Here is a 57,671-nt window from a genome sequence, read left to right on the forward strand (position 1 = left end):
AGGAGATCCATCAGCCAATCCTTATTGCGGATTGGGGTCTGTGAAGACAAACATCGGCCACTTATCGCTGGCAGCCGGTGCAGCAGGGATCATTAAAATATTATTGCAGCTTAAGCACAAAACCTTAGTGAAAAGTCTTCACTGCGAAACCGTGAATCCGTACATTCAGCTGAAAGGCAGTCCGTTCTATATCGTCCGGGAAACAGAAGAATGGAAAGCGCTGAAAAATGAACGGGGAGAAGAGCTGCCTCGCCGAGCAGGTGTCAGTTCATTTGGGATCGGCGGCGTAAACGCCCACGTGATTATTGAGGAATATATTCCAGAAGCAGCCGATGAAATTATACCGTCCATCACACCTGAACATCCGGGTATCTTCAATTTATCAGCTAAAAACGAAGCGCGGCTTAGAGAATATGCACAGCAGCTGGCAGATGCGCTTGATAAGGAAACATATCGTGACGTAAATCTCACCCGCATCGCTTATACACTGCAAGCCGGACGGGATGCGATGGAAGAGCGTCTCGGGATTATTTCCGGTTCCATTGAGGATCTGCAGCAAAAGTTAAAAGACTTTGCAGCAGGCAAAAGCGGTGTGGAAGATTTATTTAGAGGCAGGATTGATAAGGGCACGCTGCAAATGCTGACAGAAGACGAAGAGATTCAAGAAGCCGTTGAAAAATGGATGGAACGGGGAAAGTACGCAAAACTGCTTGAGTTATGGGTAAAGGGGCTTGATGTAGACTGGACGAAACTGTATGGCGAGAATCTACCAAAGCGCATCAGCTTGCCGACGTATCCTTTCGCAAAAGAACGTTATTGGATCTCTGATCATATTCAAAAAAGCGGCCGCCCTGAAGCAAACAAAGCAGCCTCCCGCCTTGGAGGAGCCATACTCCATCCATTAATGCATCAAAACACATCGAACCTCTCGGAACAAAGATTTAGCTCCATCTATACGGGAGAAGAGTTTTTCCTTGCCGAACATGTTGTCAAAGGCCAACGGATCTTGCCGGGAGTGGCGCATCTTGAATTGGCGCGGGCGGCCGTCGAACAGGCAGCAGGGGTACAAGATGTTCCGTGCACCATGAAGCTAAAGAATGCGGTTTGGATGCGGCCTATTGTTGTAGAGGATCGGCCGCAGCAAGTACACATCAGGCTTTTACCGGGCGAAAATGGTGAAATCTCTTATGAAATCTACGGTAATCCAGACGCTGCAGGCGAACAGTCAATCGTCTACAGTCAAGGCAGCGCAGTATTAAGTCCTGCTGAAAACCTGCCGGTGGTTGACTTGCAATCCTTGCGGGAGCAGTGTCAGGAAAGCCATTTCAGCGTTAATGAAGTATATGACACCTATCAAATGATCGGTTTTGAATATGGTCCTGCTTATTGCGGGATGAAAAAAATCTATACAGCCGAACATTTTGTTTTAGCAAGATTGTCATTGCATCCGTCTGCTTTAGATACGCTCAGCCAATACAATATGCACCCTGGGCTGATGGACTCTGCTTTGCAAGCATCAAGCATTTTAACAGGAGCGGGGGATAACCAGCTGACACTGCCTTTTGCGGTCCAAGAGCTTGAAGTCTTCGGAGCATGCTCTTCAGAAATGTGGGTATATGCAAGATACAGTCAAGGCAGCAAGGCGACTGATAAAGTACAAAAGCGGGATATTGATATGTTAGATGAGAACGGCAATGTTTGCGTACGGATGAAAGGATTGTCTTTCAGGGCAGCTGAAGGCGGCTCTGGATCGGCAGAACCCGTTCAAACGCTGGAAACCTTGATGTTTGAAGAACAATGGGTGCCTAAGGCTTGTGAGAAAGAAAATCCTGAGCCTCATTACGAACGGCACATTGTCATGCTTTGTGACATGAATGGTCTCTCAAAAGACAGCATTGAATCAAGAATGGTAGGAGCGGAATGCATTGTTTTGGAGTCTTTCGGCGAAGGACTGGCAGAGAGATTCCAAGATTATGCTGAACAAGCACTTGAGGCAGTACAGAGCCTTCTCAAAAGCAAGCCGCAGGGCAATATCCTGATCCAGCTGCTAACTTCTGCCCGAAGAAAGAAGTACTCATTTTCAGGGCTATCGGCGCTCCTTAAAACCGCCAGCCTGGAAAACAAAAAATTGATCGGCCAGACGATTGAGATCGATTCAAACGAAAACATTGAAAATATGATAGAAAAACTGAAAGAGAATAAAAGACACGCAGGAGATCAGCACGTCAAATATGAAACTGGCAAACGGTACATCAATGAATTACGTGAAATGCAAATGGCTAATCAGGACATAGGCCTGCCGTGGAGAGATAAGGGTGTATACCTCATCACGGGCGGTGCAGGAGGGCTCGGGTTTATTTTTGCAAAAGAGGTTGCTCGTCAAGCCGAACAGCCTGTGCTCATTCTGACAGGCAGATCTGCGTTGAATGCGGATCAGCAGGCGCAGCTTAAAGAACTTCAGCGCTTAGGGGCTCGCGCAGAATACAGACGGATTGATGTAACACAAGCAGAGGAAGCCTCCGGGCTTGTCACAAGCATCACGTCTGATTACGGAGACTTGAATGGCGTCATTCACAGCGCAGGGCTGATTAAAGATAACTATCTCATGAACAAAACCAATGAAGAGCTGATACAAGTTCTCTCTCCTAAGGTAAAAGGACTTGTGAATGTGGATGAGGCAACCGAGCATATCGCGTTAGATTTCTTTATCCTCTTTTCTTCAATATCAAGTGTTGCCGGCAGCGCAGGGCAAGCGGATTATGCGATGGCTAACGCCTTTATGGACAGTTATGCAGCTTATCGAAATGCGCTTGTGACTGCCATGTACAGGCACGGGCAAACGTTGTCGATCAATTGGCCGCTCTGGAAAGAAGGCGGCATGCGCGCGAATAAAGAAATTGAAAACATGACGTTGAAAAACACAGGTGTGACTCCAATGCAGACCGAAACCGGCATTCAGGCGCTGTATAAAGGTTTGGCATTTGGCAAAGATCACGTCATCGTCATGGAAGGGATCAGAGACATGATAAGGGAAAAGCTGGCTCAAAAACCGTCTTCTGATGATGTTCCAATGAAAACAGTGCAGGTACCGGTGAAGTCTGAAGCAAGAATGGACCAAGACAGTTTGTTTGACCACATTCAAGAAGCTTTAAAGCTAGCAATCTCTCAATTGCTCAAAATCAAACCTGAAGAGATTGACCCGGATATGGAATTTAATCAATATGGATTTGATTCGATAACGTTGACTGAATTTGCAAATACACTGAATGAGCAGTACAAGCTGGATCTCACGCCTACGGTCTTCTTCGAGTACGCAACTGTTTATGCATTTGCAGCGTATCTGTCAGAAGAGTATCCAAATGCCTTTACAGTTCAAACGCCTGTCAAAGCTGAGCAGCCTTTACAACCTGTAGAAAAAAATATAAAAAACATGACATTTTCAGCTGAAAACCGCTTTCCAAAACCATCGGTAACGCCAGTGCAAAAGGAAGCTGATCACGGGCCTGAGCCAATTGCGATTGTGGGGATGAGCGGCGTTTTTCCGAAGGCAAAGGACATCGAGGAATACTGGAAGAACCTGAAAGCGGGCGTAGATTGTATTACAGAGGTTCCAAAAGACCGCTGGGATTGGCAGGAGTATTACGGAGACCCTCTAAAAGAAGCGAATAAAACAAACGTCAAATGGGGCGGTTTTATTGATGAGGTAGCTGACTTTGATCCATTGTTCTTCGGCATATCTCCGCTTGAGGCAGAACAGATGGAGCCTCAGCAGCGCCTGTTAATGACCTATGCGTGGAAGGCGATAGAAGAAGCGGGATACTCAGCGAGAAGCCTGTCAGGGTCGAAAACGGGCATCTTCATCGGAACAGGAAACACGGGATACAGCTCGCTTCTGTCAAATGTCGATATCGAAGGCTCAGCAGCTGCAAACATGAGTCCTTCTGCAGGTCCGAATAGAGTCAGTTATTTTCTGAACATTCATGGACCGAGCGAACCGATCGACACTGCATGCTCAAGCTCTTTGGTCGCCGTTCATCATGCGGTTTGCGCAATTGAAAACGGAAACTGTGAAATGGCGATTGCAGGAGGTGTCAACACAGTTGTAACACCGCAAGGCCATATCGCCTATGATAAGGCCGGGGCGCTGAGCAAAGAAGGAAGATGCAAAACATTTTCTGATAGAGCCGATGGGTTCGCAGTCAGTGAAGGTGCCGGCATTCTCTTCCTGAAAAAGCTGACAGCTGCTGAACGAGACGGTGATCATATTTACGGTGTCATCAAAGGAAGTGCGGTCAACCACGGAGGCCGCGCAAATTCTCTGACGACTCCTAATCCAAAGGCTCAGGCGGATGTCGTGAAAACTGCATATGAAAAAGCGGGAATCGATCCAAGAACCGTGACCTATATTGAAGCGCACGGAACTGGAACAGAACTTGGTGATCCAGTAGAAATCAACGGCTTGAAAGCGGCATTTAAAGAGCTGTATGAAAAAACGGGAGACCCGGCTGTTCATGGCAGTCATTGCGGACTTGGATCTGCAAAGACAAACATCGGTCACTTATCGCTGGCGGCCGGTGTGGCGGGTGTCATTAAAGTGTTATTGCAGCTGAAACATAAGACGCTTGTAAAGAGTTTGTACAGTGAAACGATAAATTCGTATATCAGACTGGAGGACAGCCCGTTTTATATTGTGCAGGAATCCAGAGAGTGGCAGGCGCTGCGGGATGAAGCCGGCCGAGAGCTGCCTCGCCGCGCCGGCATCAGTTCATTTGGCATAGGCGGCGTCAATGCCCATGTGGTGATCGAGGAATATATTCCAAAAGAAACAACTCATCCCGCACAAGCGCAAGCTATGACAGCACAACACCCGGGCATCTTTATCTTGTCGGCAAAGGGTGAAGATCGTCTGAAAGACCAGGCCCGGCAATTAGCAGACTTTATCAGCAGCCAATCTATCCTATCTCGTGATCTCACTGATATTGCTTATACACTCCAAGAAGGGCGTGACGCAATGGAGGAGAGACTGGGGATCATCGCTGTCTCGGCAGAGGACTTGCTGGAAAAACTGAACCTCTTTATCGCTGGACATGCAAGTGCGATGTACATGTCAGGCAGAGCAGACAAAGGGCTCGTAAAGACATTGAGATCAGATGATGAAATACAGAAAATACTCAATAACAGCTGGGAACCACAAATATATGAAAGACTTCTTGAATTATGGATAAAAGGCATGGAAATAGATTGGAGTAAACTGTATGGCGGCAAACAGCCGAAACGCATTAGTCTCCCAACCTATCCATTTGCAAAAGAACGCTACTGGATAACGGATATGAAAGAGGGAGCAGTCACACATCATGCAGCAACTAGTGTCGAAACAGCAGCTTTGCACCCATTAGTACAGTCCAACACATCCGATTTATCAGAGCAGCGTTTCAGCTCGATCTTTACAGGTGCTGAGTTCTTTTTCACCGATCATAAGGTGAAGGGAAGCCGGGTCATGCCGGGTGTAGCATATCTTGAGATGGTTCATGCTGCCGTTACGAGATCAGTGAGAGGAATCAAAGAGACACAAACTGTTGTTCACATCAAAAATGTTGTGTGGGTGCAGCCAATAGTGGCGGATGGCCAGCCTGTTCAAGTCGATATCAGTCTGGATCCCCAGCAGGACGGTGAAATTGCTTTTAACATCTTTACAGAGGATGCGCACAATGGGCGGAAAATACACTGTCAGGGCAGTGCTGCAATCAACGAGGCGGGAGACATTCCAGTTCAGGATATCAGTGTGCTTCAAGATCAATGCTGCCTAAGCACACTCTCACACGACCAATGTTATGAATTATTTAAGGCGATCGGCATTGACTACGGACCTGGTTTTCAAGGAATAGATCGGCTTTATATCGGCCGCAATCAGGCCTTGGCAGAACTTTCACTGCCTCCTGGTGTATCCCACACGCTGGACGAATTCGTTCTCCATCCAAGTATGGCAGACTCTGCGTTACAAGCGTCGATCGGGCTGAAGCTGAATTCAGGTGACGAGCAGCTTTCCCTGCCTTTTGCGCTGCAAGAGCTTGAAATATGTAGTCCGTGTACAGACAAAATGTGGGTGTCTATCACATCTCGTCCACATGAGGACAGAATACAGAGACTGGATATTGATCTGTGTGATGATCAAGGTCGAGTGTGTGTACGAATCAAGGGTATTTCCTCAAGGGTGCTGGAAGAAGACATACAGCCGCAAGATGAGCCGACATCACCAGATATCAAGGCATCTCTTGATGAATCGCTTCTTATGGCGCCGGTATGGGATCAAGTGAAACAGGAGAAGAACATCATTCCTCCTGCAGATGAGCGTATTGTCATCCTCGGAGGGGATGACAACAGCAGAAAAGCTGTTCAAAGACAGTTCCCGTTTGCCAAAGAGCTGCACATTGAACCGAACGCATCGAATTATGAGATTGCAAACCAGCTTGAAGCACTCGGACCGTTTGACCATATTGTGCGGCTGTCTCCTTCTCGTGTGACAGAAGGGGAAGTCGGCGATGACATGATTGAAGCCCAAGATCAAGGCGTGATTCAAATGTTCAGGCTCATTAAGGCAATGCTCTCTTTAGGCTATGGTGAAAAAGCCATAAGCTGGACGGTCGTGACGGCGAACACGCAATGTGTTGATCAGGATGATGTTGTCGACCCGTCTGATGCCGCTGTGCACGGCCTGATCGGTTCGATGGCAAAAGAATATCCAAATTGGCAGACAAAGCTAATCGATGTCAAGAATCATGAGGACTTGCCGGTGTCTGAGATCTTTTCCCTGCCTGCTGATCAAGAAGGGAATACTTGGGCCTATCGAAATCAGCTCTGGTATAAACTGCGCTTGATTCCAGTGCACAACAATCAACCAGTGCACACGAAGTATAAGCACGGAGGCGTTTATGTCGTCATAGGCGGCGCAGGCGGTATTGGCGAAGCTTGGAGTGAATATATAATCAGAACATACCAGGCGCAGGTCGTTTGGATTGGCAGAAGAAAGATGGATGCTGCTATTCAAAGTAAGCTGGACAGACTTGCACGTCTAGGGCCAGCCCCGTTTTACATTCAAGCTGATGCGGCTAACCGCGAGGAATTAGAACGCGCTTATGAAACAATGAAACAAAAGCATCGAGAAATCAACGGCATCATTCATTCTGCCATTGTCTTGCAAGACCGAAGCTTGATGAATATGGATGAAAAATGTTTCAGAAACGTTCTTTCTGCAAAAGTTGATGTAAGTGTGCGAATGGCTCAAGTTTTCCGGCATGAACCACTTGACTTTGTTTTGTTTTTCTCTTCTGTACAATCTTTTGCGAGAGCTTCCGGACAAAGCAATTACGCTGCCGGCTGCAGTTTTAAGGATGCTTTTGCACATCGGCTTTCTCGAGTATGGTCTTGTACAGTGGCCGTGATGAATTGGAGTTATTGGGGAAGCATCGGTGTTGTTTCCTCACCGGAATATCAGAAGAGAATGGCTCAGGCAGGCATTGGCTCTATTGAAGCCCCTGAAGCGATGGAGGCATTGGAATTGCTGCTCGGGGGACCGCTGAAGCAGCTAGTGATGATGAAAATGGCAAACGAAACGAGTGATGATGAAGCGGAACAGATAGAAGAAACAATTGAAGTTTACCCGGAAACTCACAGTTCCGCCATTCAAAAGCTGCGAAGCTATCACTCGGGTGACAGCACAAAGATTCAACAACTGTTATAGGAGGGGAAGCGCCAATGCTGAATACAGAAGACATTCTCTGTAAAATGCTTTTCGCACAATTGCAGTCCATAGGGTTTTTCACAGAACGTAAATCCCAGCCAGTATTGGAGAATTTCTATGGCAGATGGTTTGAAGAAAGCCAATCGATTTTAGAACGGCATCAATTTCTCAAGCGAACGGAGAACGGACATATTCCAACGCGCTCAATAGGCACTATAGGTGAGCTGTGGAAGGAATGGAATGAACAAAAGTCAGACCTGCTTCAAGACAATAATATGAAAGCCATGGTGACATTGGTGGAAACAGCACTTAAAGCCTTGCCGGATATCCTGACCGGCAAGGCGTCTGCCACCGATATCCTGTTTCCGGATTCATCTATGGATTTAGTAGAAGGGGTCTATAAAAACAACCAAGTCGCAGACTATTTTAATGATGTATTAGCGGACACGTTAATAGCCTATCTGCAAGAACGCTTGAAGCAAGAGCCTGAGGCGAAGATTCGAATATTAGAAATCGGAGCCGGAACCGGCGGTACTAGCGCGGCTGTATTTCAAAAATTGAAAGCCTGGCAGACACATATAAAAGAATATTGCTATACAGATCTGTCGAAAGCATTTTTGATGCATGCAGAAAATAAGTACGGTCCGGACAATCCGTATTTGACATATAAACGATTTAATGTGGAGAAGCCGGCTTCTGAACAGCATATTGATGCGGGGAGCTATGACGTGGTCATTGCAGCGAATGTGCTGCATGCCACGAAAAATATCCGGCAGACATTGCGAAATGCAAAAGCAGTTTTGAAAAAGAATGGGCTGCTCCTCTTAAATGAAATAAGTGATCATAATATATACTCGCATTTGACGTTCGGCCTTTTGGAGGGCTGGTGGCTATATGAGGACCCTGATCTCCGTATACCGGGCTGCCCGGGCCTGTATCCGGACACTTGGAAAATGGCGCTTGAGAGTGAGGGATATCGCTATGTTTCTTTTATTGCTGAACAATCACATCAGCTTGGCCAGCAGATCATTGTTGCTGAAAGTGACGGAGTCGTCCGTCAAAAGAAGAGAACTGAGACAGAAGAAGATGCAGATTCTATACAAATGAATGCTGTAAAAGCACATTCACAGGAAAGCGAGTCTCTCATTGAACAAACGACTCAATTTGTGAAGCATACGCTGGCAAAATCGATCAAACTATCGCCAGAGCGTATTCATGAAGATACGACATTCGAGAAGTATGGAATTGATTCGATTTTGCAGGTGAATTTCATTCGTGAATTAGAAAAAGTGACGGGGGATCTTCCAAAAACCATTTTATTTGAACATAACAACACAAAAGAACTCGTTGATTATTTAGTAAAGGAGCACGAAAGCAAGCTCCGGACAGTACTATTAAAAGATACACCACAGCTTATAAAAAACGAAGCTCCTGTTCAAACGAAGCGTGCAGCTGCTAGTAAGCCGTTTTCTTATACCACACGCCGTTTTGCTGTAGAGCAGCAGGTCAGAGAAACTCAGCAAGCATTAAATGACGAGTTGAAAAAGGAAACGACAAGCAATTTCCAAGATGCCCAGACGAAAGGATCTGGTACAGAAGATATCGCAATTATCGGAGTCAGCGGACGCTACCCGATGTCTGATAGCTTAGAAGAGTTGTGGGCGCATTTGATTGCTGGAGACAATTGTATTACAGAGGCTCCGGAATCCAGATGGCGCACATCTTTATTGAAAACATTATCAAAAGAGTCAATACAGCCGGCAGATCAGAAGCGTTATGGCGGATTTTTACAAGATATTGAAGCATTTGACCATCAGCTTTTTGAGGTGGAGCAAAGCCGAGTGATGGAAATGACACCGGAACTCCGCTTATGTTTAGAAACCGTCTGGGAAACATTTGAGGACGGCGGCTATACCCGCATCAGGCTGGATGAACTGCGGGATGGCGACACCGGAGTGGGTGTCTTTATCGGGAATATGTATAACCAGTATTTTTGGAATATACCATCAATAGAGCAGGCAGTCCTCAGTTCAAATGGAGGAGACTGGCATATCGCGAACCGCGTTTCCCATTTTTTCAATCTTACCGGCCCGAGTATCGCTGTCAGCTCTGCATGCTCCAGTTCATTAAACGCCATTCACCTTGCCTGTGAAAGCTTGAAATTGAATAGCTGCTCTATGGCAATTGCCGGAGGGGTCAATTTAACACTTGATCTCTCTAAGTATGATTCTCTTGAACGCGCGAATCTATTGGAAAATGGGAATCAAAGCAAAAGTTTTGGCGCAGGAACCGGCCTTGTTCCCGGAGAAGGCGTCGGAGCGGTTCTGTTAAAACCGCTATCGAAGGCAATTGAGGATCAGGATCATATTTATGCTGTGATCAAAAGCAGTACTGCCAATCATAGTGGCGGAAGACAGATGTATACAGCTCCAGATCCGAAGCAGCAAGCAAAATTAATTGCTAAGTCGATTGAGCAGTCGGGTATTGATCCGGAGACTATCGGCTATATTGAATCAGCGGCAAACGGTTCAGCACTCGGCGATCCCATTGAAGTAATTGCATTGACAAACGCGTTTCAACAATACACAAATAAGAAGCGGTTTTGTGCGATAGGCTCTGTCAAATCCAACTTGGGACATTTGGAGGCGGCTTCCGGCATTTCTCAGCTGACAAAAGTGCTGCTGCAGATGAAGAAGGGTACGCTGGTGCCGACAATCAACGCAACACCTGTCAATCCAAATATCAAACTGGAAAACACGGCTTTTTATCTTCAGGAACAAACGGAGCCATGGCATCGCTTGAATGATTCTGAAACCGGAAAGCAATTGCCTCGCAGAAGCATGATCAATTCCTTTGGAGCGGGGGGAGCCTATGCCAATCTCATTATAGAAGAATATATAGAGACGGCTCCTGAGAGACAGATCGCTTCCCGCCAACAGGAATTTACAGCCGTTTTTTCAGCAAAAACAAAATGGAGCCTGCTCAGCTATCTTGAAAACATGCAATTGTTTTTAGAGAAGGAAGCTGCTCTGGATATTGAACCAATTGTACAGGCTTTACACAGAATCAACCACAATTTAGAGCGTAGGGCTGCATTTACAGTAACATCGACTCAGGAACTGATCGAAAAACTAAAGATGTTCCGAACATCAAAAGAAAGCTCACTCCAGCAAGGTATTTATACATCATTCGATTTACAGCCATGTGCGGGATCAGCCCCAAAGGATAGAGAAACAAGCACAGCAAAGCAATGGGCACAAGGGGCATCTATTGATTTTAAAGAAGCAGCTCAAGAGAACCGATCCGGATGGGTTCACCTGCCACACTATGCATTTGATCATCGTACAGCATTTCATTTCGATGTTCCATCGGGTCAGGGGAAACCATCCGCTGTCGAAAGCAATATCAATCATCCAGTCATACAAGATCAATTCACATATGATGAGCCTTACGTGCGAGGCCACGTTTTCAACAATGAACGGGTGCTTGTCGGTGCAACATACAGCAGTCTGGCCATTGATGCATTTTTTAACATGTTTCCTGAGGAAACCAGCGGCCGTATCAGCAAGTTAAGCTATATCAATCCAGTTGTCATCAAACAAGGCGAGATCATTGAACTGCAGGCAAAGCCGCTTCAAAAAGACCAAGTTATAGAATTACAAATCATGAACCGTGAGCTGGCCACTGATATATGGAAGCCAGCCGCCATCGGGCAATGCCAAAAAAGTTTATTTGAAACTAAAAAAGTCAATATCGAGAGCTTAAAGCAGTCATTAACCGAGCTTCATCACATCGATCAGATGTATAAAGCCGAAAACGGGCCTGAGTGGGGAGAGCTATTTAAGACGATTACTCATCTTTACAGAGACAATAGGTCGATACTGGCAAAAATTCGCCTTCCTCAAAGCGGTCTGGCAAACAGGCATCTATACACTGTAAGCCCATTGATGACAAACAGCGCCTACTTGGCTATCCTTAGTTTCTTAGAGCAATTTGACAATGAGGGCAGCTTCCTGCCATTTGGAATCAATGATATTCAATTTACGAAACAAACGATACAAGAGGATTGCTGGCTTCTGATCACATTGGTTAAGAATACAGGTGACATGCTGCTTTTCGATGTAGATGTGATCAATGAATCGTCAGAAACAGTGTTGCGCTATTCGGGCTACTCGTTAAAGCAACTGCATATTTCAAATCAAAGAGGAAATGAAAATCAGCCCATTAAAGTCAGCAATCTAAAAGACCGTATCAGAAGCTATGTAACAGATAAACTGGCTGTAAACATGGCCGACCCGTCAAAACTGTCTCTTTCAAAAGCACATATTATGGATTTGGGGATCGATTCCTCTCAATTGGTTGCGCTGACAAGGGAGATGGAATCAGAAACAAAAATCGAATTAAATCCGACGTTGTTTTTTGAATATCCGACTGTTCAAGAGCTTATCGACTTTTTTGCGGATAAACATGAAGCGTCATTTGTGCAAATATTTGGTGAAGCTAATCAACAGCAGGAACGCTCGGCTCAAATCGAAAACAAAATGAAACGGATCCCGGTACATGAGGTGAAGACGGATAAAACAATTGAACATGCAGCCGACGATATAGCCATTATCGGCATGTCAGGACAGTTTCCAAAAGCAAACAGCGTCACGGAATTTTGGGATAACATCATTCACGGAAAGAACTGTATCTCTGAAGTGCCAATAGAACGCTGGGACTGGCGTGAATTTGCTTCAACTGATATAGAGGAACAATCTAGCCTTCAATGGGGCGGATTTATAGAAGGAATAGGTGAGTTTGATCCGCTGTTTTTTGGCATATCACCTAAAGAAGCGGCACATATGGATCCGCAGGAGTTTCTGCTCTTGGCACATGCATGGAAGGCGATGGAAGACGCAGGCTTAACAGGACAGGCCTTATCCAGCTGTCCGACAGGAGTGTTTGTCGCGGCCGGCAATACAGATACAGCTGTGATTCCTTCCTTAATTCCTAACCGTATCTCCTATGCACTGGATGTAAAAGGGCCAAGTGAATATTACGAAGCTGCCTGCTCCTCAGCTCTTGTGGCTTTGCACAGAGCCATACAATCTATCCGAAACGGCGAATGTGAGCAAGCCATTGTCGGGGCTGTCAATTTGCTGCTTTCACCAAAAGGCTTCATTGGCTTCGACTCAATGGGATATTTGAGTGCGGAAGGACAGGCCAAATCCTTTCAAGCAGATGCGAATGGCTTTGTCAGAAGTGAAGGAGCAGGGGTTCTTATCATTAAACCTTTGCAAAAAGCCATTGAGGATTCAGATCATATTTATTCGGTCATTAAAGGGACAGGTGTATCACATGGCGGCAGGGGAATGTCACTTCACGCGCCAAATCCGGTTGGTATGAAGGATGCAATGCTGAAGGCTTATCAAGGAGCGCGAATCGATCCCAAAACGGTGACCTATATAGAAGCGCATGGGATTGCCTCTCCATTAGCAGACGCGATAGAAATGGGTGCATTAACTTCAGGCTTAAGCCAGCTTGAATTGGAACTTCCACAGGAAGTACAGGAGGAAGCGCCATGTTATATCAGCAGCTTAAAGCCAAGCATCGGACACGGTGAACTGGTCTCCGGCATGGCTGCTCTCATGAAGGTCAGCATGGCAATGAAGCATCAAACAATACCAGGCATATCCGGATTTTCTTCATTGAATGATCAGGTGTCAATAAAGGGAACCCGTTTCCAAATGACTGCGGAGAACCAGCATTGGGAAGATGTAAAGGACGGCTCAGGCAGAAAAATCCCGCGCAGAGCGAGTATCAACAGCTATAGCTTTGGAGGCGTAAATGCGCACGTCATTTTAGAAGAATATATTCCTTCACCGAAAGCACCGATTCATATGAATGAGAATGAAGCTCACATTGTGCTTCTTTCTGCAAAGAATCAAGACAGGTTAAAAGCAGTTATTCAACAGCAGCTTGATTATGTGAACAAACAACAAGAACTGTCATTACAATATTATGCTTTTACACTTCAAACCGGACGAGAGGAGATGGGAGAGCGGCTGGCGCTGGTAGTCCGCAATAAAGAAGAACTGGTAACCGGCTTGCGACACTGCTTAACAGCCGCGGAAAAAGGCGAAAAGCCGAGAAGTTCTGTACCTGTCTTTAGCGGAAATGTAGAAGAGGGCTCGTCAGATATCGAAGCCTTGCTGGATGGTCCATTAAGAGAAATGGTGATAGAGACTTTGTTGTCTGAAAACAACCTTGAAAAGATTGCATTTTGCTGGACAAAAGGGGTGCAAATTCCGTGGGAGCAGCTTTATCAAGGAAAAGGTGCTCGCAGAATACCGTTGCCAACCTATCCATTTGAAAAGAGAAGTTGCTGGAATGGCTTTCAAGCAATAGAGAATAGGCCTTCTGTTCCACATGATGAGCATATCAACAGCAGCGATCATTACATATTAGCTGATGTATTAGGGATGGTTCCAGAAGAATTGCATCCTCATAAGCAGTTGCAACATTACGGATTTGATTCGATTTCTTGCATACAGTTATTACAGCAATTGCAATCAAAGGTTGACCCTCTCATCACCTTCGCGGAGCTGCAAGCATGCCAAACTGTGCAGGACATGACGGACTTAATAGCAAAGAAACAGGAGGATGCATCTTTACAAAATGATCATACTCGCACGTTTCCGGAATTGATACCGTTAAATGACGGAAAACAGGGGCGTCCTGTCTTTTGGTTTCATGGCGGGGTAGGAGGCGTTGAAATCTATCAGCGATTTGCACAAAAAAGCCAGCGCCCTTTTTATGGTATTCAAGCCAGGGGATTTATGGCTGATCATGATCCTTTACATGGAATTGAACAAATGGCTTCCTATTATATAGAGATCATTCGAGCCATACAGCCAGAAGGCCCTTATGATGTAGGCGGATATTCCTTAGGCGGAATGATTGCGTATGAGGTCACACGCCAGCTGCAAAGCCAAGGACTTTCTGTCAAAAGCATGGTGATGATTGACTCTCCATACAGTTCTGAAACGAAAGAGAATGAGGCTTCTATGAAAACGTCAATGCTGCAAACAATCAATACGATGCTGGCCTCGATTGCGAAGCAAGATAAGCTTACTGACGTTCTCATCAGCCGTGAAGAGGTAGACACCAGCACAGTGGATGAAGAATTCCTGTCTGAGCTGATTGATTTGGCAAGAAAACGTGGATTAAACAAACCGGAGAAGCAAATACGTGCGCAGACGAAGCAAATGATGAAAACACAGCGTGCCTATGATGTTGAATCGTACACTGTACAGCCTCTGTCTGACCCTGAGGCGGTAAAATGTTATTACTTCCGCAACAAAAGCAGGTCTTTCTTTGGTGATTTAGACATTTATTTCACTTTCTCAAATGAAAAAGCATCGTTCGATCAAGCTACCTACTGGGAGGAATGGGAGCGGCAAATCCCCCATTTCAACCTGATAGATGTCGATTCAAGCAATCACTTCATGATATTAACGGAACCTAAAGCGTCCAAAGCCATGTTAGAATTTTGCGAAAAACTCTATTCAAATAAGGGGGTAGTAAACGCGAATTTCCTTAAAGCTTTCCGGAAAAAACATGAAGCAAAAGAAGAAAAAGAAGATGAATTGGTGAAGCGCTGAGAAACACAAACGCCCCCTTTTGAAGGGGGCGTTTTGAATATGTTATTTTGATAGTGAAACAGGGAGATTTTCTAATCCTCTTAAAAAGACATTTTTTCTCCAGTGAATGTCATCAGGCGCTGCCGCGAGTTCAATATCCGGAAATCTCTTTAGAAGCGCGTTGAATGCAATGTGGCCTTCCAGCCTGGCAAGCGGCGCTCCTAAGCAGAAATGAATGCCAAAGCCGAAAGAAATATGTCTGTTAGGCGATCGATTTAGATTTAATGTTTCCGGGTTCTCAAAAAAGTTTGGATCGCGATTGGCAGATCCAATGCCTATAAAGATCATGTCTCCTCTTTTGATTGAATGCCCCTTGTATGTAAAGTCCTCGATGGCCCACCGATTTGCCATCATAACGACAGGCGAGGTATATCGCAGCAATTCTTCAACTGCTGTAGCGATCATCTCAGGATACTGCTTTAGTTTTTCGAACTCCTCCTTGTGCTGAAGCAATGCGAGGGTGCCTGATCCGAGTAAGTTAACGGTCGTTTCAAGGCCCGCTACAACCAGCAAAAACAGCATCGAATAAAGCTCTTTTTCGCTTAACTTACTGCCATTTTCTTCAGCATGCACAAGTTTACTGATTAAATCGTCTTTTGGCTGTATTCTTCTGTCTTGGATCAGCTTGGCGATATAGTCTTTGAATTCACGAAGGGCTTGATTTGTCAGCTCTCTGTTACTTTCAGAGGTATCAACCATCGCATTGGTCCAGATTTGAAACTGTGCCCGATCCTCTTTAGGAATTCCCATCAATTCAGATATAACAATAAAAGGCAAAGGGGATGCGAAGGATTTCATGATATCCGCTTTATTTTCTTTTTCCATTTCATCTAAAAGCTGTTCAGTAATTTGTTCTATGCTGCCGCGCAGATTTTCAATGGTGCGGGGGGTAAATGCTTGATGAACAAGTGATCTTAAGCGAGTATGGTCAGGTGTGTCTTTTGCCAGCATATGATCGGATACGAAATCGATATCCTCGCTGACGTTGAGCATTTTGATTTGTTCTTGGCTCATCACGTTTTTAACGTCTCTTGTAATTCGATTGTCTTTTAAAAAGGCCATACAATCATCATATCGGGTGATTAACCAAGCCGGATATGTGCCTCCGAAGCGTTTTAATTCAAATTGGTGAACGGGATCTTCCTCTCTAAATCGGCCCAATACTGAAAAAGGATTTAGATGAAATTCTTTACCATGCGGATGAAACATCAATTTTTCCATGTGCATTCTCCTCGCCTAAGATAGGGTAAGTGGTAATTTCATTTTGTTATACAAGTTTGCAGTTTGCAAAAAACAGAATTATTTGAAATTTAATCCTGTCTCTAAAACTATATATCTATTTTAGGCGGCATTCAATAGGGTGAAGAACGAAAAGTGAAAAAGCGGCAGCATGTAAGCAGCGCCTTTGAATGAAAGCTCAAAGGCGCTAAGCTATATTATTTTGATAAAAGTGACTGTCAGCTGTGCTGGACATCAAATGTATATACTGCACGATCTGTTATAACCTTCAATCCTTCGTTTTCTTGGTGAATATGCATATCGCCTAATAAAGGAATTTCATAGGCATTTTGCGGAAGCGGTACGTTGCCGTCCTCAGTGAATGTTGTTCCTTCGCCTTCTAAAACGAGTTCTTCTTTTGCAACATAGTCATCAGGATGATTCGTGCTGCGTATACCCACTTTTTGAAGGTGGAGAACAATCTGATCCAAGTCTGAAATCTCTTCATCATGGGTCAATTCACCTTTTCTAATATCAAGCGTTTGGCCGATTTTTGATTCCAGCCATTGAGAAAGCTGTGTATTCGTGTGTGCCATCAATATTCCTCCTTTTGATCTACACGATACTATTCCCAATTGCTGCATCTTTTACACGGAAAAGAGCCGCCTCACCCTCTATGTATGAAACAATTCGCTGTTCAGAGCCTTGATATAACGTACGGCAGAACGCTGGACTGCTTCGCCGGCATTCTCTTTGACAACTTTAGAAAAAGCATTATAAATCCGGTTAAATTGAAGCGGTTTCACTTTGGCTGCTATTTCTTCAACTTTGGAGGCGGGGAGGGGAATGAGGTTTGGATAGCTGTACATAAAGCTGACCCAGTTCCGATCCGCCGCAACCGTAATGATATCTCCGGTCAATAGGCAGCCTTTCCCTGCATTGCCGCTGCTCCAATGGAGAACAGCACCGCCCTTAAAGTGTCCGCCCAGGCGGTAAAGGTCCAGTCCCGGCTTCATGTTGAGAGTTTCCCCTGTCCAGAAATGAATGTAATTGCTGGGCCTTGTGACCCATTCTTTGTCATCCTCGTGGATATAAATCGGAGCCTGAAATGCTTCAGCCCATTCAACCTGAGTAGAGTAATAATGTGGATGAGACAAAGCAATGGCTTGAATACCGCCTAATTCTTTCATTTGGTCAATTGTCTTTTGGTCAAGGTATGAAATGCAATCCCATAGCACGTTGAAGCCCTTATGCTGGATCAAATGTGCTGTTTGTCCGATTGCAAACTCTGGTTCAGTTTTGACGCTGTAAAGATGCTCTTCTTCCTTTATGAGGATGTTTTGAAGGTTTCCTTTCTCACGCATGTCTTCAAGGGTTGTCCAACATTGTCCATCAGGATGAATATACTGCCTTTCGTCATCGCAAATCAGACATGAGTTCGGCGGATTTACAGTCTGCGCATGTTGTACTCCGCATGTTTTGCAGATATAATATGGCACTTTTTTCACCTCTTTCTCTATTATTTTATCCCATTATTATGAAAATTCAAAACATAAAGCCAGCAAGTCTCTGAGAGAGAATTGCCGGCTTTATGACGCTGTCTATTGGCCGGGAACGGAATTTTCCGCGTTGACGGCGCCCGCTCCGTAAACATTCGGATCTTCATCTTTCCATTTGTCCGTGCCGTTTTTCAACAGCTCTTTCACTTCATCAGGTGTGAGGTCCGGATTTTGCTGAAGGATTAAAGCTGCAATTCCTGCACAGATCGGTGTTGCCATCGATGTTCCAGACATTGTAAAGTACTGAGACCCTACACGGCTTGACTTTTGAAGCTTATCGATATAAGAGTTCGGAGAGCGGAGGGAAATAATATTAACACCCGGCGCTAAAATATCGGGCTTTTCTTTCCCGTATACTGTCGGCCCGCGGCTTGAGAAGGAAGCGACCGTATCATCATCGCTGTTTGCGGTATTGTTATCGTCAAGGGCACCTACTGTAATCACCTTTTCGCTCACGCCCGGGCTTGCAATGGTTTGTGGATCAGGCCCTGAGTTTCCGGCAGCGACACAGACGACAATCCCTGCGTTCCACGCTTCGTCAACCGCTCTGACTAACGGGTCTTCCTGTTCATTATCATATCGAAGCGCATCGCCACCGAGCGACATACTGATAATATCAATCGGTTCATTCGGATTGTCCTCATTGTATTGAATACACCATTCTACACCTTCAATAATATCTGCTAACGTTCCCGAACCTTGCTTGTTCAAAACCTTTACACCGATTAGATTGGCTTCCGGTGCAGGTCCGCGGTATTGGCCGGAAGAGGATGCGCCGCTGCTTGCGACATCACCCGCACAGTGTGTGCCATGGCCATTATCATCATACGGTTTTGTTTTTTGATTGACCATGTCCGCAAATCCGATAATTCTGCCTTCTAAATCAGGATGCGGGTAGATTCCTGTATCGACAACAGCGACAGTAACACCTTTTCCTGTCAGGGTTTGCCCGTTTCTGACGACTTCCTTCGCGTGGCTTGCTTCGGTTGCCGTGTCTAGAAGCGCTTTGACTTCGCGGTTTAAATACACTTTGCGAATATCGCTACATTCAGAAAGAAGGGAATGTAACGCTGAAGGGGTAACCTCCGCGGTGCAGCAATTGATTTTATTGAAGCGGCTTTTTAGCTTGCTGCGTTTTTCTTTTTGCAGCACCTCTCCAGCCATTTGAAAACCGGTCTCGTGACAGCCTTCTTCAAATTCAATAATGACTGACATTTTTTTTCTGTTTTTCAATTTGGTTTCGAAGAACTGATGCAAGAAGCAAGGAGTCCATTTGAAGGGCTTGTAAAGCTGCAAGACGCTTTCCCGTAACGGCCAATCTAGCTTATGAGCATTTGCTCTCACCATTTGTACCATAGAGTACCCAAACATGTATTTTCCTCCTATTATAAGGTTCTCTGTATACTCTATGAGCAGATGATAGGTTTGGTAAGTTTGTTTGTCCTTTAGAAGAGGCGGACAAGAGTTGGTTTTTATGAATCTTTCGAATCAGATTCAGGAGTCGTGGCAATCATTGGGGATTGAAAAGGAACATATGTTCGTATTATAATGTTGTCATATCAAACTGGCAGGGGGAGAGCAGCTGTATGAATTTCTTCTTACATCGGTCTTTGGAAAGCCAAATACCAATCAGCATTATATATATGAAGAAAGACGGAACGATTAGTAAAAGAACGATTATTGTAAGACAGAAAAACCAAACACAAATCAAAGCATTTTGTTTTTCGAAACAACAGATCAGAACGTTTTTGTTGGATTCGATCCTCTCCTGTGACTTTGTGAGAACAAATAAACAAAACCTCTATTTGGCAGGCCGATAACAGGCTGTCCGTCTCAGCAACCGGGCAGCCGCTAATAAAACCCTCCTTAAACCTCTATACATGTAATTGCCAAGTGAGGTTATTCCTACCTTTTTTATCTTTCCTCTCAATCTTTTTTCACTCATATTTCAAATGAACCGCTATTAACCGTGACAATCAATTGATTTTTTGAAACCGGGAACTTTTTCACTGATGATATAGCGTATACAATGGTAAGATAAAACCTATTGGCTAAACCTCATATAATGAACCTTGCCATTCTTATGAAAGGAGTTAAACATGAGAAGATTTATACTAAATGTCATATTAGTCTTAGCCATTGTCTTATTCCTGAGATATGTTCATTACTCATTAGAACCTGAACCATCTAATCAGCCAGATACATATTCAAATTTCAGCAGCTTGGCAGAAAATGAGAGCCAAGCCGATTATGATATTTCCTATAGTGAGAAAAAAGGAAGCAAAGTGTTAATTATGTCTCCACACGGCGGAAGAATTGAAGGCGGAGTAAGCGAGCTTGTGCGGTATTTCAATAATGAATTCTCTACATACCTGTTTGAAGGGTTGAAGTCACACGATAACCAAACACTTCACATTACAAGCACCAACTTTGATGAGCCATTGGCCGAAAAGAAAATCAAGGAGCACCAATATGTTGTGGCTTTTCACGGATATAAAGGGGAGGACAAGAATACACTTGTTGGAGGCACAGACCGAAAGCGGGCGAAAATGATCGTGAGAGCCCTTGAGAGAAGAGGATTTTCCGCTGAGTTAGCGTCGTCTAAAAGCGGTCTTGCTGGGTTGAGCGCCGAAAACATTAACAACCAAGGGGAAACGGGGCTGAGTATCCAGCTGGAAATCAGCCGCGAGCAAAGAGAAGCATTTTTCGATGATTTTTATTATAAAAATCGGAAATACACAAAGAACAGTGAATTTTACGCTTATGTAAGTGCGATCAAAAGTGTCCTTGAAAAAGAGTATTCGTAACAAGCAGATCAGAAGACAAAATAAGAGAAGATCAGTAGACTGAAATAGGATCATAAAAGGAGGCAAAACATACGATGGCAGATCATCATTTTTATTTAAAAGCGAACTGGCCGGGTAACCGCAATGACGTTGGTACGATCGAAAGCGGGAACTTAATCACATCTATTTCCATTCCCAAAGAAATGGATGGACCGGGAGAGGGGACCAACCCAGATGAAATGCTTCTCGGGGCGGCAGCGACCTGTTACATTATTACACTTGCTGCGATGATGGAAAGAAGCGGGCTGGAAAAGGAAGACTTGCAGATGGAGTCAGAAGGCATTGTCGACGTCACAAAAGGAGTTTTTACATACAAAAAGATTATTCACCGTCCCTCCGTCGTCCTCAAACATGATGCTTCACCAGAAGATGTCGCATTGGCACACAAACTTTGTGAAAAGGCGGAGTCGTCATGCATGATTTCACGCGCAATTCAAGGAAATGTCGAGCTGCAGCTTGAAGCCTCTGTAAAACGGGCTGGAGAATAAAAAACAGACGGTCACTCACAGACCGTCTGTTTTTTTTCTTTAGCAGGGGCTTTCGACTGATTTAACACAACGACGCCTGCAATGACAAGCGTGAGCCCGAACACGCCCTTTAAACTGATGGTTTCGCCAAAAAGCAAAAACCCGACAATGGCTGTAAGCGCCGTTCCAACGCCAGACCATGTCGCATACGCGCTTGATAAGTCAATTGTTTTTAAAGAAAAGCTTAGAAAGGTAAAAGCAGAAAGAAATCCGGCAATGACTCCGCCAATGGGCCAGGCTTGTGTAAATCCTTCTGAAAGCTTCAGCATTGTGCTCCCGAAAACCTCAGATACAATGGCAAGAGCCAAATAAAGCAATCCTTTCATCATTATCACTCCTTTACTGCCAGTTAAGTAACACGACCCCTGATATTAATAAAAGAATCCCGATAAGCCCTTTGGCATTCAATTCTTCCTTAAACCATTTCACTCCGATCACTGCCGTCAGCACCGTGCCTACACCGCTCCACGTCGCATACGAGAGGCTGAGGGGGATATGGTTTAAGGTTAGCGACAGCATATAAAAGGCGAGGGAATAGGCAATCACGACCAAAGCGCTTGGCTTCCACTTTTTAAAGCCGTCAGATACTTTCAGCATGGCCGCTCCTATCGATTCCGAGCATATGGCAATCGTGAGGAATATATATCCTACCAACATCGTACATTCTCCTCACTTCAACTACATTTTTAGATTTGAAAAGATCTTCAGCTAGAAAAATATTAGTGTATGCCTATGTATGAGTCAAGCGATTCATTTTCAATCACATAAAAAGACCCCCTTTTGAAGAGGCCTTTTGTATTTAATAGTAGTAAGGGAATGGGGTGAACGGATAATAGGGATATCCGCCATAAAAATAAGGATTAAATAAAGCGCTTCCTACAAGCCCGCCAACTAGGCCGCCGAAAAAAGGTCCCCCGTAAAAACCGAATGGCCGGCCAAACCCGAATCCAGGTCTTCCAAACCCGTAGCCGAATCCAGGTCTGCCAAATCCGAAAGGTCTTCCAAATATTCTTGTATCTTCAGCAGTGAAATTGCCTACCTCGTTCATCTTTTCTTTCCTCCTGTAATAAAGTGTAGATGATGCAGTGTATTCAGCCTACCCAGATTTGATTGGGCGTTTGATGAAAAAGAAGGGATGTGATCACATTGGGCCTGTATCCGTCTGACTGGTCAAAAGCGCCGCCTCACGTACATGCGTATCATGTCAAAACGACGAGAGAACAGGGACATTATCATCTCATTGAAGGATTTACTCAGCCGGCTAATGGATCGAATACCGATCAGCATACACATTACTTTACAGGGATCACTTCTTTTGAAAACGGCCATTTTCACCGATATTACGGAATCTCAGGGCCTGCGATTCCTTTAGCGGACGGCACCCATTATCATGAAATCGAAGAAACGACGTATCTGGCCTATAATGAACCGATTGAGATCCGGTACGGAGGCGTTGTGTATGATCCGAAAGATGACGGAAGAAAAACGCATCGGCATGCCCTGAAAGGAAAGACGAGAGAAATCGTCGGCAATGAGCCGCTCGGGTGGTAGAAAGATGTTTACCGGTTCAAAAATAGGGCAAAATGGATAGGTGGTTGTACATGATGAATGCTATAATGGGGGGAGATTTATAAAAGAGAGTGATACACATTGAATAATACGAAGCAGCCCGTTGTCATTTTAGTCGGACCGACGGCAGTGGGGAAAACAAATTTAAGTATTCAGCTAGCTAAATCTTTGAACGCGGAAATTATCAGCGGTGATTCGATGCAGGTTTATAAAGGGATGGATATTGGAACAGCTAAAATCAATGAACAGGAGATGGAGGGAGTGCCCCATCATCTCATTGACATTTTAGATCCCCAAGATTCCTTCTCCACCGCTGATTATCAAAGCTTAGTGAGAAACAAAATCAGCGAGATTGCAAAAAGAGGAAAGCTTCCGATGATTGTCGGCGGTACAGGGCTTTATATACAATCTGTGCTTTACGATTATACATTTACGGAAGAGGCGAACGATCCTGCGTTTCGACAGAGCCTGCAAGTAGCTGCCGTGCGGGAAGGCGCTGACTTTCTTCATGCCAAACTTGCTGCGGCAGATCCAGAGGCAGCAGCAGCGATTCATCCCAATAATACGAGAAGAGTCATTCGTGCACTGGAAATCTTACATACGTCTGGAAAAACCATGTCTCAGCATTTGCAGGAACAAAAACGAGAACTTGTGTACAATGCAGTGTTAATCGGACTGACAATGGATAGAGACACGCTTTACGCAAGAATTAATCAGCGGGTCGATATGATGATGGAGGCAGGCCTTCTTCCGGAAGTGAAGCGCCTCTACGACAGGAACGTGAGAGACTGTCAATCGATACAGGCGATAGGCTATAAGGAGCTATATGCATATTTTGACGGTTTTGTGACACTTTCTGATGCCGTCGATCAGCTAAAGCAGAACTCAAGGCGGTACGCGAAACGCCAGCTGACGTGGTTTCGCAACAAAATGCAGGTTGCCTGGTTCGATATGACACCGCCCGTTGATATGGAGCTGAAAAAAAAGGAAATTTTCACACATATAGCAGGAAAACTCGAACTTTAATCGAAACTGTATGATATAGAGAATCAAGGAGGACGAAACATGAAACCGATTAATATTCAGGATCAGTTTTTGAATCAAATCCGGAAAGAAAATACGTATGTCACTGTTTTTTTGCTGAATGGCTTTCAGTTGCGTGGCCAGGTGAAAGGCTTTGATAACTTTACCGTATTGCTGGAATCGGAAGGTAAGCAGCAGCTTATATATAAACATGCGATCTCAACGTTTGCGCCGCAAAAAAACGTCCAGCTTGAACTCGAATAAATCAAAAAATACCATGTCAAGACATGGGGAGGCTGTCGGGGGAATCCCGGCAGCCATTTTTTAAAATTGATCCACTTTTGTTCCAAGCTTTTTTGTAAGCGGACCATGCCAAGGCACGGTCTTTTTTTATGAAATCAACATATGCAAGACTAAATCGAATATCATGTAAAAATCATATCTGGGAGTGACGCGACCTTGTTTGAAAGTGAAGCAGAACTGAGACGAATCAGGATTGCGCTTGTGTGGATAGCTGTTTTTTTACTGTTCGGGGCGTGCGGGAATCAAGATACCATCATCGAAACAGACAGTGGCAATTCAGGCTATGAAACGCCTCCGCCAACCTCGTTCCCGCTTGAACATAATCATTTTGGTGTTGTGGAGGACGGCTATATCAAAATTTATGAGTATAATGAGTCCCGCAATGAGGTAAAGATGAAGAAAGAATACTCGGATGATGAGCTTGAATAAAATTCACAAGCATCCGAATTTACAAAGCGGATGCTACCCGCTAAACTAAATACAGACACAGATCAAACAGAGGGTGAAAAAATGAAGCATAAAGTGATCGTGAATCATTGGGAAGAAATTTGCGAAGATGATTCTTGCTATGAATACGGAACAAGCATCATTGTGAACGGAAAAGAATTAGTCAGAGAAGCCTCAATTATCAGCGCTTTGAAGGCGGTTTTAGAAGAGATCGGTGCTGATGTTGAAATAGAAGAAACAGTAGAGAGCGAAAAATGCTGTGATAGCTTAAGAAAAAAAAATCTAGACTACTAAGCATTTTTTTTTCATGTTATGATATACATCGGCTTAAAAACGACACCCCGAGTAGGACGAGAGATGATTCTCGTTCTGCTCTCTTTTTTGGGCCCTTATGAGTCTGGCCAGTTGCCTGATTTGATCAAAATATGAATTTTTCATAAAAACAAATCTATATATTGTGTTTTTGATAGAGGATAGTATACTATATATAGTGTTAGTGATGAGAGATTCATATTTTTTGATAGGTCGTGATAAAACGTGGTACAAATCATATTTGATTCAAAAACAGGGAATGTTCAGCGGTTTGTGAATAAAATAGGCTTTCAGCAGATACGCAAGGTGGACGAAATTGATCACCTGGACACTCCGTTTGTTTTGGTCACCTACACGACAAACTTCGGTCAGGTACCGGCATCAACACAATCATTTCTCGAAAAATACGCCCATCTTTTATTAGGAGTCGCTGCGAGCGGCAATAAAGTATGGGGCGATAACTTTGCAAAAAGCGCCGATACCATTTCAAGACAATATCAGGTGCCGATCTTGCACAAATTTGAACTCAGCGGCACATCTAAAGACGTTGAATTGTTTACTCAGGAGGTAGAAAGAGTTGTCACAAAATCAAGTGCCAAAATGGATCCAGTTAAATAACGAAATCATGATCCAAAAAGATGGAAAATTCCAGTTTGATAAGGATAAAGAGGCTGTACATAGCTATTTTGTAGATTATATCAATCAAAACACAGTTTTCTTTCACGACTTAAAAGAGAAGCTGGATTATTTGATTGAAAACCAATACTACGAAGAGGAATTCTTAAGCCTTTATTCTTTTGAAGACATTAAAGCAGTGTTTAAGACAGCTTACGCTAAGAAGTTTCGTTTTCCTTCCTTCATGAGTGCGTTTAAATTCTATAATGACTATGCTTTGAAAACGAATGACAAGAAAAAAATCCTCGAGCGATATGAGGACCGAATCTCAATTGTCGCGCTTTTCTTCGCAAACGGCGACACTGAGAAAGCAAAAGAATATGTGAACCTGATGATCAATCAGGAATATCAGCCAAGCACACCGACATTTTTGAACGCGGGAAGAAAACGCCGCGGAGAACTGGTGAGCTGCTTCTTGCTCGAAGTCAATGATTCATTAAACGATATTTCAAGAGCGATCGATATCTCCATGCAGCTTTCAAAACTGGGCGGCGGGGTTTCTCTTAACCTGTCCAAGCTTCGCGCGAAAGGTGAAGCCATTAAAGATGTTGAAAATGCCACAAAAGGCGTTGTAGGCGTCATGAAGCTTCTTGATAACGCGTTCCGTTATGCTGATCAAATGGGACAAAGACAAGGATCTGGTGCGGCGTATTTAAACATTTTCCACCGCGATATCAATGATTTTCTCGATACGAAAAAGATTTCTGCCGATGAGGATGTGCGCGTCAAAACACTTTCAATCGGTGTAGTCATTCCGGACAAGTTCGTTGAGCTTGCGCGTGAGGACAAAGCGGCTTACGTATTCTATCCGCATACCATCTATAAAGAGTACGGACAGCACATGGACGAAATGGACATGAATGAAATGTACGATAAGTTCGTCGACAACCCTCGGGTGAAAAAAGAGAAAATCAACCCGCGGAAATTGCTCGAAAAATTGGCGATGCTTCGTTCTGAATCAGGCTATCCGTACATCATGTTCCAAGATAATGTCAACAAAGTACATGCGAATAACCATATTTCAAAGGTGAAATTTTCTAACCTTTGCTCTGAAGTGCTGCAGGCATCTCAAGTTTCTTCTTACACAGACTATGATGTAGAAGATGAAATCGGTTTGGATATTTCCTGCAACCTAGGATCGCTTAACATTCTCAACGTAATGGAGCACAAATCGATTGAAAAGACTGTTAAGCTTGCGACTGATTCTTTAACTCACGTTTCTGAAACGACTGATATCCGTAATGCGCCTGCTGTAAGACGGGCAAACAAAGCGATGAAATCAATCGGCCTCGGCGCTATGAACCTTCACGGATACCTTGCGCAAAACGGCATCGCGTATGAAAGCCCAGAAGCGCGCGACTTTGCGAACACATTCTTTATGATGGTGAACTTCTACTCTATCCAGCGTTCTGCGGAGATCGCAAAAGAGAAGGGCGAGACGTTTGATCAATATGAAGGATCAACCTATGCAACTGGTGAATACTTCGATAAGTACGTTTCAACTGATTTCTCGCCGAAATACGAAAAAATTGCAAATCTGTTTGAAGGCATGCACATCCCGACGACAGAGGACTGGAAACAATTAAAAGCATTTGTCGCTGAACACGGCATGTATCACAGCTACAGATTATGCATTGCGCCGACAGGCTCTATCTCATACGTTCAGTCAAGCACGGCATCTGTCATGCCGATTATGGAACGGATTGAAGAAAGAACATACGGCAACTCAAAAACGTACTACCCAATGCCTGGGCTTGCATCTAATAACTGGTTCTTCTACAAAGAAGCCTATGATATGGATATGTTCAAAGTCGTAGATATGATCGCGACAATCCAGCAGCATGTTGATCAGGGAATCAGCTTTACATTGTTCCTAAAAGATACAATGACGACTCGTGATTTAAACCGGATTGATTTGTATGCACATCACAGAGGAATTAAAACCATTTACTATGCAAGAACGAAAGATACTGGGCAAGACAGCTGCCTTTCTTGTGTTGTTTGATTAAAGGAGAGTTTATAGTGACGAAAATTTATGACGCAGCAAACTGGTCAAAGCATGAAGACGACTTTACCCAAATGTTCTATAACCAAAATGTGAAACAGTTCTGGCTTCCGGAAGAGATTGCTTTAAACGGCGATCTCCTCACTTGGAAGTACCTCGGGAAAAACGAGCAAGACACGTATATGAAGGTGCTGGCCGGATTGACTCTTCTTGATACAGAGCAGGGGAATACAGGAATGCCGATCGTGGCTGAACACGTAGACGGCCACCAGCGGAAAGCCGTGCTGAACTTTATGGCGATGATGGAGAACGCCGTTCACGCAAAATCGTACTCTAATATTTTCATGACCCTGGCACCGACTGAAACCATCAATGAAGTATTCGAGTGGGTCAAACAAAATAAATATTTGCAGAAAAAAGCGCAAATCATCGTCGGACTTTACAAAGCCATTCAAAAAGATGACGAGATTTCACTGTTCAAAGCGATGGTTGCTTCCGTCTATCTGGAAAGCTTCCTCTTCTATAGCGGTTTCTATTATCCGTTATATTTCTACGGACAAGGAAAACTAATGCAAAGCGGGGAAATCATTAACTTGATCCTTCGTGATGAAGCGATTCACGGCGTCTATGTGGGTCTCCTTGCTCAGGAAATCTACAATAAGCAGACAGAAGAGAAAAAAGCAGAGCTTCGCGGATTTGCGATCGACCTTCTGAATGAGTTATATGAAAATGAGCTTGAGTATACAGAAGACTTGTACGATCAAGTTGGACTCTCACACGATGTAAAGAAATTCATCCGATATAATGCCAATAAAGCGCTGATGAACCTTGGATTTGATCCATATTTTGAAGAGGAAGATATTAATCCGATCGTTTTAAACGGATTAAATACAAAAACAAAATCACATGACTTCTTCTCTATGAAGGGGAACGGTTATAAAAAGGCGACAGTTGAGCCGCTCAAAGACGATGACTTTTATTTTGGAGATGAAAAAGAGCAGATATAATATCTGCTCTTTTCGCTTGAAGGTTCAAATGAGGAGGACGCAGTAACCATGGGAAAAATGGACGAAATGATTTTAGTCGCCCCGCGCGATGACGTGTTTAAGAAAGAAAGCTTAACCTTCCAGGGCGTGAACAGTGAAGATAGCAAAGTAGCAGAAATCATGGCTCAGATCGAAGCCGGCTATCGTGAAATGAGAAGGGGAGACGCAGAAGAAGATCCGCATTTCAAGCAGCCGATCCCTTATGTCGTCATTAAGCGCGAAGATGAAGTTTTCCTTTACGAACGGCTGGCTGGCGGCGGAGAATCGCGTCTGCACAATAAGCTTTCTCTCGGCTTTGGAGGCCATATGAACTCGATTGAAGGAGCAGCCTCATTTGCTGAAGTCTTAAAGCTGAACACAGACCGTGAACTTGACGAAGAACTGCAAATAAATGAAGAAGATAAACAGGCGATTGTCACACTGGGACTCATCAATGATGATGAAAACAGTGTCGGCAAAGTGCATATTGGTATTCTTTCTGCGCTTCAATTAAAGCCAGGCTCACAAGTGGAAGTGAAGGAGAAAGAACAAATTGCGGGAAAATGGATGAAAATCTCTGAATTAAAACAGGACGACATCTATAACCGTCTGGAAACATGGTCACAATTTGTTATTGATATTCTTGAATAAAAAAACCCGGTTTCTCATGATGAGGAGCCGGGTTTTTTTACGAGACGCTAGTCCGCGTCTAGACTATGATTCTAGAATCACAATAGCGTCAAAGCCGGCATTTCTCGCTCTGGCAGCAAGAGCATCTGCATTGTCTTTGGATGAAAATGCGCCGATCTGTACCTTGTATAATCCGTCCTTTAAAAGGACAATCGTGTCAAAGCCTTTAGCTTCAGCACTGCTTGCAAGTGAGTCCGCATTCTCTTTGACTTTAAATGCGCCGACCTGAACCTTATATAACCTAGAGCTAGAGGTCTTTTTAAGGTTAAAGGCTTGCTCCAGCCCGTTTGCATACCCTCTCGCTAAGCTTTGAATAAAGCTGTTTGTTTTCAGCTTATTTGCATCCGCAACGGTATCAATGAAACCGTTCTCGGTCAATAGGGCAGGCATTGCTGACTCCCTTAAAACGTGGAAGTTTGCTGTTTTTCTGCCGCGGTCTGCAAAGTCGACAGCTTGTATCACATTAGAGTGAATTGCCGATTGGTAAGTCGTCGTCGGGGCACCGACTCCCGGGTAAATGTAGCTTTCGAAACCTGTTCCGCCCCCGGCATTAATGTGAATGGATAAAAAGAAATCTGCTCCCCAGCTATTTGCAGCATTTGTCCGGTCGCTTAAGCTGACATATTGGTCGCTTGTCCGGCTCAGCAGCAAAGAAACCCCTTCATACTCATTTATCAATATCGTACGTAAAGCTAAAGCGATTTGCAGGGTTAACGTTTTTTCTTGAAGGCCATTTCCTGTTGCGCCTGGGTCAGACCCGCCATGGCCAGGATCAATAAAAATCTTAACCATTCTTCATCACCTCATTACAGGATATGAAAAAACACGGCTCCTGCTTGTACGATTATCATTCGTCTAAAAAATGAGGAAATAACCCTTTGGATGCGGAAATTATTTCTCGGGAAAGCGCACAATTCAACATGAAGCGACAGCAGATTCTATCTGAATGAAAAATATGAATTTTGTGGGTTCGGCTTTATTTCCACTGATACCGTCTTGTCTTCAGCTTTGCGTTAGGCACTTGGAACGTAAATTAATACGCAAAGCTCCTTTCATATGCTGAGAAGAAAAAGGCAAGGAAAACGTGTCGCTGAAGACATCTCTTTATTAATAGAAGAAAAAAATGTCTCAGGTATCTTGAGCGAATGAGGGCAGCAAATTAACCGCGATCAATATGCTGTCAGGTGTGATCAATTCGTATTTTTGGCTCGCTCCCTATTCAAAACCGAAAGTGTCATGCCAAACAGGGTGCGCAACGGACAAAGAGCGCAGCTTCGGAGAGTATCTTCCGCTGAGAGATTCATTTGAGCTGTTGAAAGCGATATAGGAAGTGTCCGTGATAAAGAAGTTTATATGTCAAAGGCATATCACCATATTCATAGCAGTGTTCCTTACAAAATTGTTAAAAACAAAATCTCTTGGTTTGTCCACCCCCTGTCCGTGAATACAATAAGAAATAAAGTATTTCTCGGGAAAGCGCAAGATTCCTTATCATTCCCGAAAAAAGCAATTGTTTCGACACATGATAGGCGTTTGTCACAAACGGCATCCGCTTGAATATCATATAGAGAGAACAGAGAGGTGAAAATGTTGGAGCGCGCTGTGACATATAAAAACAACGGACAGATCAACATTATTCTTAACGGGCAAAAGCAGGTGCTGACGAATGCTGAGGCAGAGGCGGAATATCAAGCTGCATTGCAAAAAAACGAAGCAAAGCACGGCATTTTGAAGGAAATCGAAAAAGAGATGAGCGCACTGGTTGGGATGGAGGAAATGAAACGTAACATCAAGGAAATATACGCCTGGATTTTTGTGAACCAAAAACGTGCGGAGCAAGGCTTAAAGGTGGGGAAGCAAGCGCTGCACATGATGTTTAAAGGAAATCCGGGAACAGGAAAAACGACGGTTGCACGGCTGATCGGCAAGCTGTTCTTTGAAATGAATGTCCTGTCAAAAGGCCACCTGATAGAAGCGGAGCGGGCTGATCTGGTCGGAGAATATATCGGCCACACCGCCCAAAAGACGAGAGATTTAATCAAAAAGTCATTAGGCGGCATTTTGTTTATAGACGAAGCTTACTCGCTGGCTAGAGGCGGCGAAAAGGACTTTGGAAAAGAAGCGATCGACACACTTGTAAAGCATATGGAAGATAAACAGCATGAGTTTATTTTGATCCTTGCCGGATATTCTCGGGAAATGGATCATTTTCTCTCATTAAATCCCGGTCTCCAATCAAGATTTCCCATCTCCATTGATTTTCCGGATTATTCTGTCACCCAGCTGATGGAGATTGCGAAACGCATGATCGCTGATAGGGAATACCAGCTCAGTCAAGAAGCGGAATGGAAATTGAAAGATTACTTAATGACAGTCAAAAGCACGACAAGCCCCATTAAATTCAGTAATGGCCGTTTTGTCAGAAATGTGATCGAAAAATCGATCAGAGCGCAAGCCATGAGGCTTTTAATGGGAGATCAATACTTAAAAAGCGATTTGATGACCATCAAAAGCCAAGATCTATCCATTAAAGAAGAAGCGTCTGGCTCTGTATAGACCTCTCAGTGTTCGAGAGGTCTGTTTTTTGCTTGTATTTCTTGCTTTTCAAAGCAATCGATTTGTGGTATACACATGCAGGGTTTGGTATGATAATACTACTGCCCAATATGCAAAAGAAAGGAACATCCATTTGAACGAACAGGAAACAAGACAAGAAAAAGCTATTTTAGTCGGATGTCAGCTGCCGCATATCACGGATGAGCATTTTGAAAATTCCATGGAAGAGCTTGCATCTTTGACAAAAACAGCAGACGGAAAAGTATTGACCAGCGTCACACAAAAACGGAACAGGGCTGACGCCGCTACATATATAGGAAAAGGGAAGGTAGAGGAGCTAAAGGCACTGGTGGAAGAACTTGAAGCTGATCTCCTTATCTTTAATGATGAGCTGTCGCCAAGTCAGCTGAAGTCATTGGCAACAGCGATTGAAGTAAAGATGATTGACCGCACGCAATTGATATTAGATATTTTCGCAAAGCGGGCGAGAACGAGAGAAGGCAAACTTCAGATTGAGCTGGCTCAGCTGCAATATGCACTACCGCGGCTGACGGGACAAGGGATCAATCTCTCCCGGCAAGGCGGAGGAATTGGGGCGAGAGGTCCCGGGGAAACGAAACTGGAAACCGACCGCCGCCATATCAGAAATCGCATTCACGAAATCAACACACAGCTTTCAACCGTTATCCGCCATAGAAGCCGGTACCGTGAAAGAAGAAAGAAAAACGGTGTGCTTCAAATTGCGCTTGTCGGATATACAAACGCGGGGAAATCAACATGGTTCAACCGCCTGACAAGTGCTGACAGCTATGAAGAAGACCTCCTGTTTGCCACACTGGACCCGATGACCAGGAAAATGGTTCTGCCAAGCGGCTATAGCGTGCTTCTGTCAGATACAGTAGGGTTTATTCAGGATCTTCCGACAACTCTGATTGCTGCATTCCGATCAACGCTTGAGGAAGTAAAAGAAGCGGATTTGATCCTGCATTTGATTGATTCTTCAAATGAGGATTACGTAGGACACGAAAAAACGGTGCTTCGGTTGCTTGAGGAGCTTGAAGCCGATGATATTCCGATGCTGACGGCTTACAATAAACGTGATCAAAAACTGCCTGATTTCATACCGTCTGCCGGAAGGGATCACATTATGGTCAGTGCGAAATTTGAGGAAGACGCTAATGCGTTTAAAGAAGCGATTCAGCGCTATCTGCGCGAAGAGCTGTTAACGTCATTTGAAGCGCATGTGCCGGCAAGTGAAGGGAAGCTCCTTTCCAGAATCAAATCGGAAACGATGGTTGATCGCTTCTATTTTAATGAAGAAAATGAACGGTACGACATATCAGGCTATGTACAAGAAGAGCAAAGCATCATCGGTGAATTAAAGAAGTATATGTAGGAAGGAAATTCAAAAACATGTTTGACACATTAACACACGGAGAATTATTGAAAAAAACGGCAATGGAAGTGGAAGCGGACATTGCCGGTGTTCATAAACAAATAGAAGAAATCAGCGAGCGCAATGAATGGAGAGTGCTTCAAAGCTATAGAAAACACAAAGTAAGCGACACTCATTTCACGCCGTCTACTGGATACGGCTATGATGATATCGGAAGAGATACGCTTGAAAGCATTTATGCGGATGTGTTTGGCGGAGAAGCGGGGCTTGTAAGGCCGCAAATTATCTCAGGCACGCATGCCATCTCGATTGCTTTGTTCGGTGTTCTCAGACCGGGGGACGAGCTTCTTTATATAACGGGCAAGCCATATGATACGCTAGAAGAAATTGTAGGCGTCAGAGGCGGAGAAAACGCTGGATCGTTAAAGGATTTTCAAATCGGCTACAATGCGGTTGATCTGACGGAAGACGGAAAAATAGACTATGATGCAGTCGCCGCTGCGATCAACCCGAAGACGAAAGTAATCGGCATTCAGCGCTCAAAAGGGTATGCAAATCGTCCTTCTTTCTTAATTAATGAAATAAAAGAAATGATCCGGTTTGTAAAAGAAATCAATGAAAACTTGATCGTCTTTGTGGACAACTGTTACGGGGAATTTGTGGAAGAGCTTGAGCCTTGCCATGTCGGAGCCGATCTGATGGCGGGATCTCTCATTAAAAATCCCGGCGGCGGTCTTGCGAAAACAGGAGGCTATCTCGTTGGAAAAGCGAAATGGATTGAAGCTTGCTCATACCGTATGACGTCACCTGGCATCGGCAGAGAAGCAGGAGCATCTCTTTACTCGCTCCAAGAAATGTATCAAGGATTCTTTTTGGCGCCTCACGTTGTGTCTCAAAGCTTAAAGGGAGCGGTGTTTACAGCGAGATTCCTTGAAAAACTGGGCTTCACTTCAAACCCGAAATGGGATGCGAAAAGAACAGATTTGATACAATCCGTTGAGTTTTCTGACAGAGAAAAGATGATTGCCTTTTGCCAGGCCATTCAATATGCATCGCCGATCAATGCCCACGTGACACCTTATCCAGCCTACATGCCGGGATACGAAGATGATGTCATTATGGCAGCAGGCACATTTATTCAAGGAGCAAGCATCGAATTATCAGCAGATGGTCCTATCCGCCCGCCGTATGTAGCGTATGTTCAGGGTGGATTAACCTATTCGCATGTGAAGAATGCCATATGCAGTGCAGTGGATTCATTGATGGAAAAGCAATTAATTTAAATTTTTTTAAAATTTCACTGAATTTGATGTTAAGAATCCTTACATCGTATTGACACAAAATATAACATCACCTATAATGAAACTAAGTTAAGAAAAGGAGGAAATTGAGATGAGTGATAATATTCGCCGCTCAATGCCTTTATTTCCAATAGGAATTGTCATGCAGTTAACGGAGTTATCAGCAAGGCAAATTCGATATTATGAGGAAAATGGACTGATATTTCCAGCCAGAAGCGAAGGGAATAGACGATTATTTTCATTTCATGATGTAGATAAACTGTTAGAAATCAAGCACCTGATAGAACAAGGTGTAAACATGGCAGGAATTAAACAGATTCTGGCGAAAGCGGAAGCCGAGCCGGAGCAAAAACAAAACGAGAAGACGAAAAAACCAGTGAAACATGATCTGTCCGATGACGAACTGAGACAGCTCCTGAAAAACGAGCTCATGCAAGCCGGCCGTTTTCAAAGAGGGAATACATTCCGCCAAGGCGACATGTCCCGCTTCTTTCATTAATCCGTTAGCAACTGTTTTGCTATATACATTTACCTTTTAAGAGGAGGAGTTTTACGAAATGGCAAAGTACACTAGAGAAGATATCGTAAAATTAGTAAAAGAAGAAAACGTGAAGTATATCCGTCTTCAATTTACTGACATTCTTGGAACAATCAAGAATGTTGAGATTCCTGTAAGTCAGCTTGAAAAAGCGCTTGATAATAAAGTCATGTTTGACGGTTCTTCTATTGAAGGATTCGTTCGCATCGAAGAGTCAGACATGTATCTGTATCCAGATCTGAATACATTTGTTATCTTCCCATGGACAGCTGAAAAAGGTAAAGTAGCACGTTTCATCTGTGATATCTACAATCCGGATGGCACACCTTTCGAAGGTGACCCGCGAAACAACTTAAAACGGATTCTGAAAGAAATGGAAGACCTAGGCTTCAGTGATTTCAACCTCGGGCCTGAGCCTGAATTCTTCTTATTCAAATTAGACGAAAAAGGCGAGCCGACGCTTGAACTAAACGACAAAGGCGGATACTTCGACTTGGCTCCAACTGACTTGGGAGAAAACTGCCGCCGCGATATCGTTCTTGAGCTTGAAGAGATGGGCTTTGAAATCGAAGCGTCTCACCACGAAGTAGCGCCTGGCCAGCACGAAATCGACTTTAAATATGCTGGTGCAGTCCGCTCTTGTGACGACATCCAAACGTTTAAACTAGTTGTCAAAACAATTGCCCGCAAACACGGTCTGCATGCGACATTTATGCCAAAACCATTGTTCGGTGTGAACGGTTCCGGTATGCACTGCAATCTATCACTCTTCAAAGATGGCGTTAACGCATTCTATGACGAAAACGCAGACCTTCAGTTAAGTGAAACAGCGAAACACTTCATTGCAGGTATCGTGAAGCACGCAACAAGCTTTACAGCAGTAACAAATCCGACAGTAAACTCTTACAAACGTCTTGTTCCTGGCTATGAAGCACCTTGCTACGTTGCATGGAGCGCGCAAAACAGAAGCCCGCTTATCCGTATCCCGGCTTCCCGCGGCATCAGCACACGTGTTGAAGTCCGCAGCGTAGATCCAGCTGCTAACCCGTACCTTGCACTTAGTGTATTGCTTGCTGCAGGCTTAGACGGAATCAAAAACAAACTAGAAGCGCCAGCTCCAATCGACCGCAACATCTACGTCATGAGCAAAGAAGAGCGCATGGAAAACGGAATCGTTGACCTTCCAGCAACACTTGCGGAAGCGCTAGAAGAATTCAAATCAAACGAAGTCATGGTCAAAGCGCTGGGCGAGCACCTATTCGAACACTTCATCGAAGCAAAAGAAATCGAATGGGATATGTTCCGCACGCAGGTTCACCCTTGGGAGCGCGAACAGTATATGTCTCAATATTAATCTTTCAATCCCTTGGCACTATTGGTGTCAGGGGATTTTTTGATTTAGATTAATAGAATGAGAAATTAGATTTTTGGTCAATGACCAAATTATGACCAAAAATATTTGAAGTTAGAAATCTAACTCTACGATTGGCGAGACATAATTCTTTGTCCGGTTTTGGTCAAGTTTTTTACTTACATGAGAATAAACATTCGCGGTTACCTTTATGACCTAAGCGCTCTCATGTCTGCACCTGATTCTAAAAGTAATACAGCATGCGTGTGAATGCATGGATTGGCATTTTATCAATATTTGCTCGTTTTAAAATGCGATTAAACGCATTGAAGAGAGTAGACTTACGTAAGATATCTCCGTCTGTTTTATTTTCATGAAACATTACAAATTTAGAAGCGTATATGTATAGTTGTATGTATTACGTAACCTATAGGAGGTAATAAATGAGAGTATTTTGGGAGAAACCTGAATATGATCCTTTAAGGTTAAAAGACATCAGTGAAGACGAAATAAAAAAAGTCGAAAAAAAGTTAAACTTAACTTTGCCTCAACAATATAAAAAATTGATTATTCAACAAAATGGTGGATTGATTAATTTTAATGCGTTCCCAACAAATCAGGAAACGTCTTGTGCAGACGACCATATTGAAGTTGATCACATTAGAGGGATAGAAAAAGATTTGGGAATCTTAGAGAGTGAATACCTAATAAAAGAATGGGGTCTACCCCAAAAACTGTTGTTAATACAGGGAGATGGACACAATTGGGTTGCATTGGATTATCGCCAAACGAATGAGAATCCACCTGTTCATTACTTTGACCTTGAATTAAATAATGACTTTAAGATTGCAGATTCATTTGATGAATTTTTATCTAAGCTATATACACATGAATATGAAGATGAAACTCATGAATACGATAACTTAGATTTTGATGTTCATACTATTGATCCAAATGATCCTGATGCTATAAAGAAGGAAGAAGTCGAAAAAATACTGATTAGTAAGAATCCTTTAGAGATTCATAGGATTTCTCTTTTTCCAATCCAAAGTCTTGAAGACCTAGAGTGGATACTGCACATTATTAAAGAAAATTCCATAGAAATAAAAGGTGACATGGCTTTTGAATTGGCTGATGTATTGATGTCAATTGTTTCTTCGTACACACATCAAATAAAGTCGGCAAATTTAAGAAAGATAGTTCGAGAAGCTGCTCAGGAGTTAGGAAAGTCCAAAAATGAAGATACTGAAATTATATTAGATCAATTTAAAGACTTCATGTAATACAAACCTTCATTTCCTCTCTTTGTTTATTTTTAACATCAACTTGAGTAATGTGTTAAAATCCTAAAGAATAGAAGGAATCAATAAAAAAGCTATCGGAATATTTTGATTGTTGACTTTGCTGAAGCCAGTCAGTTGAACAATCGATTTCTGGGATAGTGGCGGTTCAAGCTTCAGATGAAATCCGGTTGATTCTGAGTATGAAGAGTATAAGGATGACTTAACTGCGAAGAGGATACATACAAGGATTACTAAAAACTTCGAAGGGAGGGGAAAGTTGAATAGCACATTCACACCTACGAGCAGCTGTTGACAAGATGATTTTAGAGGCAGGACATGAAATGGAACTGTATAATGAATTTATAAAAATAGCTAAAACTCTTAATAAGGAGTTAGACATTACTCCATTATTATATGGCTCTTTAGGTCTTGAAAAGGTAACTGGGTTGGACTTTTCCCCAGAAGTATTGATATCCTAATTCCTTTAATTTTTTTAGAGGAAAAGTGGGGAAAATTAAAAAAACTTATGGAACTGCAAGGATACAAAATGGTTGATTTACAAGAGCATGAATTTAGGAAAACTAATACTAAAATAGGCATTGCCTACATAGAGGATTTAAGACCATTTGCAGATGTAGACTACAATACTCTAGAGATTTTTGAATATTATGGAGCATAATATCATTTGCTAACTATTGTTGATTACCTCAAGATTTATAATAAGTCTTTATTAGATGGTTAGAAGAACAAAGAAGAATAATAAAGACGAAAGTAAAATTAACATATTGAAAAAACTAATACAGAATTAATTTCTATTATTCTTTTTTGTTTCAATTTTGATAAATGAATTTAAGTATATTTGCACTTCTGAAAACTCACTATCTAACAGTTTTGAATACATCCCGAATATAAAGTATCCTGTATATATCATAGTTGGTATATAGTCACCATAGGCCAGAGAGTTCCCTCACATTCTTTCTGGCGTTAGTTTCGTTTTAAACTGTAAGGAGGACAACACTGTGCAGAAAGCTTTAAGACGTTTATTCAAGAAACAGAAAAATCAAAGTCCAAACGCTGATGGCTATTTGCATATTCTAGAGAAGGATATAAATCTAGAATTAAAACAAAAAATATTTGCGTTGGAAGGCTTAGGGGAAGTAGTAGCAGAAAAACTGCAACATAAGTACACAGATGCTTTTGGAAGTCAGGGCAAACGTAACCTTAGCATCAAAATTTGTAGAGACATAGATGGAGATGTGTTAAGTGATTTAACAGCTGAGAGATGCTTAGAAAAAGAATACCGTTCCCGAATAACAATTAATTATGGAACTGTGACAGCCTATGATGAAGATTTAGACGCTTTTACAATTGATTTATGGTATTACTACGGTGGATATATAAGAACAGGTTGTGGAACATTATTCGATTTGAATAATAATGATTTAGAAAAAGAAATTGAAGAGATGCTAATATTTTTACTACAGGACAAACATTCCGAGAAATAAAAAAGCCATAAGGGCTTTCAGTTATCATTCCTAAGCTAGTTGTCATGATCTTGTACATTTTAAATTGATAAGCAGGATGAGAGCTAAGACGCCATTCGGATATTTCTTTCTAATCTCAATACAATGTGCAAACGTTTGTGATTCTCCAGTTGACGCTGCAGAGGACAAATTTCGTTTTCTTTTATTGGTATAGTGGAAATGTCACTTGGTGCTTTCTGATTTAGATGTTATGCTTTTTTAACCGCTTATTTTTCTGTTTAACACAGGCATTAAATCCGCGGTCAATCACATATCCATAACAGACTTGCCATCAACACAAACGGTATGCTAACAGCCTTCCATACTTATCTCTGCGATCACCTGTATCAAACTCTAATTGCAGCTTACCGCTGCTAACCAATTCCTTGTTTCGCTTAGATCATCTTTGCCATATGGTTGAACACAAGAATCTGTGTTTACGAGTAAGTAGCGTACTGTATCAAAAAGGACTGAGCGTCATAATTGACACGTGACATTTCTTAAATATTTAAGAAACTGAATAAAGAAATGAAGGCAAATATAGATGAATTAGATTTTTCTGAAAAAATATTGAAAAAGGCGAAAGGATTTTATAATATTAAATCAAGTTAGTTTGTCTGATCAACAAACTAATGAGACGAATTTTAATTGTCCATAAGAAAAAGGTTCTTACTAAATATGGATGGAAGGGAGATGAGGCTCGATTTAATTGGAGCTAAACAATGTATGAACGAAAGTGTTTTCCTTTTGCAGGCATATAAGGTGTGACGAAAAAAGATGAACTTACTGCTTGCTGATAATCATTTAGATGATGAAAATGCTCTGTGAAAGTAAACCACTAAAATTTCTCGAATTATTTTGAAAGCGCTTTTATAAAACGCTTACTGGCCATAAGATTGAAGAAAATTTTATACCATTTCATAGTGTTCCTTATTATAGGATCGAAAAGGGGAGAAATCATGCTCAGTGAAAATGTAAAGAAGATTAGCATGGTTGAAAAAGTTGGATATGCGTCTGGAGATTTTGCATGTAATTTAATTTATGCAACAGTGTCTACTTATCTTTTGTTCTTCTATACAGATGTATTTGGTTTATCGGCAGCAACAGCCGGTACTATGTTCTTAGTGGTTAGAATCATCGACGCTCTCGCTGATCCTTTTATTGGAACAATAGTAGACAGAACGAATAGCAGATTTGGACGCTTTAGACCGTATCTTTTATTCGGAGCTTTTCCATTTGTCATACTGGCCATACTCTGTTTTACAACCCCAGATTTTTCGGATATGGGGAAATTACTATATGCCTATATGACCTATGTTGGCTTGTCGCTTACATACACAACGATAAACGTTCCATATGGCGCGTTAACATCTGCAATGACTAGAAATAATCAAGAAGTTGTTAGTATAACTTCTGTTCGTATGTTATTTGCGAATCTTGGGGGACTTGTCGTTGCATTTTTTGTTCCCTTACTGGCTGCTTATTTAAGCGATACTTCCGGCAACGAATCTCTTGGCTGGCAACTAACCATGGGTATTTTGGGAATGATAGGCGGGTGCCTTTTCATCTTTTGTTTTAAAAGCACTAAAGAACGTGTCACACTTCAAAAGTCTGAGGAGAAAATTAAATTTTCGGATATATTTGAACAATTTCGTGTTAATCGTCCACTTGTTGTGTTAAGTATATTCTTTATTATTATTTTTGGAGTGAATTCAATCAGTAATTCGGTGGGCATTTATTACGTAACGTATAACTTAGAAAGAGAGGATTTGGTGAAGTGGTACGGTTTGTTAGGAAGTTTGCCTGCTTTGGTTATCTTACCGTTTATTCCAAGGCTTCATCAATTATTGGGGAAGAAGAAATTACTAAACTACGCATTATTACTGAATATTATCGGCCTCTTAGCTTTACTGTTTGTTCCGCCAAGTAATATATACCTCATACTTTTCTTTCGATTAATTGCTGCTGCTGGAAGTCTCACTGCCGGGGGATATATGTGGGCGCTCATTCCTGAAACAATAGAATATGGAGAGTATAGAACTGGGAAAAGAATGGGTGGGCTCATATACGCTATAATCGGCTTTTTCTTTAAGTTTGGTATGGCCCTGGGAGGAATTATTCCTGGGCTGGTTCTAGACAAATTTGGGTATGTGGCAAATCAGGCACAAACTCCAGAGGCATTAACGGGAATTTTAATTACAACAACCATTATTCCCGTGTTCTTACTGGTTCTAGCCATGATTGATATTAATTTCTATAATTTAGACGAGAAAAAATATAAAAACGTGGTACGAGAATTAGAGAATAGAGATAAAGTTTATTTGGATCATATTGATGATTTCAAGGCTTAAGAAATAATGAGTCAAAAGAAAATAGCTGAGGAGGAGTTCCAAATGAAGATTATCAATCCAGTACTTAAAGGATTCAATCCCGATCCAAGTATTTGTAGGGCAGGAGAGGATTATTATATCGCTGTGTCTACATTTGAGTGGTTTCCAGGTGTCCAGATACACCATTCAAAAGATTTAGTGAATTGGCACTTAGTCGCACATCCATTACAGAGAGTTTCACAATTAGACATGAAAGGGAACCCTAATTCAGGCGGGGTTTGGGCACCATGTTTAAGTTATAGTGACGGAAAGTTTTGGCTGATCTATACGGATGTTAAGGTAGTAGATGGCGCTTGGAAAGATTGTCACAATTATTTAGTTACTTGTAAAACGATTGATGGTGATTGGGGGGAGCCGATTACATTAAATAGTTCGGGGTTTGATGCTTCTTTGTTCCATGATACGGATGGAAAAAAATATTTATTAAATATGTTATGGGATCAACGTATTGATCGGCATTCATTTGGAGGAATTGTCATACAGCAGTATTCTGATAAGGAGCGAAAATTAATTGGTAAACCGAAAGTTATATTTAAAGGAACTGATAGAAAATTAACAGAAGCTCCGCACCTTTATCATATCGGGAACTATTATTATTTATTAACTGCAGAAGGAGGAACACGGTTCGAACATGCTGCTACAATTGCCCGTTCTACAAATATTGAAGGCCCATATGAAGTTCATCCCGATAATCCAATCTTAACGTCATGGCATGATCCAGGAAATCCACTGCAAAAATGTGGACATGCATCGATTGTTCAAACACATACAGGTGAGTGGTATTTAGCTCATTTAACGGGACGTCCAATTCATCCTGACGATGATTCAATTTTTCAGCAGAGAGGATATTGTCCTTTGGGCAGAGAAACAGCTATTCAAAAACTCTATTGGAAAGATGAATGGCCTTATGTAGTAGGTGGAAAAGAAGGAAGCTTGGAGGTAGAAGCGCCTTCTATACCCGAAAAAATGTTTCCAGCAACGTACCCGGAAGTTGATGAATTCGAGGATTCGAAATTAAATATTAATTTTCAAACTTTAAGGATCCCGTTTACGAATGAATTAGGTTCATTGACTCAAGTGCCAAGTCATTTGCGATTATTCGGTCATGAATCATTAACCTCGACATTTACTCAGGCATTTGTAGCCAGACGTTGGCAAAGTCTCCATTTTGAAGCGGAAACTGCTATTGAGTTTTATCCGGAGAATTTTCAACAAGCCGCTGGATTGGTGAACTATTACAATACAGAGAACTGGACGGCTCTTCAAGTCACGCATGATGAAGAACTTGGCCGGATTCTTGAATTAACAATATGTGATAACTTTTCTTTTTCACAACCATTAAAAAATAAAATTGTTATTCCTTGTGAAGTAAAGTATGTATATTTAAGAGTAAATATTGAAAAGGAAAAATATTATTATTTCTATTCTTTTAACAAAGAAGATTGGCACAAAATTAACATTGCATTGGAATCGAAAAAATTATCTGATGATTACATCCGGGGAGGAGGGTTCTTTACAGGAGCCTTTGTAGGGATGCAATGTCAAGATACCAGTGGTAATCATATTCCGGCCGATTTTAGATATTTTCGCTATAAAGAAAAATAGTTTGTACGTGAAAAAGGAGACTTCTATTTTAGAACTCCTTTTTCATATGAGAAGGTATCATACGTAAATATTCCTTCATAAAATTATCCTATTCAACATTAAAATAAACAAAAACTCATCTTTGAAGATGAGCGTATAACATAGAGATTTGTACATTTTAATAATGAATTACATTTTAACGATATCTAGAAAATGTTCAATAACAATGGAAGACATTCCTAATGCCGGTGCATTCTTTCCTAAGGAAGATGGTAATAATTCATAGCTATTGCCTAATTGGGGATAAACCCTGGACGACACTTCACTTCTAATTGAATTTAAAACCATAGGATGTGATTCAATTATGCTGTTTCTTAAAATGATGGCTTGTGGATTGAATGTATTTAGAATATTAGTAAGGCCAATTCCTAAATAGAATCCGAAATTCTGTAATGCATTTAAGGTGCCGATATCATTCAGATGGGCGAGGTCTATGATATCTTGATAGGACACTTTTTTCTCTTTAGTCTGAAGAGATTTTAATAAAGCCTTCTCTGAAGCATACAATTCCCAGCAACCTCGGTTTCCGCAACTGCATTTAGGACCATTAAAGTCTATTGTCATATGTCCCATTTCTCCAGAGAATCCGCTTACCCCTCTATATAAATGATTGTTGATAATAACACCGATCCCTATACCTGTACTGATACTAGCATAAATAATGTTATTGTGATTTTTTGCAGCACCAAATACTTTTTCTCCATACGCGCCAGCATTTGCCTCATTTTCAATAAAAACAGGCACATTGAACTTCTCTTGTATGAAAGATTTTAAGTCAATATCTCTCCAGTTGGAGTTCGGAGTGAAAACAATTTTTTGATTTTTATCAATTAGTCCAGGCACGCATATGCCTATACCGATAAGCCCGTACGGAGATTGTGGCATACGCGTAATAAAGTGATGAATCATATCAATTAAAATGTCTTTAGTTATTTCTGGAGAATTCGATTCTAAATGGTGATGTTGATCAAGAATGATCGTTCCTTCAAGGTCTGTTAAAATGCCACTAATATAATCCACACCAACATCTATTCCTATGGAGTATCCTGCCTTTTTATTAAAAACAAGCATGACAGGTCTTCTTCCGCCACTTGATTGTCCTTGACCTATTTCAAATACAAGATTTTCTTTCATCAGCGTGTTTACCTGTGATGAAACAGTTGATTTATTTAATCCAGTCATTTCAGATAATTTTGCTCTTGAAATAGGTGAATTCTTAAGTATTTCTTTTAATAATAACTTTTGATTTACTTTTTTGACAAAGGTTTGATCTGCGATATCCACTTCATCCACTCCATTTGTATAACCTTTAAATTAAGTTAAAATTTTTTGTGTTCAGTATGAGATTTAGTACATAGCGAATCTTACCTTTATTATATCTAATGTGTTCATGAAAAACTAAAAAAAATATTGAAAATACTGATGAGGTTATTTAAGATTAAAATAAGTTAGTTTGTTTGGGCAACAAACTAATGTGCAACTTACTTACAATATGACATAAAATGCATCTGTATTTGAATTTATTTTTAAGGAGGAAATAACATGGCTCAATCTCATTCTAGTTCAGTTAACTATTTTGGAAGCGTAAACAAAGTGGTTTTCGAAGGGAAAGCTTCCACTAATCCTTTAGCATTTAAATATTATAATCCTCAAGAAGTAATCGGCGGAAAAACGATGAAAGAGCATTTGCGATTTTCTATTGCCTATTGGCATACATTTACTGCTGATGGCACAGACGTTTTTGGAGCAGCTACAATGCAAAGACCATGGGATCACTATAAAGGCATGGATCTAGCTAGGGCAAGAGTAGAAGCAGCATTTGAGATGTTTGAAAAACTAGATGCACCATTTTTTGCTTTTCATGATCGAGATATTGCACCAGAAGGAAGTACGTTAAAAGAGACAAATCAAAATTTAGATATTATCGTGGGCATGATTAAGGATTACATGAGAGATAGCAACGTTAAGTTATTATGGAATACTGCAAACATGTTTACGAACCCCCGTTTCGTCCATGGAGCCGCGACTTCTTGTAATGCAGATGTGTTTGCGTATGCTGCAGCACAAGTAAAAAAAGGGTTAGAAACAGCAAAAGAGCTTGGCGCCGAGAACTATGTATTTTGGGGCGGCCGTGAAGGATACGAAACATTGTTAAATACCGATTTAAAATTTGAGCTTGATAATTTGGCGAGATTTATGCATATGGCAGTAGATTATGCGAAGGAAATCGAGTATACAGGGCAGTTTTTGATTGAACCAAAACCAAAAGAGCCGACCACCCATCAATATGATACAGATGCAGCAACAACCATTGCCTTTTTGAAGCAATATGGCTTAGACAATCATTTTAAATTAAATCTAGAAGCCAATCATGCCACATTAGCCGGGCATACATTCGAACATGAATTACGCATGGCAAGAGTACATGGTCTTCTTGGATCTGTTGATGCGAACCAGGGTCATCCTCTTTTAGGCTGGGACACGGATGAATTTCCCACAGATTTATATTCTACGACATTAGCAATGTACGAAATCCTGCAAAATGGCGGCCTTGGAAGCGGTGGCTTAAACTTTGACGCGAAGGTCAGAAGATCTTCTTTTGAGCCTGATGATTTAGTATATGCCCATATTGCAGGGATGGATGCATTTGCAAGAGGATTGAAAGTAGCCCACAAATTAATCGAAGATCGTGTGTTTGAAGATGTGATTCAACATCGTTATCGCAGTTTTACTGAAGGAATTGGTCTTGAAATTACAGAAGGAAGAGCTAATTTCCATACTCTTGAGCAATATGCGCTAAATAATAAAACAATTAAAAATGAATCTGGAAGACAGGAGCGATTAAAAGCTATATTGAACCAATACATTTTAGAAGTATAACAGGTGAAAGAGAAGCTCCAGATCCTGCTAGTAAGAAGAGATAGCAGGATAGCCAAGTCACCTAAACTACCCGTCATGATTCCATTACTTTTGCTTATGTTATGACGGGTAATTTCTATAATTGGGATTTATTTAGATGAATGTTTTTTTAAAAGGTTAAGGAGTGAAAAAATGAAGTATGTCATAGGAATAGATCTTGGAACAAGTGCTGTTAAAACCATTTTAGTCAATCAAAACGGCAAGATTTGTGCAGAAACGTCCAAAAGTTATCCGCTCATCCAAGAGAAGACGGGATATAGTGAGCAAAATCCTGAAGATTGGGTGCAGCAAACAATTGATGCATTGGCTGAATTGGTTTCGATATCCAACGTTCGAGCCGAGGATATTGACGGACTAAGCTATTCAGGACAAATGCATGGGTTAGTACTGCTTGACCAAGATCGTCAGGTGTTACGTCATGCAATTCTTTGGAATGATACCAGAACGACGCCTCAATGTATCAGGATAACCGAAAAATTTGGCAATAATCTGCTTGACATCACAAAAAACCGTGTTCTAGAAGGGTTTACATTACCTAAAATTTTATGGGTGAAGGAACATGAACCTGAACTTTTTAAAAAAACTGCTGTTTTTTTGCTTCCGAAAGACTATGTGAGATTCCGAATGACTGGTGCCATTCACACCGAATACTCCGATGCAGCAGGAACTTTACTTTTACATATTACCCGCAAGGAGTGGAGCGATGATATTTGCAATCAATTTGGTATTTCTGCAGATATTTGTCCTCGACTTGTTGAATCTCATGATTGTGTAGGATCGTTGCTTCCGAACGTTGCGGCGGAGACAGGTCTATTGAAAAAAACAAAAGTGTACGCTGGGGGAGCAGATAATGCTTGCGGTGCTATTGGTGCGGGTATTCTTTCTTCCGGCAAAACATTATGCAGTATTGGGACGTCAGGGGTCATACTTTCCTACGAAGAGGGCAAAGAAAGAGACTTTCAAGGGAAAGTGCACTTTTTTAATCATGCAAAAAAGGATTCTTTTTATACGATGGGAGTCACGCTCGCTGCAGGATACAGCTTGGACTGGTTTAAAAGAACGTTTGCACCAAACGAATCGTTTGAGCAATTATTGCAGGGGGTGAAATCTATTCCGATAGGAGCCAATGGACTACTATACACTCCTTATTTGGTTGGTGAAAGAACGCCACATGCTGATTCTTCCATTCGGGGAAGTTTGATCGGAATGGATGGAGCCCACAAAAGAGAGCACTTTTTGAGGGCAATAATGGAAGGCATCACATTCTCTTTACATGAATCAATAGAGCTATTCCGCGAAGCGGGAAAATCAGTTCATACTGTTGTTTCTATTGGTGGGGGAGCTAAAAACGAAACGTGGCTGCAAATGCAAGCTGATATTTTCAATGCGAAGGTGATTCAGTTAGAAAATGAACAAGGCCCAGCCATGGGGGCTGCTATGCTAGCTGCCTTTGGAAGTGGATGGTTTGAATCCCTTGAAGAATGCGCAGAGCAGTTTATTCGCGAGGCTACTGCTTTTTATCCAAAGGAACAAAATGTTCAAAAATATAAAACACTATTTGATTTGTATAAGAAAATTTACACTCATACAAAGGATCTAAATACAGCTTTGAAGAGCTTTCGAAAAAACTAATGATAAGTGATGGTCTAAAGAGTTTATTTATTATCAGGAGATCAACGAAAGAACAATTAACGATTAATCATCATCATATGCCTTTGATGACATTACAGCTACATTATAGATAAGTTTGGTTATATATATCTGTTAACAAAAAGGAAAGCGGCATCAAAAAATCATTTAATGTAATTCTATTTCCAACCAAAAAACACAAAGCTATTACATTATAAACTAACTTTTTAGGGGGATAGCAGGAACAATAATATAACTACTATGGCTGCCTTCTTTTGAAAGGTGGTGAGAACAAACAAAACATAACGGTAAGACCTAAATACAATTTAATCAAACAGGAGGGTAACCAAATGAAACAAAAAAGAATGAAGTTTTTGTTAGCAGTTTTATGTAGTCTATTGCTGTCATTACCTGCATGGTCCGCTCAGGCGGCAACTACAATCACCTCAAATCAAACCGGCTCCCAAGATGGCTACGACTATGAATTGTGGAAGGATTATGGGAACACCAGTATGACGCTCAATAGCGGCGGCGCGTTTAGTGCCCAGTGGAGTAACATTGGGAATGCTTTATTCCGAAAAGGCAAGAAATTCGATACAACCAAGACTCACTCAGAGCTTGGAAACATATCAATTAATTACAACGCAACCTTCAATCCGAGAGGAAATTCCTATCTATGTGTTTATGGATGGACGAAGGATCCGCTCGTAGAATATTATATCGTCGATAATTGGGGCACTTATAGACCGACCGGTACGCCAAAGGGTACTATTACTGTTGATGGGGGCACATATGACATTTATGAGACCACTCGGATCAACCAACCTTCTATTATAGGTATCGCAACCTTTAAACAGTATTGGAGTGTCCGGCAGACAAAACGAACGAGCGGAACCGTATCTGTCAGCGAACACTTCAAGAAGTGGGAAAGCTTAGGAATGCCAATGGGTAAAATGTATGAAACCGCGCTTACGGTAGAGGGATATCAAAGTAATGGCAGTGCTAATGTATCTACTAATGTACTGACTATTGGAGGGAAAAGTAAATAATCCTCTTAAGTTTTGATTCAAATTCCGATTTAGTAACACTCCAAACTCTTGATGTGCAATGAAACGGAATTATGTTTACACACAAATAACCCCTCACATTAACGTGAAGGGGTGTTTTTTATAATTCAACAAGATCATGTTTAAAAAGCACGATCAACTCTATCTATTAGGAGTTACTAAAACAGATAAAAAAATATATTATAGTATCTCCTGGCGATACATCAGAAATTTCCAGGAATAGTTGTCATGATCCCTGTCTGATTGGTAAGCAGAATGGCAGCTATAACTTCCTTAACTCAGTTTGTAAACGTTTCTGTTCCTCGAGTTGACGCTGGAGCAGAAGAGGTTTCATTTTCATATATAGTGGAAGTTGCACTCAATTCTTGGGAGATGCATTCTAATACGTTGATGCTTTTTTAGCCTTACTGTTTGTCTATTTCACGCAACCCTTAAATCCTCTGTTAGTCACATAACCATTCCTGCTCCAGATTGAAAGTTTTTCTGATTTCGCTTCTTGCTCATCTTTCCTAAATTGGTCTATGTATTTTGTGTTAGGCTCATATATATACGCTACTCTGGCCAACCCTTCTTTCAATAATGTCTCTTGAACAGACTTGCCATCGACATAAACGTAAGCTAACAGTCTTCCATACTTATCTCTGCGGTCACCTTTGTCAAACTCCAATTGCAGCTTACCGCTACTAACCAGTTCCTTGTTTCGTTTAGATGCATCTTCACCATATGGTTGAACACATGAATCTGGTTTTTTAGTCTCAGGTGTATCAACGAGCAAGTAGCGAACTGTGTCCACATTTCCATTGTAACTAATCTTAATCGTATCTCCATCAACTGCTCTATCTAACGAAACATCGACCAATTTGTTATGATCTTTTGAATAGGATTTGCCAGCCTTTTGTTCTGGCTGTTTATTTTCATTAGATGGAGTATCTTGAGAGACTTGCTCTGTGTCATTAGAATCTGAATGGCTTTTTTCTGCGTGATTTGATTCACAAGCTGCTAAAGGAATACTTAAAACAATGCGATAATACTGACCAAAACTTTCTTCATATTGATTTCCTCTCTAGAATGTAAGTTCTTGTATGCTCTCCTTTTGATCGGTTAAACATCATCATTATAACGATGTGCACATTTTTTGTGAATAAAATATATCCATAACGCTAAGGGAGATTACACTGAAATTGCTTACAGTCAAAATGTAAACTTCACAATGAAGTGACAAAAACATAATTATGATATAACAAAAACGAACAATTCTGAAAATATAGTTGACTGAAAATGCTTTTGGAATTATGATCATATCAGATATGGCAATAATGTGACAAGAACATCACTACAACATAACAATTAATTGCTACCGGTGAAATATGAAAGCGATTACAAATCCAGAAGCAGAAATCTAAGATAGAGATGACTTTAGTTTTGTATCAATATCCACACTGAAAGAACTTATTAAGTATTCTTAATAAAGGCAGGGGAAATAGATATGAATGAACATCGAAATCGAAGATTGAAATTAATAATGATTTCAGCAACATTTGGAGGGCTTCTCTTTGGATATGACACCGGAGTTATAAATGGAGCTTTGCCTTTTATGGCAAGATCAGATCAGCTTCAGTTAACACCGGTTACAGAAGGGCTTGTTACAAGTATTCTTTTATTAGGTGCGGCGTTTGGAGCGTTGTTATGCGGCAGATTAGCTGATCGCTATGGCCGCCGTAAAATGATCCTTAATCTTTCTTTTTTATTCTTTCTAGCATCACTTGGAACAGCATTAGCACCTAATGTTTCAATCCTGGCGGTCTTTCGTTTTTTGCTCGGGCTGGCTGTTGGAGGAGCTTCAGCGATGGTACCGGCCTTTTTGGCAGAAATGGCACCGCATGAGAAGAGAGGACGAATGGTAACTCAAAATGAGCTAATGATTGTCGGCGGGCAATTTTTAGCATATGTTTTTAATGCGATTCTTGGTGTTACAATGGCAAATACCGGACATGTTTGGAGATACATGCTGGTTCTTTGTGCTGTTCCGGCTTTAATGTTATTTGCCAGTATGCTCAAGGTTCCAGAAAGCCCGAGATGGCTAATCTCGAAAGGCAAAAAAAGTGAGGCGCTGCGTGTTCTTAAACAAATTCGAGAAGAGAAACGTGCAGAAACTGAATTTAGAGAAATACAAGCAGCGGTAGAAAAAGATACAGAACTGGAGAAGGCATCACTCAGTGACTTTTCCACACCATGGCTGCGCCGTCTTTTACTCATTGGAATCGGTGTTGCCATAGTGAATCAAATTACAGGTGTTAACTCGATTATGTATTATGGCACTCAAATCCTTAAAGAATCTGGTTTTGGTACAAAAGCAGCTTTAATCGCTAATATTGGCAATGGGCTGATATCAGTCATAGCAGTTATATTTGGGATTTGGCTGGTCGGTAAAGTGAGCCGGCGTCCAATATTAATGATTGGTTTGGCGGGAACGACGACAGCACTTTTATTAATAGCAATATTCTCAATAGTGCTTGATGGATCTGCAGCACTCCCTTATGCTGTTCTTTCTTTGACCGTTTTATTTCTTGCCTTTATGCAAGGATGCGTAGGGCCTGTGACTTGGCTGGTCATAGCGGAAATATTCCCTCAAAGATTAAGAGGACTTGGTTCTGGAATAAGTGTTTTTTTTCTGTGGATTTTAAACTTTATGATTGGTTTTGCTTTTCCAATATTGCTTAGCTCTGTCGGTTTGTCTTTTACCTTCTTTATATTCGTGGCATTGGGTGTATTGGCAATCGGTTTTGTTTACAAATTCATGCCGGAAACAAAGGGGCGTACACTTGAAGAACTTGAAGAGCATTTCCGTTCTCGACACGATAAAAGTACTCCTGAGAAATCAGTTATTGAGGTATGACTGATTAAACCCCCTCTGTTTATAATAGGGGGGTAGAAAATCATATTTAAACAAACTCAAAATCCCTCCTGGTTATCTTGATTCAGATTAAAGGTGTTTACCAAAAAATGCACCTGTAAATCTACACGTATAATACTGGAGTTGAAATCTTAAAAATCTCACCATCTCTTATATAAAAACGAGGGATGCGGCGGCTTAATGTAGACACCACTTCGTAGTTAATCGTATTAAGCATTTCAGCCACTTCATCAACGGAAATCTCAGCTCCCTTTTGCTGACCGTAAATCACGACTTCATCTCCTTGTTTACCTTCACCGCTCTCTCCTAAACTAACCATGATCATATCCATTGTCACTCTTCCCGCCAGTGGCACTCGTTTTCCGCGATGAAGAACAAATCCGCGATTGGAAAGAGTGCGAGAATAACCGTCAGCATATCCGATCGGGAGTGTAGCAATGACTTCGTCTGGTTCTGCGATGTATGTCGCACCATAGCTAATGGTTCGGGGTTCTGTCCGCATGGTTTTCACATAAGCGATACGCGCCTTTAAACTTAATGCAGGTTCAAGCTTCACGAGGTTTAGTTGTTTGATATAGGTTGAAGGATATAACCCATATAAGCCGATACCTAAACGAATCATATCCGCACTAAATTCCGGAAAAGCAATAGCTGCAGCCGTGTTGCTCATATGCACGGTGGGCAGTTCAATGCCCTGATTCTTTAAAAAGCTGAGGAAACTAATGAATTTTTCGTGCTGCAGCTTGGTTAGTGTGGTGTCAGCTTCATCAGCTGTAGAAAAATGTGTAAATATCCCTGTCCACCTGAGGGATTTGCTTGCCTTTAGTGCCTTCACTACTGCTAAAAGTTCTTTCTTTGTGCGTACACCTAAACGTCCCATCCCAGTATCCACGTTAATATGAATAGCCAGCCGGTCAGTACTCGCTTCTTTTTCCAATATCTCGTTAGCTTCTTTCATCCAATCAACCTGAAATGCTGATAATGTTATATTCCAAGCTGCTGACTTTTTCACACAACTAAGGGAGGTAAATCCAAGCACAAGGATAGGTGCTGTAATCCCCGCTTTTCGTAAAACGATTCCTTCTTCCACGCTGGCAACAGCGAGCTCACTCGCCCCGTGTTCCAGTGCATGGCGCGCCACTTCTACAGACCCATGACCATAACCGTTCGCTTTTACGACAGCCATAATTTTGCTCTTATGTGGAATATGACGGCGAATCGCTCGCAAATTTTTTTTTATGGCATCAAGATTGACTTCAATCCAAACTTCTCGGCAAAGATTTGTCATTAACGCTTCCTTCCTTCTTATGGAATAGTAAAACCGCATGTAGCCGCAAAATAAATGTTAATTGTTGGATAGTTTCGATCTTATTTTATTCAACTTCATTTGAAATCATTCAACAGCAAATCTATGATATACGAGAAGGCGTCATTGATGCCGAAATATTTGCTTTCAATGTTCTATAACCCAAACATGAAACTGTTCTGGCTTCCGGGAAGATTCTATTAACAAGAATTCTCCTCACATAGAAGTACCCGGGAAAAACAATCAGGACACTTATATGAAGGTACTGGCCGGGCTAACTCTCCTTGATAAAGAACTGGGGAACGTTATTGAACTTGGAAGAACTTTTTAAATGGGAAGGTTGAGAAAATGTGTAAAAGAAGATCGGTATCAACCGGCAGTTGATTCCTTGTTCCACAAACCTAACATCTGAGTATATAATTAAATTCATATTCAGAAAATCGTTTAAGTGAGGAGTAAACATGAAAAGGGGAGTTAGTTTTCAAATACCGAATGAATATGGAAATTATCTATGGAGAATACTGCAGCCGTTAGAAATAGCTAATTATATGTGGCAAACGAGTGGGGAATCTTATGTTGTTGTAGACGGAGAGCTAGATAATGAGGAGCTCTTTAATGATTACGCAATTGTTGAAGGGACTGACTTTGCGAATCGATTAAAAACAAATCAGTACTATACCATTTTCGTTGAACTGCAAGCATTTCCATTTGGAAAAACGGTTAATCAAGTCCGGACATATGAAGAGTTTATTGACAGTGATTGCGAACTTGTCCTTTTGATTGCAGATAATAGCTATGTTTCGATATACTGTAAAAACAAAAATGCCATTGAAAAACTTTACTTCAATGCTTTAAAGAATGATTTTGAAGAAGTTCAATTTATAACTGATGAAAACGACACAAGAACAGGCCTTACCGTATGATAATTCAATAATTTATAAGGAGTAATACATATGACAATACAGATTAAAATCAAATATCTAGATGAAACACAAACAAGAATCAGCAAAATTGAGCAAGGAGACTGGATTGATCTTCGGGCAGCTGAAGATATAGCAATTAAAAAAGATGAATTTAAGCTTGTCCCATTAGGTGTAGCTATGGAATTGCCTGAAGGTTACGAAGCACATGTTGTTCCTCGTTCAAGTACTTATAAGAACTTTGGCGTTATTCAAACAAACTCAATGGGTGTTATCGATGAATCGTACAAGGGAGACAACGATTTTTGGTTCTTTCCTGCATATGCGTTACGTGACACAGAGATTAAGAAAGGCGACCGGATCTGCCAGTTCAGAATCATGAAAAAGATGCCGGCAGTTGAATTAATTGAAGTCGAGCGTTTAGGGAATGAAGATAGAGGCGGACACGGTTCAACAGGAACAATGTAAGCAAATTTAAAAACCTTGGCTGTTTTCATGCTGTGATCTGAACAATGGAGGTTTCAGCCAAGGTACATATAATAATATGTATAAAATGAATATTCAATACGAAGGATTTAATTATAAACAAACTTTAAAAAGGGTAGTTTTGAAAAAGCGAAATAGTAATGACTAAAGTAGATAAAGAACCTAAAGATGTCAAAGAAACAATTTTTCGGGTGCTTTGCTTTTTTGAAGGTTTACTAAGTTCATGAATAACTGCACCCCATAAAAGCATGGATGCTAAAGTTATAATACTTATATACATATCAATGCTCCTTTTCTTATATTTACAGTTTTTACATCTTTGTCGATTTTACCACATTTAGGATTGAGATGCCGATGAAATAAGCATCTCTATAAAAGAGTACTTTTATCTAAATTTTTATAAGTAGGGGAAGGCAATTAAAAACCAGTAATGACACTAATTATAAGCTAAGATAAATGACATGTGTTCATTAATAATTGAATTTACAGCAGCCATGAGCCAAGTTCACAAAAAAATCTGAGTATCGTCGACAAATATCATAAAAAAACCCCCCAGTATGTCACCGGGGAAATAAATAGATCTTTAAAAGATTTAGTGATGTTTTTTATACGATTTAACAAAATCATAATAATGATCATCGTCATCATAATACTTTTTGTCGTAATGATAATCGTGATCATCGTAATATTTTTTATCATGATCATAATACTTTTTGTCGCAATCATAATGCTTCTTATCATGGTCGTAATACTTTTTATAATACGTTTTTTTCCAAGTGTAATACTCTTCTTTATATTTTTTATAATAACCCAATTAAATTCCTCCTTTTATTTTATTCAAAATTAATTTATGAAGTTTAAACGATATGGTATGGTCAAATGAAATAAAAATAGTAAAAAGAGGCTGTTTAATAAACTTTCTGAAAACAAAACGGATAACTGCTTATTAAATAAGAGCGGGAGAAAGGACTCAATCACTGATAAAGTGTATGGAGAAGATTAATATACGTAAAGAGAGACTTTCTCTAATTGAATATTTGAACGTCTTGGTTAAGATTCAAGCACTCTATGATGTGATTTCTGACGCTGCTTTTGAAAGATTTAAAGTAAGACGTCAACAAACAGCAAAAATCGGTCAAAATGGATAAAAGAAGAAATGATTTGCTGCCGAATATCATAAAAAAATGTTAATAATCAAATGAATGAAATTAGAGGGGATTTGTTTGAAAGAAAGCCCAATTGCACATGGACAAGTGACAATTGATATTGAGGTAAAATACAATGCATTAAATCAGAGGGAGCGATTGGAGGATTTAATGTGTTTAGACAATATCCAATTTGGTATACACAAACACCTTACTATATGAATTTTCATCTGCCTCAATATCAAATCATTTCATATAATCCTCAACAATGTTATCAACGGTGTATGTATCAAACTGGCGGTAAATATGAGCTATGTGGCAGACTATGTTATGAAGAAATACCGGTGTAAAAGAGGGGGATAACTCCTCTTCACACGTGATTGGAATAAGAATCCCATTTTATCGCACGTGCTTAGTATTTGCGTTAATATTGTTTTCGTAATAAATTATGCCAAGTAACTGAAAATGAAAGAAGGATATGAATAGTCATGACTCAATTCGATAAACAATACAATTCAATCATAAAGGATATTATGAATAATGGAATCTCAGATGAAGAATTCAATGTAAGAACCAAGTGGGACTCTGATGGAACACCGGCTCACACACTAAGCGTGATTAGTAAACAAATGAGATTCGACAACTCAGAAGTTCCGATTTTAACGACAAAAAAGGTTGCCTGGAAAACAGCCATAAAAGAGTTGCTCTGGATTTGGCAGCTAAAATCTAACGATGTTACTGAATTAAACAAGATGGGCGTACATATTTGGGATCAGTGGAAACAAGAAGACGGCACCATTGGACATGCGTATGGATTTCAGTTGGGCAAGAAAAACAGAAATCTAAATGGAGAAAAAGTTGATCAGGTTGATTATCTTCTTCATCAATTGAAGAACAACCCATCTTCACGCAGACACATTACAATGCTATGGAATCCAGATGAATTAGATTCAATGGCCTTAACGCCATGTGTATACGAAACTCAATGGTATGTTAAGCAAGGTAAGCTCCACCTCGAGGTAAGAGCACGGAGCAATGACATGGCGTTGGGGAACCCATTCAATGTATTCCAGTACAATGTGTTGCAGCGCATGATTGCTCAAGTTACTGGTTATGAGCTTGGTGAATATATCTTTAACATTGGGGATTGCCATGTGTACACACGTCATATAGACAATTTGAAAATCCAAATGGAAAGAGAGCAGTTTGAAGCACCTGAATTATGGATCAATCCTGAAGTCAAAGATTTTTATGACTTTACCATTGATGATTTCAAGTTATTCAACTATAAACATGGGGACAAGCTTTTATTTGAGGTAGCAGTTTAATGCTGCCTCTTTAGATTGATAATAGGTAATCCTAATAAAATTAAGAACCATATTTCACAATTTCCACCCTCTATTAAAATATGGTATAAACAAAAAGCTGAAGATGTTCATGATTATTTCTAAAAAATAACCCGAGCTATGAACAGAATGCCATTTTTTGTAATTGTCCTAATAAAACCGCCTGGCAATGCCGGCGGCCTTTTGCTGCTTTATTTATTAACAGAAATCGTAACGTTATTTCCTGAAACAGAAACCTTTGCAAAATCTTGCGTATCTACCACAGGAGTGACGGCTTTATTGTCAATTGTAATATTGTTAAAAGCCGTTGAAAAAGTTGCTTTGATAGAATTACG

43 protein-coding genes and 4 pseudogenes (2 of these 47 running past the window's edge) are annotated in these 57,671 nt (G+C 41.4%); 33 read left to right on the forward strand and 14 right to left on the reverse strand.

Annotated elements, in window-relative coordinates; genetic code table 11:
• On the forward strand, window positions 1–7,738 hold the end of the coding sequence (locus Q5C82_RS04445; RefSeq protein WP_003221063.1) for a non-ribosomal peptide synthetase. It extends 8,807 nt beyond the left edge of the window; the window shows 7,738 of its 16,545 coding nt (coding positions 8,808–16,545); its start codon lies beyond the left edge, outside the window; its stop codon occupies window positions 7,736–7,738.
• Between the two features lie 14 nt (window positions 7,739–7,752).
• Window positions 7,753–15,384, forward strand: a complete 7,632-nt coding sequence (locus tag Q5C82_RS04450) for a beta-ketoacyl synthase N-terminal-like domain-containing protein (protein WP_003221065.1) — start codon at window positions 7,753–7,755, stop codon at window positions 15,382–15,384.
• 42 nt (window positions 15,385–15,426) lie between these two features.
• On the opposite strand, the gene Q5C82_RS04455 is transcribed toward Q5C82_RS04450, so the two are convergent.
• From Q5C82_RS04455 to aprX, 4 genes are all read right to left on the reverse strand, one after another.
• Window positions 15,427–16,644 (reverse strand): cytochrome P450, encoded by a 1,218-nt coding sequence (locus Q5C82_RS04455; RefSeq protein ID WP_003221067.1) that lies wholly within the window; start codon window positions 16,642–16,644, stop codon window positions 15,427–15,429.
• A 236-nt stretch (window positions 16,645–16,880) separates the two neighbouring features.
• The gene (locus tag Q5C82_RS04460; RefSeq protein WP_003221069.1) at window positions 16,881–17,237 is read right to left on the reverse strand and encodes a hypothetical protein; all 357 of its coding nucleotides are present in this window, start codon (window positions 17,235–17,237) and stop codon (window positions 16,881–16,883) included.
• A 78-nt stretch (window positions 17,238–17,315) separates the two neighbouring features.
• The gene (locus Q5C82_RS04465; protein WP_003221071.1) at window positions 17,316–18,140 is read right to left on the reverse strand and encodes an MBL fold metallo-hydrolase; all 825 of its coding nucleotides are present in this window, start codon (window positions 18,138–18,140) and stop codon (window positions 17,316–17,318) included.
• Window positions 18,141–18,242: 102 nt separating this feature from the next.
• Complete coding sequence (gene aprX, locus Q5C82_RS04470) at window positions 18,243–19,571, reverse strand: serine protease AprX (protein WP_003221073.1); 1,329 nt, start codon at window positions 19,569–19,571, stop codon at window positions 18,243–18,245.
• A gap of 215 nt (window positions 19,572–19,786) precedes the next feature.
• On the opposite strand from aprX, the gene Q5C82_RS04475 reads away from it, so the two are divergent.
• The 3 genes from Q5C82_RS04475 to Q5C82_RS04485 all read left to right on the forward strand — a co-directional run bounded on the left by Q5C82_RS04475 (window position 19,787) and on the right by Q5C82_RS04485 (window position 21,534).
• A complete protein-coding gene (locus Q5C82_RS04475; protein WP_003221075.1) occupies window positions 19,787–20,020 on the forward strand; it encodes a hypothetical protein in 234 nt (77 codons plus the stop codon).
• Between the two features lie 279 nt (window positions 20,021–20,299).
• Entirely contained in the window at window positions 20,300–21,007 is a 708-nt protein-coding gene (locus Q5C82_RS04480) for a poly-gamma-glutamate hydrolase family protein (protein WP_003221077.1), read from the forward strand.
• A gap of 74 nt (window positions 21,008–21,081) precedes the next feature.
• Window positions 21,082–21,534, forward strand: a complete 453-nt coding sequence (locus Q5C82_RS04485; protein WP_003221080.1) for an OsmC family protein — start codon at window positions 21,082–21,084, stop codon at window positions 21,532–21,534.
• A gap of 11 nt (window positions 21,535–21,545) precedes the next feature.
• Here the strand turns inward: Q5C82_RS04485 and ebrB are convergent, their stop codons facing one another.
• The 3 genes from ebrB to Q5C82_RS04500 all read right to left on the reverse strand — a co-directional run bounded on the left by ebrB (window position 21,546) and on the right by Q5C82_RS04500 (window position 22,621).
• Complete coding sequence (ebrB, locus tag Q5C82_RS04490; protein WP_003221084.1) at window positions 21,546–21,899, reverse strand: multidrug efflux SMR transporter subunit EbrB; 354 nt, start codon at window positions 21,897–21,899, stop codon at window positions 21,546–21,548.
• 13 nt (window positions 21,900–21,912) lie between these two features.
• Window positions 21,913–22,230 (reverse strand): multidrug efflux SMR transporter subunit EbrA, encoded by a 318-nt coding sequence (gene ebrA / locus Q5C82_RS04495; protein WP_003221087.1) that lies wholly within the window; start codon window positions 22,228–22,230, stop codon window positions 21,913–21,915.
• Window positions 22,231–22,372: 142 nt separating this feature from the next.
• A complete protein-coding gene (locus tag Q5C82_RS04500) occupies window positions 22,373–22,621 on the reverse strand; it encodes a hypothetical protein (RefSeq protein WP_003221089.1) in 249 nt (82 codons plus the stop codon).
• Between the two features lie 89 nt (window positions 22,622–22,710).
• On the opposite strand from Q5C82_RS04500, the gene Q5C82_RS04505 reads away from it, so the two are divergent.
• The 9 genes from Q5C82_RS04505 (at window position 22,711) to Q5C82_RS04545 (ending at window position 29,583) form a co-directional block, all read left to right on the forward strand.
• Window positions 22,711–23,124, forward strand: coding sequence for a YmaF family protein (locus tag Q5C82_RS04505; protein WP_079996368.1), 414 nt, complete (start codon window positions 22,711–22,713; stop codon window positions 23,122–23,124).
• A gap of 99 nt (window positions 23,125–23,223) precedes the next feature.
• Window positions 23,224–24,168, forward strand: coding sequence for a tRNA (adenosine(37)-N6)-dimethylallyltransferase MiaA (gene miaA, locus Q5C82_RS04510; protein ID WP_003221093.1), 945 nt, complete (start codon window positions 23,224–23,226; stop codon window positions 24,166–24,168).
• A 39-nt stretch (window positions 24,169–24,207) separates the two neighbouring features.
• Window positions 24,208–24,429 carry an RNA chaperone Hfq gene (gene hfq / locus Q5C82_RS04515; RefSeq protein ID WP_003221097.1) on the forward strand — a complete coding sequence of 74 codons (222 nt, stop codon included), beginning with the start codon at window positions 24,208–24,210 and terminating at the stop codon, window positions 24,427–24,429.
• 195 nt (window positions 24,430–24,624) lie between these two features.
• Entirely contained in the window at window positions 24,625–24,897 is a 273-nt protein-coding gene (locus Q5C82_RS04520) for a YmzC family protein (protein ID WP_003221100.1), read from the forward strand.
• Window positions 24,898–24,978: 81 nt separating this feature from the next.
• A complete protein-coding gene (locus Q5C82_RS04525; protein WP_003221102.1) occupies window positions 24,979–25,209 on the forward strand; it encodes a hypothetical protein in 231 nt (76 codons plus the stop codon).
• Window positions 25,210–25,452: 243 nt separating this feature from the next.
• Complete coding sequence (nrdI, locus tag Q5C82_RS04530) at window positions 25,453–25,845, forward strand: class Ib ribonucleoside-diphosphate reductase assembly flavoprotein NrdI (protein ID WP_003221104.1); 393 nt, start codon at window positions 25,453–25,455, stop codon at window positions 25,843–25,845.
• On the forward strand, window positions 25,805–27,907 hold the full coding sequence (gene nrdE, locus Q5C82_RS04535) for a class 1b ribonucleoside-diphosphate reductase subunit alpha (RefSeq protein ID WP_003221106.1): 2,103 nt from the start codon (window positions 25,805–25,807) through the stop codon (window positions 27,905–27,907). The genes nrdI and nrdE overlap by 41 nt, the downstream gene beginning before the upstream one ends.
• Window positions 27,908–27,924: 17 nt before the next feature.
• Window positions 27,925–28,914, forward strand: a complete 990-nt coding sequence (gene nrdF / locus Q5C82_RS04540) for a class 1b ribonucleoside-diphosphate reductase subunit beta (RefSeq protein ID WP_003221108.1) — start codon at window positions 27,925–27,927, stop codon at window positions 28,912–28,914.
• A 48-nt stretch (window positions 28,915–28,962) separates the two neighbouring features.
• A complete protein-coding gene (locus Q5C82_RS04545; RefSeq protein WP_003221111.1) occupies window positions 28,963–29,583 on the forward strand; it encodes a hypothetical protein in 621 nt (206 codons plus the stop codon).
• A 63-nt stretch (window positions 29,584–29,646) separates the two neighbouring features.
• Here Q5C82_RS04545 and Q5C82_RS04550 read toward each other — a convergent pair whose 3' ends face one another.
• Window positions 29,647–30,414: an N-acetylmuramoyl-L-alanine amidase gene (locus tag Q5C82_RS04550; RefSeq protein WP_003221113.1), complete on the reverse strand. Its 768-nt coding sequence runs from the start codon at window positions 30,412–30,414 to the stop codon at window positions 29,647–29,649.
• Between the two features lie 795 nt (window positions 30,415–31,209).
• On the opposite strand from Q5C82_RS04550, the gene spoVK reads away from it, so the two are divergent.
• The 8 genes and pseudogenes from spoVK (at window position 31,210) to Q5C82_RS04590 (ending at window position 39,552) form a co-directional block, all read left to right on the forward strand.
• Window positions 31,210–32,178, forward strand: coding sequence for a stage V sporulation protein K (gene spoVK / locus Q5C82_RS04555; RefSeq protein ID WP_019714490.1), 969 nt, complete (start codon window positions 31,210–31,212; stop codon window positions 32,176–32,178).
• Window positions 32,179–32,311: 133 nt separating this feature from the next.
• On the forward strand, window positions 32,312–33,574 hold the full coding sequence (gene hflX, locus Q5C82_RS04560) for a GTPase HflX (RefSeq protein ID WP_003221119.1): 1,263 nt from the start codon (window positions 32,312–32,314) through the stop codon (window positions 33,572–33,574).
• A 17-nt stretch (window positions 33,575–33,591) separates the two neighbouring features.
• Window positions 33,592–34,857: an aminotransferase class I/II-fold pyridoxal phosphate-dependent enzyme gene (locus Q5C82_RS04565; RefSeq protein ID WP_003221121.1), complete on the forward strand. Its 1,266-nt coding sequence runs from the start codon at window positions 33,592–33,594 to the stop codon at window positions 34,855–34,857.
• Window positions 34,858–34,966: 109 nt separating this feature from the next.
• Window positions 34,967–35,374, forward strand: a complete 408-nt coding sequence (glnR, locus tag Q5C82_RS04570) for a transcriptional repressor GlnR (RefSeq protein ID WP_003221123.1) — start codon at window positions 34,967–34,969, stop codon at window positions 35,372–35,374.
• Window positions 35,375–35,432: 58 nt separating this feature from the next.
• The gene (gene glnA, locus Q5C82_RS04575) at window positions 35,433–36,767 is read left to right on the forward strand and encodes a type I glutamate--ammonia ligase (protein ID WP_003221126.1); all 1,335 of its coding nucleotides are present in this window, start codon (window positions 35,433–35,435) and stop codon (window positions 36,765–36,767) included.
• A 440-nt stretch (window positions 36,768–37,207) separates the two neighbouring features.
• Window positions 37,208–38,047 (forward strand): SMI1/KNR4 family protein, encoded by an 840-nt coding sequence (locus tag Q5C82_RS04580; RefSeq protein WP_003221128.1) that lies wholly within the window; start codon window positions 37,208–37,210, stop codon window positions 38,045–38,047.
• Between the two features lie 341 nt (window positions 38,048–38,388).
• A pseudogene (locus tag Q5C82_RS04585) lies at window positions 38,389–38,856 on the forward strand (hypothetical protein).
• A 210-nt stretch (window positions 38,857–39,066) separates the two neighbouring features.
• Complete coding sequence (locus Q5C82_RS04590) at window positions 39,067–39,552, forward strand: hypothetical protein (protein ID WP_003221134.1); 486 nt, start codon at window positions 39,067–39,069, stop codon at window positions 39,550–39,552.
• 322 nt (window positions 39,553–39,874) lie between these two features.
• On the opposite strand, the pseudogene Q5C82_RS04595 reads toward Q5C82_RS04590, so the two are convergent.
• Window positions 39,875–40,032 (reverse strand): annotated as a pseudogene (locus Q5C82_RS04595) (thermonuclease family protein); the annotation flags it as partial.
• Between the two features lie 497 nt (window positions 40,033–40,529).
• On the opposite strand from Q5C82_RS04595, the gene Q5C82_RS04600 reads away from it, so the two are divergent.
• Together Q5C82_RS04600 and xynB are read left to right on the forward strand one after the other, a co-directional pair.
• A complete protein-coding gene (locus Q5C82_RS04600) occupies window positions 40,530–41,921 on the forward strand; it encodes an MFS transporter (protein WP_003221137.1) in 1,392 nt (463 codons plus the stop codon).
• Between the two features lie 42 nt (window positions 41,922–41,963).
• The gene (gene xynB / locus Q5C82_RS04605; RefSeq protein ID WP_003221139.1) at window positions 41,964–43,565 is read left to right on the forward strand and encodes a xylan 1,4-beta-xylosidase; all 1,602 of its coding nucleotides are present in this window, start codon (window positions 41,964–41,966) and stop codon (window positions 43,563–43,565) included.
• 168 nt (window positions 43,566–43,733) lie between these two features.
• On the opposite strand, the gene Q5C82_RS04610 is transcribed toward xynB, so the two are convergent.
• Window positions 43,734–44,888 (reverse strand): xylose repressor, encoded by a 1,155-nt coding sequence (locus tag Q5C82_RS04610; RefSeq protein ID WP_003221141.1) that lies wholly within the window; start codon window positions 44,886–44,888, stop codon window positions 43,734–43,736.
• 258 nt (window positions 44,889–45,146) lie between these two features.
• Between Q5C82_RS04610 and xylA the strand changes: the two genes are divergently transcribed.
• From xylA to Q5C82_RS04625, 3 genes are all read left to right on the forward strand, one after another.
• Window positions 45,147–46,484, forward strand: a complete 1,338-nt coding sequence (xylA, locus tag Q5C82_RS04615) for a xylose isomerase (protein ID WP_003221144.1) — start codon at window positions 45,147–45,149, stop codon at window positions 46,482–46,484.
• 171 nt (window positions 46,485–46,655) lie between these two features.
• Complete coding sequence (gene xylB, locus Q5C82_RS04620) at window positions 46,656–48,155, forward strand: xylulokinase (RefSeq protein WP_003221146.1); 1,500 nt, start codon at window positions 46,656–46,658, stop codon at window positions 48,153–48,155.
• Between the two features lie 347 nt (window positions 48,156–48,502).
• Window positions 48,503–49,201 (forward strand): glycoside hydrolase family 11 protein, encoded by a 699-nt coding sequence (locus Q5C82_RS04625; RefSeq protein WP_003221148.1) that lies wholly within the window; start codon window positions 48,503–48,505, stop codon window positions 49,199–49,201.
• A 433-nt stretch (window positions 49,202–49,634) separates the two neighbouring features.
• Here Q5C82_RS04625 and Q5C82_RS04630 read toward each other — a convergent pair.
• Window positions 49,635–50,269 (reverse strand): annotated as a pseudogene (locus Q5C82_RS04630) (thermonuclease family protein).
• A 430-nt stretch (window positions 50,270–50,699) separates the two neighbouring features.
• Here Q5C82_RS04630 and Q5C82_RS04635 point away from each other — a divergent pair.
• A complete protein-coding gene (locus Q5C82_RS04635) occupies window positions 50,700–52,115 on the forward strand; it encodes a sugar porter family MFS transporter (RefSeq protein WP_079996371.1) in 1,416 nt (471 codons plus the stop codon).
• Between the two features lie 121 nt (window positions 52,116–52,236).
• Here Q5C82_RS04635 and alr read toward each other — a convergent pair whose 3' ends face one another.
• The gene (alr, locus tag Q5C82_RS04640; protein WP_003221157.1) at window positions 52,237–53,421 is read right to left on the reverse strand and encodes an alanine racemase; all 1,185 of its coding nucleotides are present in this window, start codon (window positions 53,419–53,421) and stop codon (window positions 52,237–52,239) included.
• 123 nt (window positions 53,422–53,544) lie between these two features.
• Between alr and Q5C82_RS04645 the strand changes: the two are divergent.
• From Q5C82_RS04645 to dutA, 3 genes and pseudogenes are all read left to right on the forward strand, one after another.
• Window positions 53,545–53,743 (forward strand): annotated as a pseudogene (locus Q5C82_RS04645) (hypothetical protein); the annotation flags it as partial.
• Window positions 53,744–53,900: 157 nt separating this feature from the next.
• The gene (locus Q5C82_RS04650; RefSeq protein ID WP_003221159.1) at window positions 53,901–54,362 is read left to right on the forward strand and encodes a DUF2691 family protein; all 462 of its coding nucleotides are present in this window, start codon (window positions 53,901–53,903) and stop codon (window positions 54,360–54,362) included.
• Between the two features lie 30 nt (window positions 54,363–54,392).
• The gene (gene dutA / locus Q5C82_RS04655; RefSeq protein ID WP_003221161.1) at window positions 54,393–54,827 is read left to right on the forward strand and encodes a dUTP diphosphatase DutA; all 435 of its coding nucleotides are present in this window, start codon (window positions 54,393–54,395) and stop codon (window positions 54,825–54,827) included.
• A gap of 610 nt (window positions 54,828–55,437) precedes the next feature.
• On the opposite strand, the gene Q5C82_RS04660 is transcribed toward dutA, so the two are convergent.
• Window positions 55,438–55,659: a hypothetical protein gene (locus Q5C82_RS04660; RefSeq protein WP_003221163.1), complete on the reverse strand. Its 222-nt coding sequence runs from the start codon at window positions 55,657–55,659 to the stop codon at window positions 55,438–55,440.
• Between the two features lie 388 nt (window positions 55,660–56,047).
• On the opposite strand from Q5C82_RS04660, the gene Q5C82_RS04665 reads away from it, so the two are divergent.
• On the forward strand, window positions 56,048–56,212 hold the full coding sequence (locus Q5C82_RS04665; RefSeq protein ID WP_136975847.1) for a hypothetical protein: 165 nt from the start codon (window positions 56,048–56,050) through the stop codon (window positions 56,210–56,212).
• Window positions 56,213–56,478: 266 nt separating this feature from the next.
• Entirely contained in the window at window positions 56,479–57,318 is an 840-nt protein-coding gene (locus Q5C82_RS04670) for a thymidylate synthase (protein ID WP_003221167.1), read from the forward strand.
• A 209-nt stretch (window positions 57,319–57,527) separates the two neighbouring features.
• Here the strand turns inward: Q5C82_RS04670 and Q5C82_RS04675 are convergent, their stop codons facing one another.
• Window positions 57,528–57,671, reverse strand: the 3' portion of a protein-coding gene (locus Q5C82_RS04675) for a YrpD family protein (protein WP_136975848.1). It continues 579 nt past the right edge of the window; the window shows 144 of its 723 coding nt (coding positions 580–723); its start codon lies beyond the right edge, outside the window; the stop codon is at window positions 57,528–57,530.

It is taken from the genome of uncultured Bacillus sp. (assembly GCF_958411575.1).
GTDB lineage: Bacteria > Bacillota > Bacilli > Bacillales > Bacillaceae > Bacillus > Bacillus spizizenii.

What these genes read in the sequence shown, in the direction of transcription:
- Q5C82_RS04625 (WP_003221148.1), top strand. Translation starts at nt 48,503, where the DNA reads ATGAAACAAAAAAGAATGAAGTTTTTGTTAGCAGTTTTATGTAGTCTA.
- Q5C82_RS04485 (WP_003221080.1), top strand. Translation starts at nt 21,082, where the DNA reads ATGGCAGATCATCATTTTTATTTAAAAGCGAACTGGCCGGGTAACCGC.
- spoVK (WP_019714490.1), top strand. Translation starts at nt 31,210, where the DNA reads ATGTTGGAGCGCGCTGTGACATATAAAAACAACGGACAGATCAACATT.
- alr (WP_003221157.1), bottom strand. Translation starts at nt 53,421, where the DNA reads ATGACAAATCTTTGCCGAGAAGTTTGGATTGAAGTCAATCTTGATGCC.
- glnR (WP_003221123.1), top strand. Translation starts at nt 34,967, where the DNA reads ATGAGTGATAATATTCGCCGCTCAATGCCTTTATTTCCAATAGGAATT.
- xylB (WP_003221146.1), top strand. Translation starts at nt 46,656, where the DNA reads ATGAAGTATGTCATAGGAATAGATCTTGGAACAAGTGCTGTTAAAACC.
- Q5C82_RS04450 (WP_003221065.1), top strand. Translation starts at nt 7,753, where the DNA reads ATGCTGAATACAGAAGACATTCTCTGTAAAATGCTTTTCGCACAATTG.
- ebrB (WP_003221084.1), bottom strand. Translation starts at nt 21,899, where the DNA reads ATGAAAGGATTGCTTTATTTGGCTCTTGCCATTGTATCTGAGGTTTTC.
- Q5C82_RS04500 (WP_003221089.1), bottom strand. Translation starts at nt 22,621, where the DNA reads ATGAACGAGGTAGGCAATTTCACTGCTGAAGATACAAGAATATTTGGA.
- Q5C82_RS04525 (WP_003221102.1), top strand. Translation starts at nt 24,979, where the DNA reads ATGAAGCATAAAGTGATCGTGAATCATTGGGAAGAAATTTGCGAAGAT.
- xynB (WP_003221139.1), top strand. Translation starts at nt 41,964, where the DNA reads ATGAAGATTATCAATCCAGTACTTAAAGGATTCAATCCCGATCCAAGT.
- xylA (WP_003221144.1), top strand. Translation starts at nt 45,147, where the DNA reads ATGGCTCAATCTCATTCTAGTTCAGTTAACTATTTTGGAAGCGTAAAC.
- Q5C82_RS04475 (WP_003221075.1), top strand. Translation starts at nt 19,787, where the DNA reads ATGAATTTCTTCTTACATCGGTCTTTGGAAAGCCAAATACCAATCAGC.
- Q5C82_RS04580 (WP_003221128.1), top strand. Translation starts at nt 37,208, where the DNA reads ATGAGAGTATTTTGGGAGAAACCTGAATATGATCCTTTAAGGTTAAAA.
- aprX (WP_003221073.1), bottom strand. Translation starts at nt 19,571, where the DNA reads ATGTTTGGGTACTCTATGGTACAAATGGTGAGAGCAAATGCTCATAAG.
- glnA (WP_003221126.1), top strand. Translation starts at nt 35,433, where the DNA reads ATGGCAAAGTACACTAGAGAAGATATCGTAAAATTAGTAAAAGAAGAA.
- ebrA (WP_003221087.1), bottom strand. Translation starts at nt 22,230, where the DNA reads ATGTTGGTAGGATATATATTCCTCACGATTGCCATATGCTCGGAATCG.
- Q5C82_RS04565 (WP_003221121.1), top strand. Translation starts at nt 33,592, where the DNA reads ATGTTTGACACATTAACACACGGAGAATTATTGAAAAAAACGGCAATG.
- dutA (WP_003221161.1), top strand. Translation starts at nt 54,393, where the DNA reads ATGACAATACAGATTAAAATCAAATATCTAGATGAAACACAAACAAGA.
- Q5C82_RS04665 (WP_136975847.1), top strand. Translation starts at nt 56,048, where the DNA reads ATGAAATTAGAGGGGATTTGTTTGAAAGAAAGCCCAATTGCACATGGA.
- Q5C82_RS04670 (WP_003221167.1), top strand. Translation starts at nt 56,479, where the DNA reads ATGACTCAATTCGATAAACAATACAATTCAATCATAAAGGATATTATG.
- Q5C82_RS04545 (WP_003221111.1), top strand. Translation starts at nt 28,963, where the DNA reads ATGGGAAAAATGGACGAAATGATTTTAGTCGCCCCGCGCGATGACGTG.
- Q5C82_RS04550 (WP_003221113.1), bottom strand. Translation starts at nt 30,414, where the DNA reads ATGGTTAAGATTTTTATTGATCCTGGCCATGGCGGGTCTGACCCAGGC.
- Q5C82_RS04650 (WP_003221159.1), top strand. Translation starts at nt 53,901, where the DNA reads ATGAAAAGGGGAGTTAGTTTTCAAATACCGAATGAATATGGAAATTAT.
- Q5C82_RS04480 (WP_003221077.1), top strand. Translation starts at nt 20,300, where the DNA reads ATGAGAAGATTTATACTAAATGTCATATTAGTCTTAGCCATTGTCTTA.
- hfq (WP_003221097.1), top strand. Translation starts at nt 24,208, where the DNA reads ATGAAACCGATTAATATTCAGGATCAGTTTTTGAATCAAATCCGGAAA.
- Q5C82_RS04600 (WP_003221137.1), top strand. Translation starts at nt 40,530, where the DNA reads ATGCTCAGTGAAAATGTAAAGAAGATTAGCATGGTTGAAAAAGTTGGA.
- Q5C82_RS04455 (WP_003221067.1), bottom strand. Translation starts at nt 16,644, where the DNA reads ATGGAAAAATTGATGTTTCATCCGCATGGTAAAGAATTTCATCTAAAT.
- Q5C82_RS04460 (WP_003221069.1), bottom strand. Translation starts at nt 17,237, where the DNA reads ATGGCACACACGAATACACAGCTTTCTCAATGGCTGGAATCAAAAATC.